The 56,187-nt window shown below is 61.1% G+C and carries 55 protein-coding genes and 4 pseudogenes (2 of these 59 cut by a window edge); 24 read left to right on the forward strand and 35 right to left on the reverse strand.

All coding sequences use genetic code 11. The features are described from left to right. Window positions 1-431 carry the 3' end of a xanthine dehydrogenase family protein molybdopterin-binding subunit gene (locus tag ACGYLY_RS21770; RefSeq protein WP_395284455.1) on the forward strand. The gene continues 1,951 nt to the left of window position 1, outside the view, so only the last 431 of its 2,382 coding nucleotides appear in the window; its start codon lies off the left edge, out of view; its stop codon occupies window positions 429-431. Window positions 432-488: 57 nt separating this feature from the next. Next, the gene (locus ACGYLY_RS21775) at window positions 489-809 is read left to right on the forward strand and encodes a cupin domain-containing protein (RefSeq protein WP_395284454.1); all 321 of its coding nucleotides are present in this window, start codon (window positions 489-491) and stop codon (window positions 807-809) included. Here ACGYLY_RS21775 and ACGYLY_RS21780 read toward each other — a convergent pair. Beyond that, window positions 748-1,044, reverse strand: a pseudogene (locus ACGYLY_RS21780) (IclR family transcriptional regulator C-terminal domain-containing protein); the annotation flags it as partial. The gene ACGYLY_RS21775 and the pseudogene ACGYLY_RS21780 sit on opposite strands and share 62 nt — an antisense overlap. A 77-nt stretch (window positions 1,045-1,121) precedes the next feature. Continuing rightward, window positions 1,122-1,364, reverse strand: coding sequence for a hypothetical protein (locus ACGYLY_RS21785; protein ID WP_395284453.1), 243 nt, complete (start codon window positions 1,362-1,364; stop codon window positions 1,122-1,124). A gap of 347 nt (window positions 1,365-1,711) precedes the next feature. Here ACGYLY_RS21785 and ACGYLY_RS21790 point away from each other — a divergent pair, with 347 nt between their 5' ends. From ACGYLY_RS21790 to ACGYLY_RS21800, 3 genes are all read left to right on the forward strand, one after another. Continuing rightward, on the forward strand, window positions 1,712-1,885 hold the full coding sequence (locus ACGYLY_RS21790) for a hypothetical protein (protein WP_395284452.1): 174 nt from the start codon (window positions 1,712-1,714) through the stop codon (window positions 1,883-1,885). 301 nt (window positions 1,886-2,186) lie between these two features. Continuing rightward, window positions 2,187-2,861 (forward strand): DUF192 domain-containing protein, encoded by a 675-nt coding sequence (locus tag ACGYLY_RS21795; RefSeq protein ID WP_395284451.1) that lies wholly within the window; start codon window positions 2,187-2,189, stop codon window positions 2,859-2,861. A gap of 42 nt (window positions 2,862-2,903) precedes the next feature. Continuing rightward, a complete protein-coding gene (locus tag ACGYLY_RS21800) occupies window positions 2,904-3,788 on the forward strand; it encodes a DUF4097 family beta strand repeat-containing protein (protein WP_395284450.1) in 885 nt (294 codons plus the stop codon). Between the two features lie 76 nt (window positions 3,789-3,864). Here ACGYLY_RS21800 and ACGYLY_RS21805 read toward each other — a convergent pair whose 3' ends face one another. Then, window positions 3,865-4,590 carry a fumarylacetoacetate hydrolase family protein gene (locus ACGYLY_RS21805; protein ID WP_395284449.1) on the reverse strand — a complete coding sequence of 242 codons (726 nt, stop codon included), beginning with the start codon at window positions 4,588-4,590 and terminating at the stop codon, window positions 3,865-3,867. Between the two features lie 196 nt (window positions 4,591-4,786). Here ACGYLY_RS21805 and ACGYLY_RS21810 point away from each other — a divergent pair, with 196 nt between their 5' ends. The 3 genes from ACGYLY_RS21810 (at window position 4,787) to ACGYLY_RS21820 (ending at window position 7,447) form a co-directional block, all read left to right on the forward strand. Then, on the forward strand, window positions 4,787-4,960 hold the full coding sequence (locus tag ACGYLY_RS21810) for a hypothetical protein (RefSeq protein ID WP_231188042.1): 174 nt from the start codon (window positions 4,787-4,789) through the stop codon (window positions 4,958-4,960). Window positions 4,961-5,260: 300 nt separating this feature from the next. Continuing rightward, the gene (locus ACGYLY_RS21815; protein WP_395284448.1) at window positions 5,261-6,766 is read left to right on the forward strand and encodes a hypothetical protein; all 1,506 of its coding nucleotides are present in this window, start codon (window positions 5,261-5,263) and stop codon (window positions 6,764-6,766) included. Between the two features lie 354 nt (window positions 6,767-7,120). Then, complete coding sequence (locus ACGYLY_RS21820) at window positions 7,121-7,447, forward strand: hypothetical protein (protein ID WP_395284447.1); 327 nt, start codon at window positions 7,121-7,123, stop codon at window positions 7,445-7,447. Window positions 7,448-7,704: 257 nt separating this feature from the next. Here the strand turns inward: ACGYLY_RS21820 and ACGYLY_RS21825 are convergent, their stop codons facing one another. After that, the gene (locus tag ACGYLY_RS21825) at window positions 7,705-8,754 is read right to left on the reverse strand and encodes an LEA type 2 family protein (RefSeq protein WP_395284446.1); all 1,050 of its coding nucleotides are present in this window, start codon (window positions 8,752-8,754) and stop codon (window positions 7,705-7,707) included. Between the two features lie 393 nt (window positions 8,755-9,147). Here ACGYLY_RS21825 and ACGYLY_RS21830 point away from each other — a divergent pair, with 393 nt between their 5' ends. The 3 genes from ACGYLY_RS21830 (at window position 9,148) to ACGYLY_RS21840 (ending at window position 11,225) form a co-directional block, all read left to right on the forward strand. Further along, window positions 9,148-9,834 (forward strand): diphthine--ammonia ligase, encoded by a 687-nt coding sequence (locus ACGYLY_RS21830; RefSeq protein ID WP_395284445.1) that lies wholly within the window; start codon window positions 9,148-9,150, stop codon window positions 9,832-9,834. A gap of 112 nt (window positions 9,835-9,946) precedes the next feature. Continuing rightward, on the forward strand, window positions 9,947-10,171 hold the full coding sequence (locus tag ACGYLY_RS21835) for a hypothetical protein (protein WP_395284444.1): 225 nt from the start codon (window positions 9,947-9,949) through the stop codon (window positions 10,169-10,171). A gap of 376 nt (window positions 10,172-10,547) precedes the next feature. Further along, on the forward strand, window positions 10,548-11,225 hold the full coding sequence (locus ACGYLY_RS21840) for a bacterio-opsin activator domain-containing protein (RefSeq protein ID WP_395284443.1): 678 nt from the start codon (window positions 10,548-10,550) through the stop codon (window positions 11,223-11,225). A 92-nt stretch (window positions 11,226-11,317) separates the two neighbouring features. Here the strand turns inward: ACGYLY_RS21840 and ACGYLY_RS21845 are convergent, their stop codons facing one another. From ACGYLY_RS21845 to ACGYLY_RS21905, 13 genes are all read right to left on the reverse strand, one after another. Further along, on the reverse strand, window positions 11,318-12,394 hold the full coding sequence (locus tag ACGYLY_RS21845) for a LeuA family protein (protein ID WP_395284442.1): 1,077 nt from the start codon (window positions 12,392-12,394) through the stop codon (window positions 11,318-11,320). Next, on the reverse strand, window positions 12,391-13,704 hold the full coding sequence (locus tag ACGYLY_RS21850) for a CaiB/BaiF CoA transferase family protein (protein WP_395284441.1): 1,314 nt from the start codon (window positions 13,702-13,704) through the stop codon (window positions 12,391-12,393). Before ACGYLY_RS21850 ends, ACGYLY_RS21845 begins: the two co-directional genes overlap by 4 nt. Before the next feature lie 17 nt (window positions 13,705-13,721). Next, a complete protein-coding gene (locus tag ACGYLY_RS21855; RefSeq protein WP_395284440.1) occupies window positions 13,722-14,849 on the reverse strand; it encodes an ABC transporter ATP-binding protein in 1,128 nt (375 codons plus the stop codon). After that, a complete protein-coding gene (locus tag ACGYLY_RS21860) occupies window positions 14,849-15,721 on the reverse strand; it encodes a carbohydrate ABC transporter permease (RefSeq protein ID WP_395284439.1) in 873 nt (290 codons plus the stop codon). Before ACGYLY_RS21860 ends, ACGYLY_RS21855 begins: the two co-directional genes overlap by 1 nt. Beyond that, complete coding sequence (locus ACGYLY_RS21865) at window positions 15,721-16,632, reverse strand: carbohydrate ABC transporter permease (protein ID WP_395284438.1); 912 nt, start codon at window positions 16,630-16,632, stop codon at window positions 15,721-15,723. Before ACGYLY_RS21865 ends, ACGYLY_RS21860 begins: the two co-directional genes overlap by 1 nt. Window positions 16,633-16,644: 12 nt before the next feature. After that, window positions 16,645-18,006 carry an ABC transporter substrate-binding protein gene (locus ACGYLY_RS21870; RefSeq protein WP_395284437.1) on the reverse strand — a complete coding sequence of 454 codons (1,362 nt, stop codon included), beginning with the start codon at window positions 18,004-18,006 and terminating at the stop codon, window positions 16,645-16,647. A gap of 72 nt (window positions 18,007-18,078) precedes the next feature. After that, on the reverse strand, window positions 18,079-18,759 hold the full coding sequence (locus ACGYLY_RS21875; RefSeq protein ID WP_395284436.1) for a helix-turn-helix domain-containing protein: 681 nt from the start codon (window positions 18,757-18,759) through the stop codon (window positions 18,079-18,081). 482 nt (window positions 18,760-19,241) lie between these two features. Further along, on the reverse strand, window positions 19,242-19,526 hold the full coding sequence (locus ACGYLY_RS21880; protein ID WP_395284435.1) for a hypothetical protein: 285 nt from the start codon (window positions 19,524-19,526) through the stop codon (window positions 19,242-19,244). 133 nt (window positions 19,527-19,659) lie between these two features. Beyond that, window positions 19,660-20,919 (reverse strand): MFS transporter, encoded by a 1,260-nt coding sequence (locus ACGYLY_RS21885; protein ID WP_395284434.1) that lies wholly within the window; start codon window positions 20,917-20,919, stop codon window positions 19,660-19,662. A gap of 261 nt (window positions 20,920-21,180) precedes the next feature. After that, window positions 21,181-21,453, reverse strand: coding sequence for a hypothetical protein (locus ACGYLY_RS21890; protein WP_395284433.1), 273 nt, complete (start codon window positions 21,451-21,453; stop codon window positions 21,181-21,183). After that, a complete protein-coding gene (locus tag ACGYLY_RS21895; RefSeq protein WP_395284432.1) occupies window positions 21,440-21,649 on the reverse strand; it encodes a hypothetical protein in 210 nt (69 codons plus the stop codon). The genes ACGYLY_RS21890 and ACGYLY_RS21895 overlap by 14 nt, the downstream gene beginning before the upstream one ends. Before the next feature lie 74 nt (window positions 21,650-21,723). After that, window positions 21,724-22,725, reverse strand: a complete 1,002-nt coding sequence (locus tag ACGYLY_RS21900; protein WP_395284431.1) for a Cdc6/Cdc18 family protein — start codon at window positions 22,723-22,725, stop codon at window positions 21,724-21,726. Window positions 22,726-22,806: 81 nt separating this feature from the next. Further along, complete coding sequence (locus tag ACGYLY_RS21905; protein ID WP_395284430.1) at window positions 22,807-24,411, reverse strand: Na+/H+ antiporter NhaC family protein; 1,605 nt, start codon at window positions 24,409-24,411, stop codon at window positions 22,807-22,809. Between the two features lie 159 nt (window positions 24,412-24,570). Between ACGYLY_RS21905 and ACGYLY_RS21910 the strand changes: the two genes are divergently transcribed. Then, on the forward strand, window positions 24,571-24,888 hold the full coding sequence (locus ACGYLY_RS21910; RefSeq protein ID WP_395284429.1) for an MTH1187 family thiamine-binding protein: 318 nt from the start codon (window positions 24,571-24,573) through the stop codon (window positions 24,886-24,888). A gap of 79 nt (window positions 24,889-24,967) precedes the next feature. On the opposite strand, the gene spt4 is transcribed toward ACGYLY_RS21910, so the two are convergent. Both spt4 and ACGYLY_RS21920 read right to left on the reverse strand, forming a co-directional pair. Further along, window positions 24,968-25,162, reverse strand: coding sequence for a transcription elongation factor subunit Spt4 (spt4, locus tag ACGYLY_RS21915; RefSeq protein ID WP_395284428.1), 195 nt, complete (start codon window positions 25,160-25,162; stop codon window positions 24,968-24,970). Next, on the reverse strand, window positions 25,162-26,217 hold the full coding sequence (locus ACGYLY_RS21920; protein ID WP_395284427.1) for a transcription initiation factor IIB family protein: 1,056 nt from the start codon (window positions 26,215-26,217) through the stop codon (window positions 25,162-25,164). Before ACGYLY_RS21920 ends, spt4 begins: the two co-directional genes overlap by 1 nt. Window positions 26,218-26,379: 162 nt before the next feature. On the opposite strand from ACGYLY_RS21920, the gene ACGYLY_RS21925 reads away from it, so the two are divergent. Further along, a complete protein-coding gene (locus ACGYLY_RS21925; protein ID WP_395284426.1) occupies window positions 26,380-27,102 on the forward strand; it encodes a helix-turn-helix domain-containing protein in 723 nt (240 codons plus the stop codon). 51 nt (window positions 27,103-27,153) lie between these two features. On the opposite strand, the gene ACGYLY_RS21930 is transcribed toward ACGYLY_RS21925, so the two are convergent. Next, the gene (locus ACGYLY_RS21930; RefSeq protein WP_395284425.1) at window positions 27,154-28,095 is read right to left on the reverse strand and encodes a ring-cleaving dioxygenase; all 942 of its coding nucleotides are present in this window, start codon (window positions 28,093-28,095) and stop codon (window positions 27,154-27,156) included. Between the two features lie 169 nt (window positions 28,096-28,264). Then, window positions 28,265-28,867 carry a sulfite oxidase-like oxidoreductase gene (locus ACGYLY_RS21935; protein WP_395284424.1) on the reverse strand — a complete coding sequence of 201 codons (603 nt, stop codon included), beginning with the start codon at window positions 28,865-28,867 and terminating at the stop codon, window positions 28,265-28,267. A 175-nt stretch (window positions 28,868-29,042) separates the two neighbouring features. On the opposite strand from ACGYLY_RS21935, the gene ACGYLY_RS21940 reads away from it, so the two are divergent. Further along, complete coding sequence (locus ACGYLY_RS21940; RefSeq protein ID WP_395284423.1) at window positions 29,043-29,294, forward strand: hypothetical protein; 252 nt, start codon at window positions 29,043-29,045, stop codon at window positions 29,292-29,294. Window positions 29,295-29,395: 101 nt separating this feature from the next. Here the strand turns inward: ACGYLY_RS21940 and ACGYLY_RS21945 are convergent, their stop codons facing one another. Beyond that, on the reverse strand, window positions 29,396-30,184 hold the full coding sequence (locus ACGYLY_RS21945; protein WP_395284422.1) for an SDR family NAD(P)-dependent oxidoreductase: 789 nt from the start codon (window positions 30,182-30,184) through the stop codon (window positions 29,396-29,398). A 536-nt stretch (window positions 30,185-30,720) separates the two neighbouring features. Then, window positions 30,721-31,011, reverse strand: a complete 291-nt coding sequence (locus tag ACGYLY_RS21950) for a hypothetical protein (protein ID WP_395284941.1) — start codon at window positions 31,009-31,011, stop codon at window positions 30,721-30,723. Between ACGYLY_RS21950 and ACGYLY_RS21955 the strand changes: the two are divergent. Then, window positions 30,961-31,206 (forward strand): annotated as a pseudogene (locus ACGYLY_RS21955) (hypothetical protein); the annotation flags it as partial. The gene ACGYLY_RS21950 and the pseudogene ACGYLY_RS21955 sit on opposite strands and share 51 nt — an antisense overlap. 151 nt (window positions 31,207-31,357) lie before the next feature. Here the strand turns inward: ACGYLY_RS21955 and ACGYLY_RS21960 are convergent. Beyond that, on the reverse strand, window positions 31,358-32,575 hold the full coding sequence (locus ACGYLY_RS21960) for a hypothetical protein (RefSeq protein WP_395284421.1): 1,218 nt from the start codon (window positions 32,573-32,575) through the stop codon (window positions 31,358-31,360). A gap of 238 nt (window positions 32,576-32,813) precedes the next feature. After that, the gene (locus ACGYLY_RS21965) at window positions 32,814-34,070 is read right to left on the reverse strand and encodes a macrolide family glycosyltransferase (protein ID WP_395284420.1); all 1,257 of its coding nucleotides are present in this window, start codon (window positions 34,068-34,070) and stop codon (window positions 32,814-32,816) included. A gap of 156 nt (window positions 34,071-34,226) precedes the next feature. Between ACGYLY_RS21965 and ACGYLY_RS21970 the strand changes: the two are divergent. Next, a pseudogene (locus ACGYLY_RS21970) lies at window positions 34,227-36,315 on the forward strand (beta-glucosidase). A 96-nt stretch (window positions 36,316-36,411) separates the two neighbouring features. Here the strand turns inward: ACGYLY_RS21970 and ACGYLY_RS21975 are convergent. The 7 genes from ACGYLY_RS21975 to ACGYLY_RS22005 all read right to left on the reverse strand — a co-directional run bounded on the left by ACGYLY_RS21975 (window position 36,412) and on the right by ACGYLY_RS22005 (window position 43,209). Further along, window positions 36,412-37,056 (reverse strand): RNA 2'-phosphotransferase, encoded by a 645-nt coding sequence (locus ACGYLY_RS21975; RefSeq protein ID WP_395284419.1) that lies wholly within the window; start codon window positions 37,054-37,056, stop codon window positions 36,412-36,414. A gap of 217 nt (window positions 37,057-37,273) precedes the next feature. Beyond that, window positions 37,274-37,672: a DUF5518 domain-containing protein gene (locus ACGYLY_RS21980; protein ID WP_395284418.1), complete on the reverse strand. Its 399-nt coding sequence runs from the start codon at window positions 37,670-37,672 to the stop codon at window positions 37,274-37,276. A gap of 628 nt (window positions 37,673-38,300) precedes the next feature. Next, entirely contained in the window at window positions 38,301-38,678 is a 378-nt protein-coding gene (locus ACGYLY_RS21985) for a hypothetical protein (protein WP_395284417.1), read from the reverse strand. A 90-nt stretch (window positions 38,679-38,768) separates the two neighbouring features. Next, window positions 38,769-40,208, reverse strand: a complete 1,440-nt coding sequence (locus ACGYLY_RS21990; protein WP_395284416.1) for an amidohydrolase — start codon at window positions 40,206-40,208, stop codon at window positions 38,769-38,771. Window positions 40,209-40,288: 80 nt separating this feature from the next. Continuing rightward, complete coding sequence (locus tag ACGYLY_RS21995) at window positions 40,289-41,488, reverse strand: MFS transporter (RefSeq protein ID WP_395284415.1); 1,200 nt, start codon at window positions 41,486-41,488, stop codon at window positions 40,289-40,291. Window positions 41,489-41,586: 98 nt separating this feature from the next. Then, the gene (locus ACGYLY_RS22000) at window positions 41,587-42,555 is read right to left on the reverse strand and encodes a transcription initiation factor IIB family protein (RefSeq protein ID WP_395284414.1); all 969 of its coding nucleotides are present in this window, start codon (window positions 42,553-42,555) and stop codon (window positions 41,587-41,589) included. 195 nt (window positions 42,556-42,750) lie between these two features. Beyond that, window positions 42,751-43,209 (reverse strand): TRAM domain-containing protein, encoded by a 459-nt coding sequence (locus ACGYLY_RS22005; RefSeq protein ID WP_395284413.1) that lies wholly within the window; start codon window positions 43,207-43,209, stop codon window positions 42,751-42,753. 230 nt (window positions 43,210-43,439) lie between these two features. On the opposite strand from ACGYLY_RS22005, the gene ACGYLY_RS22010 reads away from it, so the two are divergent. The 3 genes from ACGYLY_RS22010 to ACGYLY_RS22020 all read left to right on the forward strand — a co-directional run bounded on the left by ACGYLY_RS22010 (window position 43,440) and on the right by ACGYLY_RS22020 (window position 47,989). Then, window positions 43,440-43,598, forward strand: coding sequence for a hypothetical protein (locus ACGYLY_RS22010; RefSeq protein ID WP_395284412.1), 159 nt, complete (start codon window positions 43,440-43,442; stop codon window positions 43,596-43,598). Window positions 43,599-43,714: 116 nt separating this feature from the next. Further along, window positions 43,715-43,864, forward strand: coding sequence for a zinc-ribbon domain-containing protein (locus ACGYLY_RS22015; RefSeq protein WP_395284411.1), 150 nt, complete (start codon window positions 43,715-43,717; stop codon window positions 43,862-43,864). 336 nt (window positions 43,865-44,200) lie between these two features. After that, window positions 44,201-47,989 carry a glycoside hydrolase family 97 catalytic domain-containing protein gene (locus tag ACGYLY_RS22020; protein WP_395284410.1) on the forward strand — a complete coding sequence of 1,263 codons (3,789 nt, stop codon included), beginning with the start codon at window positions 44,201-44,203 and terminating at the stop codon, window positions 47,987-47,989. Window positions 47,990-48,039: 50 nt separating this feature from the next. On the opposite strand, the gene ACGYLY_RS22025 is transcribed toward ACGYLY_RS22020, so the two are convergent. After that, window positions 48,040-48,459, reverse strand: coding sequence for a GtrA family protein (locus ACGYLY_RS22025; RefSeq protein WP_395284409.1), 420 nt, complete (start codon window positions 48,457-48,459; stop codon window positions 48,040-48,042). A 152-nt stretch (window positions 48,460-48,611) separates the two neighbouring features. On the opposite strand from ACGYLY_RS22025, the gene ACGYLY_RS22030 reads away from it, so the two are divergent. Both ACGYLY_RS22030 and ACGYLY_RS22035 read left to right on the forward strand, forming a co-directional pair. After that, on the forward strand, window positions 48,612-49,745 hold the full coding sequence (locus tag ACGYLY_RS22030; RefSeq protein ID WP_395284408.1) for a serine hydrolase domain-containing protein: 1,134 nt from the start codon (window positions 48,612-48,614) through the stop codon (window positions 49,743-49,745). 156 nt (window positions 49,746-49,901) lie between these two features. Next, window positions 49,902-50,144, forward strand: coding sequence for a hypothetical protein (locus tag ACGYLY_RS22035; RefSeq protein WP_395284407.1), 243 nt, complete (start codon window positions 49,902-49,904; stop codon window positions 50,142-50,144). A 64-nt stretch (window positions 50,145-50,208) separates the two neighbouring features. Here ACGYLY_RS22035 and ACGYLY_RS22040 read toward each other — a convergent pair whose 3' ends face one another. Then, complete coding sequence (locus ACGYLY_RS22040; RefSeq protein ID WP_395284406.1) at window positions 50,209-51,105, reverse strand: NAD-dependent epimerase/dehydratase family protein; 897 nt, start codon at window positions 51,103-51,105, stop codon at window positions 50,209-50,211. A gap of 126 nt (window positions 51,106-51,231) precedes the next feature. Continuing rightward, window positions 51,232-52,182 carry a mechanosensitive ion channel family protein gene (locus ACGYLY_RS22045; RefSeq protein ID WP_395284405.1) on the reverse strand — a complete coding sequence of 317 codons (951 nt, stop codon included), beginning with the start codon at window positions 52,180-52,182 and terminating at the stop codon, window positions 51,232-51,234. 211 nt (window positions 52,183-52,393) lie between these two features. On the opposite strand from ACGYLY_RS22045, the gene ACGYLY_RS22050 reads away from it, so the two are divergent. From ACGYLY_RS22050 to ACGYLY_RS22060, 3 genes and pseudogenes are all read left to right on the forward strand, one after another. Then, the gene (locus ACGYLY_RS22050; RefSeq protein ID WP_395284404.1) at window positions 52,394-54,016 is read left to right on the forward strand and encodes a hypothetical protein; all 1,623 of its coding nucleotides are present in this window, start codon (window positions 52,394-52,396) and stop codon (window positions 54,014-54,016) included. A 215-nt stretch (window positions 54,017-54,231) separates the two neighbouring features. Further along, a complete protein-coding gene (locus ACGYLY_RS22055) occupies window positions 54,232-55,347 on the forward strand; it encodes a glycoside hydrolase (RefSeq protein WP_395284403.1) in 1,116 nt (371 codons plus the stop codon). Window positions 55,348-55,511: 164 nt separating this feature from the next. Next, window positions 55,512-56,187: pseudogene (locus ACGYLY_RS22060) on the forward strand (RNA-guided endonuclease InsQ/TnpB family protein) (it continues 374 nt past the right edge of the window).

The raw sequence follows: 56,187 nt of genomic DNA on the forward strand, positions 1-56,187 counted from the left end.
TCGAAGTCGACCCGGAAAGCGGTGAGGTGTCGTTCCAGCGGTACGTCGCCGTCGATGACGTCGGCCCGCAGATCAACCCGAAACTCGTCGAAGGACAGATCGCCGGTGGTATCGTCCAGGGAATCGGTCAGGCGCTGTACGAGGACGGCCACTACGACGCGAACGGTAACCTCGCCACGTCTTCCTTGCAGGACTACGCGATTCCAAAAGCGATCGACGTCCCCGACATCGAGTCGGATAGCACGGTGACGCCGTCTCCGAACAACGCCCTCGGCGTAAAAGGGGTGGGCGAGGCGGGGACCATCGGCTCGATGCCGGCGGTCGTCAACGCGGTTATCGACGCTCTCGAACCGCTCGGGGTCGACACCTTCGACATGCCGTTGACCAACGAGCGGGTCTGGTCGGCGGTCGAGACAGCGGCCGACCGGTAAATCGGGGCGTCGAGGAGGCCGGGTGATTTTACCGTTCGAACCGCTAGTGGTCCACGTATGGCATACGAGAAAGTCAACTATCACGACGTCGAAAGTGTTGCCGACGGGTTACACTTCCTCCGTGACCCGCTCGGATGCGAGCAGTTCGGCATTTCGGTACTCGAATGCGAACCGGGCTGGACCGGCAAGGAACACGCGCACGTCGACCGAGAACACGAGGAAGTGTACCTCCTCGTCGATGGCTCCGCGACGGTGACCGTCAACGACGAAGACGTGCAGATGGAGGGCGGTGATGCGATTCGACTTCCGCCCGAAGCTACTCGACAGATACAGAACGGCGATACCGAATCGCTGTTCGTCCTCGCCGGCGCGCCGTGAGTTCACCCCGAGTAAGGGGACGGTGAACGCTCGCTCGATTCCCGTTCGACGTTCTGGACCGTCCGGTCGAGTTGCGAGACCAACTCTTCGACCGATCCCTCGCCGACACGGTAGTTGGACTGTCCAGACTCACTGCGCCACAAACGCGACCGTCGGGGTGATGAACCGGTTTCGCGACGGAATAGAGACCATCGACCGCTTCTTCATCGTTAATGGCGTATCCCTGTTCCCGCGTTTCTTCGAGTGTGAATCGCTCGTCGGGTGCGGAGAGCGAGTGTTCGGTTTCACGGGGTTCCCGCCTCTATTATCCTCTCAACGCGGGGACGAGTGAACTCGGCGAGGGTGGCCTTCCGATGCGGTGTCGTGCATGTAAAACGCCTGTCGGTCGCCGAGAAACGACGACTGTGTATCGTACATCTCGCTATACGGAGACACTCCCCGTCCGTGTTCTTCGACGCTGAAGTCCGGTATCCGATCCGTTCGATCGTCGAGAGCGGCAATCTCGTTCTCGGCGATTTCGCACACGTCCTTGCGGGAGATGACGTACTCTCCCAATTCGAAAAGTTTCGATCCCAGATGGTAGAACCGTCCTCTTTGACGACGTATCGTTCGCTTGTAGCCTCGTCAGATGGGCACGGAGGTACTTTCCGAGGCTGGAGGATGAATCCCGATGGCGCAGCGGGAGATTCAGCAACTGTACGGGGTACCGAACGTTCGAAATCATCGAACGGTTGGAACTGGACCTCGGCAAACCGGTGGTGACGAGCAATAGGGCTAGCTTGTAGAATGCACTTCGGATCATCGGCGTCGATTACTACGAAATCGACTTGGAACGCTCTTTCGACGCTGAAGCTCGGGTGCGTGGTCTTTCACGTCGCTTCCGAGGCGCACGCGTACTCGCGATGTGTGCGACGCTTCTCACAGTCAGTTTCGCAGGTACAGGTGCGGCACAGATTGACGCCGGCGTGAACGCCTCCGTTGGGAACGCGACTGGGGAAGTGCAACGAGCGGTGACGCGACGAGCGGCGATGCCACGGGCGGTAACGCCGACAGCGGCGGCGTCGGTGTCGACGTGAACGCGATGGTCGACGGCATCGTTGACGACACCTGAATCTGCTCGATTCACACCGATTTTATATTGCTGCCCCCGAGAGGGGTCCCCCTGTTACATATACCGAACGGACAGGCCTCCCTTGAAACACGGCGATTCCGTCGCTTTCGGTAGCCGGATCATCCGCGGTGTCCATATGGACCGACTACGACAGGCGAGTGCGGTCGGGGAGACGCGATGGGTGCCTTTACGCCCCATCGGTCGAACGAGGGGTGGTAGAAACTAACCCCGGTTTTTTTACGCTAGAGAGTAGTCCAGCCTGCAGCATGCGCAGGATACGTATCTCCTGCCTCATCGGGTGTCTGGTGGGGTTCGTCGTGGTTTCGGGCTGCATCGGAGTCGGGTCAGAGGAGGGTGGGAAGACGAGTTCGGGGGAGGTCGCTCGACCGGCGACGTCGAGTGAAACCGGGGACGTAGCGACCGAACGAGCGACCTCGGTTTCGAGGGAGACGAACCAATCACAGGTCGCGGTGTCACGGACGTCGTCGTCCGGGAACGAGACGATCTCGGCGGCGTTCACGACCGGGTCCGAGCGAGTTCCGGTGACGTTGGAGGTCGCGAACTCGCCGAGCGAGAGGGAACACGGATTGATGCATCGACAGTCGCTCCCGCGCAATCACGGAATGCTGTTCGTGTTCGATACGCCTCGGCCGGTCGCCGTTTGGATGAAAAACACGACGATACCGTTGGACATCATCTTCGTGCGGGCGAACGGGACGATAACGAACATCGAACACGCGAGTCCGGAGCCGAACGTGAACGACTCGGAGAAACGGAGGTACTCCGCGGACGTTCCGGGACGATACTTCGTAGAGATGAACCGCGGGTTCGCCAATCGGACGGGACTGGAGCCGGGTAACAAGCTCGTGCTCGGTGACAAGCGGCTGACGACCGAGCGACGGGATGGCACGGACGGTTCGAAGTCCAACGGTAGCGGCTGACAAACTACAACCATGAACAGAAGACAATTTTCCGCGATATCGATGGCCAGCGTCGTCGGAATGCTCGGCGGATGCGTTTCGAACGCGATGAATAACGACGGGGGGAACGGCGAAACGAAACGAGCGAAGGGCGAGCGGGAGACCGGCGAAACGAAACGGACGAACGTCGATAGGGGGACCGGCAAAGAGAAGCGGACGAAGGATCGGTCGTACGATGTGAGTACGGAGACGGTGCTGGCGGTTCACAATCGAAACGGTCCGGTGAACGTACGGCCCCACGACGGTTCGACGGTCGATATGCACGCCGAGATTCGGGCGAACTCGAACGAATCCTTGCACGAGGTGTCCGTCACCGCGACGAACACCGAAAACGAACTTCGCATCGTCACCGAGTTCGACGAAGGTGTCAAACGCGACCAAGCATCCGTTTCCATGGACGTTCGCTGTCCGAGGAATATGGTGACGGACGCCGTGACGACCACGAACGGTTCCATTGAGGCCACCGACCTCGTCGGGGACATCGAATACCGGAGCAGAAACGGGAATCTCGTGGTCGAAGACATCGAGGGTACCGTTTCGTTGACGACGAGCAACGGGGGTATCACCGCGAAGAACGTCGGCGGGGTGGCGGGAGCCGAGACGTCGAACGGAACCATCGACGTCGAAATCCCGTCCGTGCCGAACGACGTCACCGTCGAGAACTCGAACGGGCCTATCGACGTCGCCCTTGCACCCGGACTGAGCGTCGAACTCTCCGCCGAGACGTCGAACGGTCCCGTGTCGGTTCACGATATCGACGTGAGTTCCGTGGAGAAATCGGAACACGGTTTTTCGGGAACTCTCAACGAAGGACGGCATTCCCTCGTGTTCGAGACCAGCAACGGTTCCATCGACATCTCGTCGTTGAACGGTGACGGCGGGAACTGACGCGGTAGATGACGTCACGGGGTGACGTCGGCCCGAGTCGATCTCCGCCGCCTCCCCTCGCGAAGGGGAATCCCAACTACGGGAACGCTCCGTCGCCGACGTCGTTCGTCAACGTTCCGATGCCATCGTAAGTGATGGTGACGGTTTGACCCGGTTCGATGACTCCGGGGTTCTCGGGACTGCCGAGTGCGATGCAATCCCCCGGACGGAGCGTAAACCGCTGCGAGAGGTGCGCGACCAGGTCGTACGGATCGAAGAGCATCAGTTCGGTGTTCGATTCCTGCCGTTTCTCGTCGTCGACGTACGTTTCCATGTCGAGATCCGTCGGGTCGACGTCGGTTTCGATCCAAGGGCCGAGCGGGGCGGATCCGTCGAACGCCTTCCGTGCGGTACGACCGACCTGGTCGAGGGCATCGACGTCGTTCATGATCGTGTACCCGCGAACCACCGACGGAACCGCCTCGGGTGAGAGATTCCGACAGCGTTCGTCGATGACGACGACCAGTTCTCCCGCGTAGGTGAGTTCGTCGGTCCACGTCGGATACGGTATCGACTGCCCGTCCGCGAGAAGACTCGTCGCCGGTTTGATGAAGAAGTCGGGTTCCTCCGGTTGTTCGTAGTCCATCTGTTCGAGCGTCGTCGCGTAGTTCCGCCCGATGCAGTAGAGGGCGCTGGGGTTACAGGGCGGAAGCAATTGTCCGTCGATACCGACTTCGTAGACACCATCATCGGTGCGGAGGGTCCCGTTCTCGTATTCCCCGGAAACGGGGCCGGTCGGAGTGAGCAGTCGTGCGAGTCGCATGAACAGAGGTATCATCATCTGTCGTAAAAATGTTGAGTACGTTATCTCTCGATTGGAATCTCACCGGAGTTGAAGGGATACGGAAAACACGTGGAGGAGTACAGAAGACGCCTCATCGTTCCCCGGGAACGGGCGTTCTCGGGCGGTAGCCATTTCAAACCACAGGCGTTATTTATACCCGACTCCGAGTCCAACCGTGACTACGTTTGATTCGTCTTTTGACGACGATCCAAAATTAGCGAGCAGTGGGTACCGAATTACCGTCGACGAGGGCCGCGAGTCGTTTTTTGCGATCTGCATCGAAGAACCGGGGAGCGAGACGGCGTGGATCATGTCGGACACCGTTCGAGCGCTGGATTCGATGCGGTAAACCGCCGGTTCGTCACGAACACCGACGACAGTCGGTGAGCTACTACCTGTCGAGGGCTACAAAAGTCCTCTCCCGACCGTAGAGCCCCTCTCGTTTCGACGGCGGCGATTCGGAACCGTCCGTCACCCCTTTCGAAGCCACGAACGTGTCGGTCCGCGATGTGTTTGCGTCTCGATTCATCGGTAAACATAGTTGTCTCGAACTATGATGTAATTATGCCCTGATATAACTCTTCGAATTAATTTATTGTATGAACTATGGCCGAAAAATCTTAAACTGCAGCCTATGGGTATTCTCGTGATGGCTCCAGACCGACAAAACCGAACTGCTGCAAGTCGTCGCTCGTATCTCAAACTCGCCGGTGTTGCCGTCGGCTCGACCGCACTGGCCGGTACGAGCGTGGCCGCGTCGTCCGACCTCGAAGACCAGTACGGGACGGTTATCGACGTTACGGATGAAGGCGCGGACCCGAACGGGAACGAATCGATTTCGCCGATCATCGAGGAGTTGGCGGCGAGCGATACGTTGTTGCGATTCCCGAGCGGGGAGTACTATATCGATAAACGGGTTCGCGTCACCGGCTGTAATAACTTCGGAATGGTCGGCGACGACGCGACCCTCGTCCCGGCCTCGTTCGACGAGTTCGACGATAGCGACGACTGGAACTACAAGCTGTTCCAGTTTGGGGTCGATTACGACCCCGTGACGGACCTCAGGGTGGAGAACTTCACGGTCGATATGAGCGGCGACGAAACCGGCGTTCGAGTCCTCGATGTGGCCGCTGACGACGGATTGGTCGTCCGCGACATCGACGTCACCGGCACGCACGACAGCGGTGCGTGGGGTCCCGGGAGATTCGTGATCACCGACCCCGACGGTACGGGTCTCGTCGAACGGTTCTCGGCCCCCGACGGCGCGGTTGCGACGGAGAACGCACCGGGCGATAGATTGGATTGGGGACCGACCGGAATACTGTGTAACAACAACGAAGGGACGATCACCTTCCGCGACTGCGTTCTCGGTTCGTTTCCGGACCACGGACTGTACGCGTCCAATGGCAACGGGTCCGTTCACGTCGAAGGTGGTCGCTTCCAGAACAGTCTGGGGGCGAACGTCCGAATCGGTGGTACCAACAGCACCGTCGAGGACGCGACGATAATCGTCGACGAGGAAGGCGGGTTCGACCGTGCCCAACAAGGGCTTCGCTACGATAACGGGGACTACGTCGTCGCGTCCAACGTCGACATCCAATCGAGCGTTCCCAATAGCCCGGCCGTATGGGTCGCGAAAAACGCCGAACGAAGCCATTTCAACAACGGCACCATCACGGTGCAAACCGAGGATGCGGTTCCCGCTATCATGGTTCGGCCGGGTTCGGGAAGGGCGTTCATCCAGCACTGTGACGTCACGCACGAGGCTGGCGGCGGTTCGGCCGTGAAGATCGGTGACGGTGACGACGGCGTGAAGCTATTGGACACTACCATCACGGGGCAGGCAGAGACGAGCGGTACGTACGGCGCTATCTTCAACGAGCGAGCTGACTCCCAGTTCCTCGGCCTCTCGGTCGACCACGGCGTTGACTCCGGTCGCCACGCGCTGATCAACAAGGCCGCAGACTGCACGATTCGTGGCGGCACGTACGTCTCCGAAAGTCACGCGCTCGTGGAGGGCGGCGACGGGACGCTGATAGAGGACGTCACCGCTCGCTCGCGAAGCGGGAAAGCGGCCCTTCAAATCCTCGAAGACGCGGAGAACCTCACCCTCACGGACAACGATTTCGAAGGCGGTATCGAAGACGACCGGTGAAGTGAAACCACGGAAAAAGCACTTTCTCGGCCCGTAGCCCCCGTTATTCGAGCAGATTTGGATGGGATTTCACCTAACGACGAAGCGATTGGTTGGATGAGTTGCTATCCGCTTTCGGCACGGGCTCGTCCAATCAGGAACAATTCAAAATTTTTAATAATAAGTTTAAATAGCTAACGAACCAGCCAAAAGGCTGTTTACGTTCGTTCACGACTGATTCACCGTGGCGAGGCCGCTCTGGTAGAGGATCTGACGTCATCACTCGGGTCCGTCTGTGCCCCGCCACCTTTCTACCTACTGGCTCCGCCGTACTCATGTCGTTGTAGCGGGAGAGCGTCAGCTAACGGTCGTCCGATGGAATCCCATCTCGGGAACGAACCGAGAGACTCCGACGATTCGGCGTGGACTCGTGGTGTCACTCCTGGGAGCGGGACGATTCCTGTTGAGGCGGTACGAATAGGACCGACCACTCACTCCGACGAACGGGAGTGGAATCGAACCACCGGGGCCACGGAGTGGCCGCCATCGACGCGGAGTCGATGGTACTTCTACCAACAAGCGACCCGTTCCCGTGAAACGGTGTGTGGTCGTGCCAGCGGAACCACGCACCGAACGACGGTCATCAGACACGGCAATTCGTTCGTTAACGATGCTCGAACGTCGCGGGACATGGCGACCTGACTGGCGTAGTGCGACGTTCGTAGTTTTCCTATCGTCGGTATCGATTGTTGTTATGCGGTCTCTGACGACGGAGAAGGGGCGAATAAACCACGACCGTCGGCGCGTTTCGATCACCCATTTATCGCGAAAAGTGGGACGTCGAAACGGATGTCGTGGAAATCACATCGGCCACCGTCGGTATCTTCTCCTCTCTATTCCCGAAATCGGCCGTTTGGGACCGACTGACGGGTTCGAGGTTCACCCGCCAAGCGGGCGGTTCATCCACACGTCGTTTTGGCCGTTTGATTGTCCTCGAAAATGGCGGTTTGCATGCTACATCGATAGGAGATTCCGTCCCCATCGGGAACACGAATCGGCTTTCCGACCCCGATCGGATCGACGACGAGCTGTGTGTGGACGGCGATCGTGGAACGTTCGCCGTTTTTGACGTGAGACCGAAACCAATCGTCCACTTTCTCGTTGTCCATCGTGACGGGAATGACGACTTCCCGTGTTTCCTCCGGACGCAGTAACGTCCGTTTGGACGCGTTCGCCGAAAGGACCCCACTCCCCGTACGGAACATCGTGTTTCCGTTCACGGAGGCTCGCATCCTGAGACCGGTCGGATCGACGACGATGGGCACCGTCTTGCTCGGGTTGTGAATTCGGAACCGTACTGAGACGGTCGTCCGGTTTCCGGTCACGCGGCCCCACCTCGCGTGGGCATCCTGTACCTCCGCGCCGATAGTCACCTTCCGGTGGATGGAACCGGTATCGACACGCCGAGTACGAACGTATTCGCCTTCGGTTCGCTCGGCGGCATGCGAGATGGAATCGAGAATCGGCGTCCGATTTGCGAACTGGGTGTGTGACTCCGACGCTCGATACGACCAATCTCTGACCGGCGTGGTGACGCGTAGGTTTCCAGACGCAGTCGCGTGAATCGTTTCGTCGGCCTCGATGAAATTCACCCACCAGCGCTTCAGGCGGTCGTTTTCTACGTACGTCGATTGCGTTTGTGTCGTATTTCCGCGCGGAAGTTCGACCGTCTCTCGTGTCCCATCGGCTACCGTGACTCCGTTGAGGGAAAGCGAGTAGTCCACGTGAAGCGAATTGCCGGTCGTGACATCGACGGGATAGGGGTTGGTCGTCCAAAAGGTGGTGACGACCTCGGTTCGTTGGTCGGTAACCGTTCCCCAGTCTCCGAAGTCCTGAACGCCAGCGGAAGGTTTCGGGACATCCTCGTTCGTGACTGCGAGATAGCCGCTCCCTGCCAGAACGAGCAGCACGATGACGCCACCCACGACGAGGTTCCTCATCCGTACCATAGGTGTTCAGTTCCGTTTGACTCGATAGTCGATGGGCTCGGCGACACTAATACAGAGGATATGCTCCAAAGGATATGATTTTACCGGCCTTTATTTAAAATTCGCTAGAAAAACTATAAATTCCCGAAGAACGAACAGCGACGACCGCGAACGGACGGAAAACTGGGTCACTGTCGGGACGAGAGAAGCGACGCGATGAGGGTATGGAACGCGGGACGGAAGTCGGAGATCGCGATGTCGTTACGGGTCGGATGTATCCGGTTAGTCAGCGTGACGACCGGTCACACACTGTCGAACGATCCCATCGTATTGACCTCTTATACTCCGTTTCGTATTTTCGTGGGTTCTGACCATACACTCAATACGCACCGGAACTCCGTAGAACGTGTCCATATGACCCATAAAAACACCGAACAGGCACCCACGGATATCAACGGTTCGCTCCCGACGGCGTTCTGTTCGTGGTCCGGCGGCAAGGATAGCTGTTTTGCGTGTTTTCGCGCGATGAAGGAGTACGATGTCGTCCAACTGGTACACATGGCGGTTCGTGACGACGCCCGGACGGGGTTCGACGCGGTCGACGAAATACTCGTGGCACAAGCCCAGTCGATGGGCATCCCCCTGATTCGGCGACGGGTCGACTGGGAGTCCTACGAACCGACCTACCGGGAAACGCTTTCGACCGTCGAACCCAGCACTGGTGTCTTCGGGAACGTCACGGGTCCGGAACTACGTGCGTGGGTCGATGACCTCTGCGATGATCTCGACCTGACTCCCGTCTATCCGCTCTGGGACGGGAACCCGATCGAACTCTATCGAAGCTTCATCGAACGTGGATTCGAGGCTCGAATCGTGAAAATCGACGCGGAACGCGTCGCGGACCGCTGGCTCGGAGCGCCGCTCGACGAGGAGTTCCTCGATTACCTGCTCGCGAACGATCTCCATCCGATGGGCGAGTTCGGCGAGTATCATACCGTTACGATCGACGGACCGCTATTTGAGACGCGGGTTCCCGTACGCATCACCGGTCGAACGACCGACGATAGCGCGCTGATCGCAACCGTCGAACTCGACGACTGACCCGCGAACATGGGGTATCGTTACCGACTGGATTCGAGCGTTACGGACCCCGTCATCCAAGCAGTGATCGTCGCCAGATGTTTCCCGGTAGAAGTGGTCTAGTGGACGTACGATGCACAAATCAGCGCCGGACCAGACCGAATGCCCGCAGTGTGGTACCCCGTACGACAAACTGACTATCGTCGAGGAGGGTGTGCGCTGGCGCGATCTCTTCCCCGGCACCGTTTTCGACTTTTTCAAATCGTATCAACGCCGGTGTACCGCTCGGGTCGATGTTGAAAACGACTCCGAACTCCCGGAACGGAAACGGGCGATTTACTTCCATTCTGACCGTTGAGTCGTTCGGTCGTCGAACGCCCTCTCGTCGTGACCGCGCCGAGTGACGGCGGAAACCACCGGTCGAAGCCGGACCCCCGTCAAAAATACCTTGCAGTGACAGTCACTATCGTCTTGTTCGGGGTCGTATTCTCGTTGGTCGATGGGGGAGTTACTGCTCGTCTGCAAAGAGTGTGAGTGGTCGGCGGGAGATGATGGTACGGAAAAGCCGACGGTAAATCAGAATGCGATCGAGCATTTCTGTGAGACCGGGCATCCGATCACCGCCGTCGGTCCGGAAAAACGGTCGTCATAGGGATGATTATGGCACAGCAACAATCGTCTCTCGTCGACCATTGGCCAACGGATATAACGTTCGCTCTTCCCTGGGTGAGGGTATGACTGCAACGGTCGTCGAAGTCGGAATCCCCGCGACTGAATTCGCACTCAGTGACTCGTTATCCGCGATCGATGAACTGAGTTGCGAGGTCGAACGAGTCGTCGCTCACGACGACGATCGTATCATGCCCTTCGTCTGGATCACCGCCGATGAACCCCGTGATACGATCGAATCGACGCTCGCGGATGACCCGTCGACCGAAGACATCGAACTACTCGCCGATCTCGGGGACGAATGGCTCTATCAAATGGAGTGGATCAGTAAAGTCGAGTTGCTCGTTCGCGTCCTCGTAGAGGAGGACGGGACGATTCTGGCTGCGATGGGCAACGAACACGAGTGGAACCTTCGCATCGTCTTTCCCGAACGAGATGCCCTCTCGCGGACGTACCAATACTGCCAGGATCGGGAGATGACGTTGAACGTCATCAACATCTATCAGTTGGAGGACGGTCGAAAAGGTCGCTTCGGTCTCTCGGATGAGCAACAAGATACGTTGACACTAGCGTACGATCAGGGCTATTATCAAATCCCTCGGAAAGCCGGCGCGACGGATCTCGCCGAGGAACTGGATATCTCCCACCAAGCCATCTCCGAACGGTTACGCCGCGGGCACGAAAGCCTCGTCGAAAACGCCCTCATTCTGGGAAAGGGTGCGGATGATTCGAACACGAACTGATCAGTTTGAGACACTCACCGCCTCGGCGTAGGAATCCCTCTTACTCGCACAGACTTTGGAAGGGAACCGAAACGACGTGAGGAGCCGATGACTCAGTCGATCCGTTCGGCGAGCGATATCGCTTCGTCGAGCGACAGCTCTCGGGAACTCGCGTGGAGCCGTTCTACCAATCGCTCGATTCGCGCTTCGGTAACTCGTCCCCCGCTCCGTTCTACGATCCGTCGTGCGGCACCTCGGCCGGTCGAGTGACCGAAGAGGAGCCGCCGTTCGCCGCCGAACCGGGCGGGGTCGAACGGTTCGAACGTACTCGGTTCGTCCAACATCGCTGCGGTGTGGAGGCCGGATTCGTGGGAGAACACCCCCTCCCCGAGGAGCGACTTTTCGGGTTTCACGTCCTCGTCCAAGGTATCGAGAACGCGCTTCGTGACGGGAAGCAACTCGTCTTCGGCGATCGCAACGTCGACCGCTTCGTCCCCGACGCTCGCCGCGGCGACGAACGCTTCGAGCGCGGCGTTTCCGGCCCGCTCACCGAGACCCGCGACCGAGAGATCGACTTTTCCGACGCCGCAACGGGCGGCGGCCAATGCATTCGCCGTCCCGACGCCGAGGTCGTCGTGGAAGTGGACGCCGACGGAGGAGCGGTCGGTGTCGAGCGCTTCGAGGTGGGTAACGACACCGGCAGGTGTCCGACTGCCGACCGTATCCGCGATCGTGTAGAGTTCCGCGTCGACGGCCGCGAACAAGTCGTCGAGGGCTGCTGGCTCCGTTCTGAACCCGTCCATCGCGCTGAAGTGTACCTCGACACCGTGGTCGTGGGCGACGTCGGCGGCCTCGATTACCGTTTCCGCCAGTTCGGTTCGGTCTATCCCGAGGACGTGGTCGAGTTGGCGCTCGCTCGTCGGCGCGAAGAGGTCGACGACGTCCACCCCGGCTTCGATTGCGGCCGTCACATCGCTCGGGATCGAACGGGCGAGTCCGGTGATGGAGGCGTTCAAATCGGTGCGCTCGCAGACCTCGGCCGTTCGACCGTCCGCAACCGGAAACCCGACCTGTATGTAGTCCACGCCGAGCGAATCCAATTCCCGCGCGGCGGTGACTTTCTGCTCGACCGAATAGCAAACGCCGGGTCGTTGTTCGCCTTCGCGTAGCGTGAGGTCGAGGAGTTTCATACGATTCCGTCCTTTCGAAGCCGTTCGATTCGCTCCGAATCGTAGCCGAACGCGGCGAGGACGGCGTCGGTATCCTCGCCCAGCGCCGGCGGATCGGTGGACTCGACTCGGTCGAATCCGGTGGTGTGTGCCGGGAATCGCGGAGTCCGTATACGATCGCCGTCCCCCTCCGTCGCCCGAACCTCCGCGAGAGCGTCGGTCGCTTCGAGATGCGGGTCGGCGGCGATATCGGCGGTGTCGTTCACCGGTGCCACCGGAACGCCGGCCGCCTGTAGGCGTTCGACCAAATCCGTCGCGGTGTAGGTGTCGCAAATCGATTGAACGCGCTCGCCGAGTTCTTCACGGTTTTCGAGCCTATCCGGGAGCGTTTCGAACCGTTCGTCAGTGTGCAGGTCGACGTCGAGCGCCTCACAGAACCGCAGCCACTGTTTCTCCGACGACGGTCCGATGAACACCCACTGGTCGTCTTTGGACCGAAAGACGTCGTAGGGTGCCCATCCGGGATGGCTCGCGCCCATTGCCTCGGGAACGTCGTCGTACGCTTGGGTGTACGCTAACCAGTATCCCATCAGTGCAACGGTGCTCTCGAAGAGCGGGACGGTTATGTGCTGCCCCTCGCCGGTCGCATCCCGCTGGCGGATGGCCGCCAGTATCGTGAGTGCCCCGTACAGCGACGCCGCCATATCCGAGAGGCTCGTCCCGGAGCGAGCGGGAGGCGTGCCGGGATGCCCCGTGACGCTCATCACGCCGGAGAGCGCCTCGGCGACGGGGTCGAGCGCCGGGAACTTCTCGTACGGTCCCGGATTGAACCCCTTTATCGAACAGTAAACCAACGAGTCGTTGCTCCGACTCAGATCGTCGTACCCGACGCCGAGACGGTCGGCGGTCCCCGCGGCGAAGTTCTCTACTACAACGTCCGCTTCGCCGACGAGGTCGCGGAAAACGGCGTTTCCCGCTTCGGATTTCAGGTCGACGGTGATACTGAGCTTGTTCCGATTGACGTAGTTGAACGAGCTATTGCCGATCGGACTCGAATCCCGGACGGCGTCGCCTCGCTCGGGGTGTTCGACTTTGATGACTTCTGCGCCCAGATCGGCCAGCAACATCGAACAGAACGGTCCGGCGATGATGTGCCCGAGTTCGAGAACCGTGACGTCCGAGAGCGGTTGGCCGTCCGCACCGGGAAGTAAGCCGGGGGCGATTCGACCGCCATCCGTTCGAACGTCGCGTTCGCCGCGATTGTCGGACGAATGCTGCTCGTTTTTCTCGTCTGATTGACTGTTCTCCGTGGGTCGATTGTCGTCTATCATTTTTCGTTTCGTACCGATTACCGCTGCTGTTTCGGGGAGTGGTTCGTGAGTTCGTCGCCGTAACATATCGTTCCCCCGTTGTCATCGAACACGAACAAGTCGCCCTCGTCGAACCCGACGACGATTTCGTCCCCGTGATCGACCTGCCCGAGCGTGGAGGACACGACGTCGATGTTGGTGTCGTTCGACCGTCCGTGGACGACGAACTCCGTCCCGAGTTGCTCGACGACGTCGACGATCACGGTGAATCGATGCTCACCGCCGTCGGGGGAGAGGTACTGCGGACGGATCCCGAGGGTGATCGATTCGCCGATGCGGTTCGCGAAGCGATCGGCCGACGCCGGAATCTCGAACCCGTCCCCATCGAGGACGTACGAGCCGTCGCGTTCGACGACCGTCGCGGGCAGGAGGTTCGTCGAGGGGGTTCCGATGAATCGGCTGACGTACTTCGAGACGGGGCGGTCGAACAACTCGCCCGGCGGGGCGAACTGTTCGAGTCGTCCGCTGTTGAGGAGGACGACGTGGTCGCTCATCGTCATCGCCTCCGTCTGATCGTGCGTGACGTAGACCATCGTCGCATCGAGTTCCTGATGTAACCGCTGGACTTCGACGCGAAGTTCGGCCTTCAGTTGCGCGTCGAGGTCGCTCATCGGCTCGTCGAGCAGGAGTATGTCGGGGTCTTGGACGAAGGCCGACCCGAGTGCCACCCGTTGTTGTTGTCCCCCCGAGAGTTCCGCGGGCATCTTCTCCAGTTGCTCGGAGATCTGGAGGACCGTCGCAGCTTCCTCGATGCGGTCGTTTCGCTTCTCGCGTGGTACCCCTTGGACCTTCAACCCGTAGCCGATGTTCTGTCGAACCGTCATGTGCGGGTAGAGTGCGATCGACTGGAAGACCATCGCACAGTTGCGGTCCTGCGGGGAGAGGTCGGTAACGTCCTGTTCTCCGAACGCTATCCGACCGTCCGAGGGCGTCTCCAATCCGGCGATCATTCGCAGTGTCGTCGTTTTGCCACAGCCGGACGGCCCGACGAGCGTCGTAAATGACCCCTCGGGAATCGACAGCGAGAGGTCGTCGACGGCGACGTGGACCGCACCGGCGGATCGATACTCCTTGTGAACCGAATCGATGTGAATTGGACGTGCCATTATTCGAGACCTCCGACGTTGAAGCCCTGAAGCAGGTAGTTCTGAAGGAACAGGGCGATGAGGAACGGCGGGATGCAGATCAAGAGCGAAACGGCCATCGTCTCACCCCAGCCGATGGTTACACGGTCGAGAAACAGGCTCGCCCCGACCGTGATGGTGTACATCTCGTCGCTGCTCATGACCACGCGGGCCATGGTGAAATCGTTCCACGCGACGGCGAACGCGAAGATGGACGCCGAGATGTACCCCGGTCGCGCGACCGGAAGAACGACGTCCCAGAGCGTGCGCGTTCGACTCGCTCCTTTGGTCCACGCGGACTCCTCCAGCGATATCGGGATCGTCTGGAAGTACTGCCACATGAGCCAGATGGTGAACGGCGCGGAGATGCCGGTCAGCGCCATCGCCAGCGCGAAGTAGCTGTTCAGCAATCCGAGCGTGTAGAAGATGACGTACAGCGGTATCGCCAGCACGATGGGGCTGAACATGTACGCGAACAGAACCGCCCGTGCCGCCAGCGTCTTCCCCGTGAAATCGAATCGGGTGAGACCGTAGCCCGCCGCCACCGCGAGCGCGGTGGACATCAGCGTCGAACTTGCGGTGACGATGATGCTGTTCGTGAAGTACCGAACCGTGTTCGTTTCCTCGAACAGCACCCGGAAATTCCTGAACGTCACCGAATCGATCAACAGGTGGACCGATCCACCTTCGAACACCGCCGCGGGCGACTGCACCGCGATGGAGACCATGATGTAGACCGGGAACGTCACGAACACGGCCACCAGCAACGCCGTGAGGATCACGGCGATACGTTTCACCCGCTGCTGGAGACGTTGGGGAACGACCGATCCGGCGGCCCCTTCGCCGAACGCCATCAGCGAGCCACCTCCTTTTCGGGTTCGAACACGTAGAAGTAGACCACGGCGACGCCCGCGAGCAGGAAGAACATGATTCCCGCGAGCGCCGTCGCGCCGCCGAAGTCGACCGCTTCGAACGCGATCTCGTACACCCGAATGGGCAGGGTAGTCGTCGCTTTCAGCGGTCCCCCTCGCGTCGAGAGGTAAATGATGTCGAACTTATTGAACATCCATATCCCCCGCACGAGGAGGATGATGAGGATGGCCCCGCGCAGGTGCGGGAGGGTGATGTCCCGGAACGCCTGCCACGTCGAGGCACCCTCGACCCGCGCCCGTTCGTAGAGGTTCGGGTCGATGGCCTGCAAGCGCGCCAGGAGGATGAAGAAGGCGAACGAGCCGAACTTCCACACGCTGGTGATGACCACCGCGGGCATCGCCCACGTGATGGTCGAGAAGAACGCGATGGGGTCGTCGACGAGCTCTGCCTGAACGAGCCATTGGTTGAGAACGCCGACGTTCGGGTCGAGGATGAACTTCCAAACGAAGATGACGACCAGCGTGGGGAGGAGATACGGGAAGATCATCATCGTCCGGAGGACGCTTCCGCCTCGGATCTCCTGATTGACGACGAGCGCGAGTCCGAGACCGACGAGCAGGCTGAGGACGGTCGTTGAGAGGGCGTAGACGATGCTATGCCACAGGAATATCGGGAAGTCGCTGCTCGTTAGGATATCGACGTAGTTCCACAGTCCCGTGAACGTCGCCGCGCCAGTCGGGTCGTGGAGGAGGCTCATCCAAAGGGCGTATCCGATGGGGATTAGCCAGACGACCGTGAAGAACGCCGTGAACGGGATGAACGTCACCAACAGCAGCAACTGACGCTCGTCGAGTCGGGTGAACGAGGATTTGAGGGAATCTGCCGTACTCATGGGAGTCGGCGATTACTCCTGAAGCCCTCGCAGCTTTTTTGCGACCCAATCGACGGTTTCCTCGGGGGATTTACCCCCGACGAGCATCTGTTCGGCCGATTGACCGAACACCTGCTGACCGTACGCGTCGGCGGCGACGATGTTCGGTTGGCCGTTCTCGCCCGTCGCCAGAATCGACGTGAACGCGTCCCAGTTGTTCCGAACGAGGTCGAGTACCTCCGGGTGTTGTTTGATCGTCTCGTTGTTTTTCACCGTGTCGCTGTCCAGCATTTCCTTCGTCGGCGGGAACTGGAACAGCGGCGCGGAGAGGACGAAGTCCATGAACTTGTCCGACTTGCTGAAGAAGTCCACGAACTTCTTCGCGCCCTCCGTGGCCTTGCCGTTCTTCCAGACGACGTGTCCTTCCATGTACGCCCACCACTTCTCCTGCTTCTCGCCGCTCGGAAGTGGGAAGGGGGTCGGTGACAGTTTATCGACGAGGTCCGGTCGATTGGAAGCGATAGTGAGGATCGGCAGTCCGCCGACGCTCATGATGGCCGCGGCGTTCTCCTGTTGGAGTGCGGCGATCGCGTCGCCCCACTCCCACCCCGCCCCGTTCGGCGAGTACTCCGCCATCTGCTGTATCCACTCGTACGTCTCGACGGCGCGCTTTCTGTTGTCACCCTTGTCGATGGTGACTTCGATATCGTCGGACGGTCCGCTGTAGAGGTTGACTCCGTTTTGCCAGTGGTATTGGGTGATCTGCGTGTCGGCGTTGTTCGTTTGCCCCGACTGCACGACGTATCCTTTGATGTCCTCCTGTTCGGAGACGCGTTTCGCCTCGGACGTCCATTTCTCCCACGTCGTGGGGTTCTCTTGGAAGAGGTCGTTTCGGTACCATCCCATCAGGGGTTCGACCATGGTCGCGGCGAAGTATGACTCGCCGTCGACGTTGACCGGGTCCGGAAGGCCCGTGCCTTGGACCGCATCACTGACCGATGCGAGATTCCCGTTGCGATGGTACCGGTACGCGTCCGCCGACGTGTCGAACACGATATCCGGGGGATTGCCCGCCGCCTTCATCTTCTGTAACTGCTCGTCGGTCGATTTCCCCTTGGAGGTGTACGTGACCTCGACCGTGTAATCGTGTTTCTCCTCGAACTCCGAGATTATCTGGTCGATAACGTCTTTCGAATCGCCGCGATCCGAGAGATACTGGATTTTCTTCGACTGGTCGCCGCTTCCTCCTCCGTCCGATCCACCGTTTCCGTCTCCGTTTCCGCCTCCGTCCGACCCGCCGTCGTCCGGTCTATCGGTGCATCCCGCGGCCGCGACTACCGCTCCGGCTCCCGCTATCCGGAGAAACCGTCTTCGTGTTGTGGGCTCATGCGCCATGATAATAGATGACATCCCCGATGGGTGATGGTTCTCTCCCCTTCACTTGTTGGCTCTTTAAATAAGGCGGGTTTAGTTCACACTCCTCATCGGGGATTCGTGGCCGGCGTGCGGTTCATCGCTGCGGGCATCCTCACTCCGAACGTTTTGATTCAGGACGCTCCCGAGCAGCGTCCGTTCCGCTTTTCGGAGGTGTTCGAGGAAGGTGGTGTGACTGATGTCGAGTTCGGCGGCCAGCGATTCCGCGTCCCTCTCTCGCGGCCATTCGTAATATCCGCCGTCGAGGGCGGCGTTGATTACCTCTGCCTGTCTGTCCGAGAGGAGTCCTTCCGAGGCGCGATACGGCGTGAGCTGTTCGAGTTGTACGGTTCCGATCTCGCGAAGTTCACCGACGATATTTCGGAGGTCTTCCCGCCGGAAGACGACGATATTGAACACGCGCTGTGTGCCACTCACCCGGTCCCACCATTGGAGCATGCCGTGATTCCGTCTGATGATTGGAAGTGCCCCACAGGAACGCTTGGTGAGTTTGATATGGCTCTCGTCGAGTCGTTCGACGTGCTTTACCTGCTCGGAATTTTCGAACGCCTCGATGAACTCCTCGACTTTGTCCCCCGCATCGATGACGAAGTTGAGATACTCGTCGTCGATGACTTCCTCGTGATTCGCGGTGAACGAGGTGTTCCACCGACTCGTAACCTCACTGAGGATGCAGTCCGTTTGCAGGTTTAAATGTAGTTTCGCCCTGAACATTCGGTAACTATTGGCATACCCTTCGCATTAACCTTTGGAACTCGGCCGGTTCGGAACTCCCCGATTTCGAGATGCGTTCCCGAATCGACTCGTTCGGCGTTTCGGCCGATCGAATCGGAGACGTTCCTCGCGGATGTAATGGACGGCAACTATCCGGATTCCATCGCCTATGGAACGGTGTCCGTCCGCGCATAAAACGAGATGTAGGACTGAATGAGCACTTCAGCAGTTACGATGGTTCGCCCACATCCGATGGAGAAATCCTCGTTCAATGATGACCTCTCGGCAATTTCGCATATCTGCTATCCGTTTTCCTTGCTATGTGACACCACCTCTCATACATACGTTGGGTTCGTACCTTCATAAGAGTAAAGCTTGCAAATTCAGGGTGTCTCGATGTTTGCCGGGTAGCCGTCTCACGCGAACGACGAGCGGTCCCGTCCGTCGCAGGCCCGCACCCCGTGACGTCCGTCGTTGCGCTCTCAACAGCTCGGTTTTTTCAGTAGCGCATCGTCCTCGGTGTCCGTCGACTCCGTCCGAACGTATTTCGTCGTTCCGTGGGTCACACCGATCACCTCGGTAAGGTCCCCCCTGTACTCGACGAGGACCGTATCGCCGTCTTGGTTTATCATTTCGTACACTTGGCGTGGCGTTCGGGTAGTTATCCCGCCACTTTCGGTTCGGAATCCGATCTCCTCGACACGACGGCAATCATCGTACTGTGAGTCGTAGTCGAGGCTCACACACTCGACTTTATACCGTGACATATGGCAACTCCGTGAAGGGACGTTATAGTTCGTGAACAGTAAAAGGCCGGTTCCTGCAACCCGGACGATGCGTTCCGAGCGACTCCGTGAGGAACCTACGACTCGGAGGCGTTCTCGCGCTCGAGCGGGAATGTCACTGATCTGTCGTCGGGGCCTCTTTCGGAACGGTCGTTGTGGGCGTGAGCGATAACGTCGATAGGCCCGCAAGTGCGATGAGACCGGCACCGAGATAGAACGACATCGACCAGCCGAGAAGCGAGACGAGCACGCTGGCTACGGTCCCGCCGAACACACCACCCGGAACCTTTGCAGTGTAGATGAGCGCGTAGTTCTCGGACGAACGCGCTTCACCATAGTAACTGCCGACGAGATTGGGAAAGATGGAGAACACCGGGCTTCGGAAGAAGGCTGCTCCTCCCGCCAAGAGCAAAAACAGTACCGGATGATGTTGATTTGCGGCGGCAATCGCACCGGCGAGTGACATGCTGCACAGGAGAAGCGAGACGCCCGCGGTTCGTTCACCACCGAACGTGTCCGATAGACTACTGATGATGAGGATGCCAGCACCATCGGCAAGTGCGACAACTGAAGCGACCGATGTCGCAACCGCGGCGGAGAGACCCAACTCGGTCGTCAGCTGTACCGACTGTCCGATAAGCATCAGGCCGACACCGTTGACGACGACCAAGACACCGTAAAACGACCAAAATTGCCACGTCTTCGCTGCCGTTCGCCATCCAACGGCGGCCGACTCGTCCATCAGTTCACCCCGATCTGCCTCCTTCCGTGCTACGGAGCCAGCCCCCTCCCCCGTGGCAGATGTACGGTCGTCGGGGTCCCGGAGGATAAGCCCTGCAAGGATTCCGAGGACGCCCACGATTCCACCGAGCACGAGAAGCGTCGCTGTGAATCGGGTATCGATATACTCGCGAAGTAGCGGAATGAGAAGGACGCTTATCCCACCGTACGCCATCGTGACGAGTCCCGTTGCGAGTCCTCGCCGCTCGTCGAACCACTTCACGGATGTATTCACCGCCACGGTGTACGCGATACCCGCACCCACACCACCAACGATATAGGAGAGATAAATAGAGAGGATGGACGATGCGACTGCCGTCCCTGCGTAGCCTGCGAACATCGAAATCCCCGAAGCGACCAACAGTTTTTGCGGACCGAATCGGTCGCGAATACGTCCTGCGGGCAACTGAACGAGGGTTTGTGCGACGATGTACAGGGTGAACACTGTACTCAAGGCGGTCTCGGACGCTGCTATCCGCGCACCTACCGCACCGCTCAGAGACGACCAGATGAATTGATAGGTACCCGCAGCACCCATTACGGTCGCCGCAAGCCCGATAAGCAACCAGCGTGATGGTGATGCCGATTTCTCCATCGTACGGAAGGGCCGATGCGACCATAAAAATAAACATCGATCACACATCTCAGAAAATCCCGGGCAGGAAGAATCGGCAGGAAGAGAGGGACAGTATCGGCCACCGTGTGCACGATTCGAGCGGAAGCGGTCGAATCCCGATCGCGGTAGAGTACGCTCACTTTTACTACGCTAGGCGTACGACTCTTCACATCCGATGCGAGTCAGCACCGATCAAGTGAGTGCGTCGCCGTCTCCGTCGTCGATTCGTACACCGTCGCCTCATCCTCGGTCGTTTAAATCCCGCTCGATATGATCGAGGCGGTCTTCGAGGTCGTCGATCTGCTTTTGCTGTTCGAGGAGGATCGAGACGAGCGCGGGAATCTCCACGAGCCGAGGCGTCTGCAATCGGCTCGCTTCGGCGTGTGCTCGTGCGAACTCGAAGAGCCGGTCGAACACCTGTTGGTCGGCCCGATGGAGTCCTCGCCGATACTCCTCCCAACGGCTCTCCATCGCCCGGAGGAGGTCGCGATACGTCGAATCAGTTCGACCCACGGACGCTCACCTCCGTTCGAGCGCCGGTGTTCGCATCCGCGATAGCCGGGTGCCGTGACGTGAGCACCCCTCTCCGATTCGTGAGGGTGGTCCGTACTGAGCTATCTCCCGGCGGAGCGACCCGCGTTTTACGGTCATCATCGGAGGCTGTACTCTCGTTTCCAAGCGTGGGAAGCGGTGGTGCGTTCCGAGTCATCATCACGAATAGGATATCTCTCGGTGAAACCATAGGCAAGACAGGGTCGTTTCCGACGTTTCCGAAAACGCGAACTAGCGGAGTTGGTACGTTCGCGCTCGATTCTTCCCATCGGCCACGACGAGCCGATAGTGTTCCATCTTCGAGAGGTGATTTCGGACCGTCCGATCCGTCTTCGGATTTTCGACGCGTTCCCGATACGCCTCGTAGAGTTCGCCCGGATTGAGCTCCCCCCGTTCGTCCAAAATATCGTAAAGGGCGCGCTGATGGGCGTTGAGTTGGCTGATCGTCTTCTGTCGGACCTCGCGCTGGCCGTCCGGGATCGCCTCCCGAACGATGTCGGTCGTCACCTGGTCCGAACCGCTCTGGTCCGCCCGACGTGCGGCGTTCCGGAGGATGCCGATCGCGACCCGTGCATCGCCCGCCGCCGCGTCCGCGATCAGTTCGAGTTCCCGGTTTCCGATTGCGCCTTCCGAAAGTCCCCACCGGGCGCGAGCGCGGAGGATCGAAACGAGTTCGTCGAGATGGTACTTCTCGAACGGAACCCGGACGCACGTTCGAAGTCGACTGGCCAACCGACCGTCGAGGTGGGAAAACAGCTCGTCCTCACGGTTCGTGATGAGTACCATCGAGACGGTCGGCATCCGATACAGGTCGTACAGCACGCTCTTGTCTTCTAACTGGTCGACTTCGTCGAGGATGACGACGAACTGCGGTCCGTCGTACTGTTGGAGACGGTCGAGGAGTTCGTCCTTCGGCGTCGATCGACGGTGGATGTCGACGGTTTGGCCGATGCCTTCGAGAATGCGATAGAGGACCTGAAATCGCGTGTAGTCCTGCCAGCAGTTGACGTACTGGCGGTCGATATCGAGGACGTTCTCGCGCAGTCGCTCGATGGTGAACTTCGCGATGCACGTTTTCCCCGCGCCGGACGGTCCCAACAGGAGCGAGGTTTCGCCGTTCTGTCCGTCCATGATGGGTTTGAGCGTGTTCGAGAGCGTGTTCATCTCGGCGTTTCGATGCTCGACCTCTTCCGGGACGAACTGGGGTTGCAGGACGCGAGCATCGTGAATCATGTGCTGTTCGTATGTATTCCAGCCGCCATAATAAACGGAAGTGGGAGCGTTCCGATTCTTCCGAAAGCACCGTTCGTGGGGTCAGTCGTCGCTCATCAAGTTTTGATTTGGCGTCCCGCTCGATGCCGGTTTCGCCGAGAGGTTCTTGCGCCGAGCGTCCACGTTCGAGAACACGTACACCAGCACTACCAGCGTCACGAGGCCGACGGGAAGCAGGACGAGCGGGCTGAGGCTCGTGAACCCGTACAACAGATACAGGAAGGCCGTCGCGAGGAGGACGGTGAACGCGTAGTACATCTGCGTCCGGACGTGGTCGATGTGGTCCGACCCGGCGAACGTCGACGCGAGTACGGTCGTGTCGGAGATGGGCGAACAGTTGTCCCCGAAGATAGCGCCGCTGAACATGGAACCGACCACGACGGCGACAAACTGCGGCGCACTGCCCCCGACTTCCCACGCTAACGGGATGACGATGGGCGTCATTATAGACATCGTCCCCCACGACGTGCCGATGGAAAGGGAGATGACGGCGGACGTGATGAAGATGACGACGGGGAGTATCGTCGGCGAGACGACGCCCGACACGTACTGCGTGACGAAGTCACCGGTGCCGAGCGCGTCCGCGACCGAACCGATCGACCACGCCAGCACGAGGATGCTGACCGCCGGGAGCATCGTCCCGAACCCGTCGAGGATGGTCTCCATCGTCTCGTCGAGCGTCATGACTCCCCCCACGACCGCCAGCGTGACTGCCGTCGCGACCATGGAGAACGACCCCCAGACGAGCGCCGTCGCGATGTTGGTGTTGTTCACCATCTCTATCGTCGTCCGACCGGGCGCGTATCCCATCATCACCGCACCGCCGACGACGACGGAGACGAGCGCGAAGACGGGAAGGACGAACGTCCGAAGGGGCGCGTTGTCGTCCGCCGGTTCGCCCAAGTCCTCCTTGATGTTTTGGAGCGGGTTCGCGTCGTCACGGATGACGTTCCCGGTTCGCTGTGCGCGGTTTTCGGCGTCGAGCATTTCGCCGAAATCCCGTCCGCTGATGACGATGATGCCGACCATCGCCAGCGCCAGTATCGAGTACATGTTGTACGGAATGCTCTGGAGAAACGTCGCGGTCGCGCTGGGCGTCTGTTCGGCGATTCCGAGTTTCTTGTACTGGTCCGCTATCAACCCGATTTCGAACGCGACCCAACTGGAGATGCCGATGGTCGCCATCGGCGCGGCCGTGGAGTCGAGGATGTACGCCAACTTCTCGCGGGACATCCGCTTCTCGTCGGCGATGTTCTTCAGCGAACTGCCGACGATGGCGTTGTTGGCGTAGTCGTCGAAGTTCCAGAGGAGGCCGAGCAACCACCCCGCGACGCCGACCTTTCGATGCGAGTCGATTCGCCGGGTGGCAAAGCGCGTGATGGCCAACGCGCCGCCCAACCGCCAGATGAGGGCGATTCCCGCCCCCAACAACAGCGTAAAGACGAGGATTTTCGCGTTGAACGTGCTCTCACCGATGGAAGAAATTATCCAATCGAACGTCTGTGCGATGCCGATGCTCCCGCCGTAGATGACGCCACCCGTCCAGACGCCGATGAACAGCGACAACATCGCTCGTCGCGTGATGACGGCGAGCACGATGGCTAACAGCGGCGGTACCAGCGACAGTATCCCGAAGTGAGGGGCCATGCCATGCACATACACAGCACACCGTAATAGTAGTTCTTACCAGAATTTATTAATAAATTTTCATAAAATTGTATGGAAAATGATCGGCCGTGACGTGACGATTCCGGAACGAATCGACGACCACTTGGTTATATGATCCGGGGATACGAACGTCGATGCATGACTGTCACGGCGATGCTCTCCGTCGCGCCGCTCGACGACGCGACCGTGGACTTCGACGCGGAAATCGCGAAGGCCGTCGACGCGCTGGACGACTTCGACGTTCGGTACGAGACGCATCCGATGGAGACGACGATTCAGGCCGACGAGCTCTCGGAGGTGTTCGACGCCGCTCGGGCGGCCACGGAGGCCGTCGATTCGTCACGGACGCTGACGACGTTGAAAATAGATCACTTCCGGGAGGAAACGCTCGACGTGGACGAAAAGGTGGACCGCGTCGAACGGCACCTTCGACGCCCGGCGCGGAGCGACCGCTGAGCGGTTCGGAACTAATAGCGTTTTGACCGCCGAACCGTCCTCCGAATTTCGGGATACTCGGCGACGGGAATTCGGTCTTTCACCGAACTTTGAGCGCGTACCCGCCCGGTTCGATGATCCCGAGACGGCGGCCCAGTTCGCTCCGGTTCGGATGCGCGATTCGTACGTATCCCGCCCAATCGTCGGTGAAACGCGCGGCGTTACACACCGGACACCGCCGAACAGACTTCTCGACGAGGGCGTTACAGTTCCGACACGCGAGAACTTTCGTCATCAGTCTGCTGTAACGGACTCCGCGTTTTGATCGGCGACTTCGAGGAGTTCCTGATAGCGGTTTCGGATGGTCACGTTACTCACCCCCGTCGCTTCCGAAACGTCGTCTTGGGTCAACTTTTCTGTCGTGACGATTCCGGCGGCGTAGAGCGCCGCTCCGGCGAGTCCGACGGGGCTTTTCCCGTTGTGGACTCCTTCCGCCTTCGCCTTTCGGAGAAGGTCGTGTGCACGCGCTTCGAGTTCGTCGCTGACCTCGAGTTCCGACGCGTACTTGGCGACGTAATCTTCGGGGTCCGGCGGCCGGATTTCGAGGCCGAGTTCCTTCCCGATGTATCGGTAGGCCCGTTTGAACTCCATCTCGTCGACGCGGCTCACGTTCACGACCTCGCCGATAGAACGCGGAACCGTGGCCTGTCGCAGTGCGGCGTAGACGGCGGCGGTCGCGATTCCCTCTATCGACCGTCCCGGCAGGAGGTCCTCGTCGAGCGCCCGACGATAGATGACGCTCGCGGTCTCGCGAACGCTTTTCGGCACCCCGAGCGCCGACCCCATTCGCTCGATTTCGCCGAGCGCCTGCTTGAGGTTCCGCTCCTTGTGGTTCCGCGTTCGGAAGCGTTCGTCCCACGTTCGGAGCCGTTGCATCTTCTGGCGCTGGCGGGACGACAGGGCTCTCCCGTGGACGTCGCGGTTCTGCCATCCGATTTTGCTCGACAACCCCCTATCGTGCAATAGCTCGGTCGTCGGCGCACCGATTCGGGATTTCTCGTCGCGCTCTTGGCTATCGAAGGCTCGCCAGTCCGGGCCGCGGTCGATTTCGTTTTCGTCGACCACGAGACCGCATTCCCGACAGACCGTTTCGCCGTGTTCGGCGTCCCGCGCGAGCGTTCCGCCGCACTCCGGACAGACGTACCGTTCCTCGGCCGGTGTTCGCGATTGCTCCTCGCGTTCGATATTTGTGTTCGTGTGCGATTCCGCTGCGTACTGTCTGATTGCTTCGGTATCCTGGAAAGCGTCGTCGGTAGTCGGGTGGATGGCCCGGGCTACCGCTCGCTGCATCCTCATCTAGGTGGGCAACGCGGATGAGTATGCGGTTGGCATGAACCGAATACGGTCGATCGAACGACAGGTCCCGAGTGGATTCGCGGTCGATACGTGCTGCTACCGCGGTTCGTGCTTCCTCGCCGAAATTCACTTCCTCATCATACGCCAAGGTACGCCATGCGCGAGTTCGTCTTCACGGTCAAATACGACCGGGGTATCGACCCGCTCACGGACCGGTTCATCGACCACCCGTCGATGCTGGCGAAATCCCTCTCCTGTTGCGTGACGGAACGGAGCATGTGGCGAGTGGACCGAATCACGGGGCCGACCGAGGCGCTGTCGGCGCTCGAATCGGTGTATCTCGATACGGATCATTGTAACGAGTGCGTCGGCGGGAGTGATTGCCGTTCCCGCCGTGACTACGAGATTTTGGAGACGAACTCCGGTACGCGGACGATATACGCGTATCGTTCGGAGATGGAGGGGTGTCACTCGATTCCGTACTACGCCGTCCGACTGTTCGGCGACGGGTTGCTGTTTCAGACGACTCGTCGTGAGAACGAGTACAGGTGGCGTATCCTCATGCGCGAGGATGTCGCCGTCGGGGCGCTCTACGACAGAATTCAGCGGAACCTTCGGTCCGGGGTTCGAATCGAACTCGACCAACTCGGAACGACGACTCGGTGGCACGAACCGACGATCACCGTCGCCGACCTCCCGTCTGCCCAGCGAGAGGCGCTCATCGCCGCGGCCGAACACGGGTATTACGAGATGCCCCGCAAAACGTCGGTCGCCGAGGTCGCGGAGGACGTCGGCGTTCCGCGCTCGACGCTCCAGTACCGGCTTCAGCGCGCTGAAAGTTGGCTCGTGACGCGATTTTCGGACGTCCTATCGTTCTGAACGAATCACCGCCTCCCGGGAGACCGAGCGTCCGAGCGCCGCGAACCGACGTTATAGCTCCGGGAGTCGCGCCTCTATCGCTTCCCGCTCCGACTCGAACCACGGCGGTAACTTCAGGTTCGTTCCGAGTTCTTCGACCGGTTCGTCCTTCGTGAATCCGGGCGGGTCGGTGGCGATTTCGAACAGGATTCCGGCGGGGATTCGGTAGTAGATCGACCGGAAATACTGGCGATCGATGACCGGCGTCACGTTGAGTCCGCGTGCGACGAGGTCCTCCCGCCACTCCAACTGCTGGTCGTCGTCGGCCGTTCGAAACGCGATGTGATGCACCGTTCCCGCTCCGACGCGCCCCGGTTGCAGGTCCGGCACGCATCGTAGATCGAGTACCGCCCCGGGATTCGAACCGGTCGCTCGGTAGCGAAATCGCTGCCCGTTTTCCTCTCCGACGAACTCGTATCCCATCGTCCCTTCGAGCAACGAGGCCGTTCGTTCGTATCCTTCCACGGCGAGCGTCACGCCGTAAAATCCACGGATGGCGTACTCCGTCGGAACGGGACCGTCACGCCACGCGTCGATCTCGGTGGCCTCCCGGTGGCTCACGAGTTCCAACCGGAGACCGTCGGGGTCCGAGAACTCGATCACTCGTTCGCCGAATCGATCGGTCGGACCCGAGTACTCGACGTCGTTGGCGGCCAGTCGCTCGGTCCAAAAGTCGAACGAATCGGGAGGGACGAGGAAGGCGGTGGCGTCCGCCGTCCCGACGCCCCGTCGTCCCGGCGCGGCATCGGGCCACGGAAAGAATGTCATGATGGTTCCCGGGTGACCGACTTCGTCACCGTAGTAGAGGTGGTAGGTATACTTGTCGTCGAAGTTGACGGTTCGCTTCACGAACCGCAACCCGAGGACGTCGGTGTAAAAGCGGAAGTTCCGCCGCGGGTCGGTCGCGATGGCCGTTACGTGATGGATTCCCGGGATGTGTTTTTCCTGACTCATGCGTCTCTGTCTCTTCGGTAGTTCGGTGGACGATGCGCTACCGAGTCTCGATGGACGCCTCGGTATCGTGACCGCCTCCGACGGCTAGCCAACCGGTCCCCGATCGGACGTACGACGCCTATCGTGTTATCTCTTACCAAGGGGGTGCCATCGCGACGTGTCGATGCCATCACCACGAACTGTATCGCTCCTCTTCCCACGGATTCGCGACCGTCGAATAGCCCCGTTGCTCCCAGTACCCACGTTTCGGTTCGGTCAGCAATTCGACGCCCGTGACCCACTTCGCACCTTTGTACGCGTATTTGTGCGGCGTGACGACGCGCAACGGTCCGCCGTGTTCGGACGGTAACGGTTGCCCGTCCAGTTCGAACGTGAACAGCACTTCCTCGCGCAGACACTCTTCGAGCGGTAAGTCCGTCGAATAGCCGTCCAGCGAGCGAAACAGGACGTGAACCGCGTCGTCGCGAACACCTGCACGCTCGGCCAGCGCGGGAAACGGGACCCCGGTGAACTCGTTGTCGAACCGGCTCCACCCCGTCACGCAGTGGAAATCCTGACGCTGCGTTTCCCGGGGCAGGTCAGTGAACGCCGACCAGGAAAGGGAGAGGTCGGTATCGACCGCGCCGGTGACGGTGAACTCCCACGTTTCCATATCCCACTCCGGTACCCCGCTCTTCGAAAGGACGGGGAACTGTTCGGTGCGTCGCTGCCCCGGAGGAAGTCGGTCGCCGTCGAACTCCTCGTGAATCGAGGTCGTGTCAATGACGTCCATAGGCCGCCGCTCTACGGGGATATGGATAGCGTTGACGGCGCTCGTCGCGGATAGCGGACACTTGAACCGCCGATCCGGGGCCGAAATCGACGTTACACGCCGTTCGATTTCCGTTTCGGGATGAACGATGCGCCGGGTTTATTCGTCCCGTGGGCGGGCCGTAAAGGGAGAGCGCATGCCACTGCTTCGATTCGAGACCGCGGATTCGACGGAACGGACGCAGATCGGCGAGGGTCTCGTACGATTTGCGGTAAAAGCGGGCCGCTTGGAGAGCGGCCGAGAGGAGGGAAAGTACTTCCTCAATCACGAAGATGGCTGTGGGGAGGACGGAAGGCGCATCATGCCGGGCGACCCGTTCGTCTTCGATACGGAGACCGGCGACATCCTCTGTGCGGACCACGGGAAGCAGCGTAGCGACGAGAAATAGCTCCCACCGCCGCATCCGAACCGGTGGAGGCCGCTCCGTCGCGTTCGGCGGTTTCGGATACCCCGAACCTAGCACGTCAGCCATCGTCAGTCGTCTCGACGTTACGAACGTTCCTCCGCGCCTCCGGTCGTTTCGTGCTCCTCCAGGAACCGTTCGGTGCCCCTTCTGACGAGGACGGGAAATAGCTGGGAGAAGATCAATCCGACCTTCGTAACCCAGTCGGTGTAGATGACGGGACGGGTCGATTCGATCTTTTCGGCGAGCTTCCGTCCCACGTACGCGGGGTCGCTCATCTGCGATGTCGGATAGCCAAGCGTCGTCGCCGATCGCGTTTTCGCCAGTCGAGGATGCAGTATCGTACACGACACGTTCTCGTGGCGGAGTTCGTGTCGCAGGGAGCGCGTGAGCGACTCGATTGCCCCCTTGGTGGACGCATATCCCGAGAGACCCGGATTGCCGACCCGACCGACGCCCGAACTCACGTTGTGGATGATTCCCCCATTTTGCGCCTTCATGTGCGGGAGAACGGTGTGTATCGTCCGAACGTATCCGAAGTAGTTGACCTCGAACACCCGTTTCGTATCCGCGAGCGTCTGGTCCTCGAAGAAGCCGAAATCGAGAATCGCAGCATTGTTGACCAAGATATCGATCCGATCCCACTCCTCGATGACCGACGATATCGCCGTCTCGACGTCCTCGTCCATCGTCACGTCGCACTCGTAATATCGAACCCGCGTGGGGTGGGCCTCCCGGAGCGATTGGAGGGCCTCTCCGCTGATGTCGAGTCCGGCGACGCGATAGCCGTTCTCGACGAGAGTGGCGAGGATGTGATACCCGATTCCTTCGTTCGCACCGGTAACCACGACCCGCGCATCCTCGGAGGACTGCATGACGCGACTAGTACGGTCAAAACGAGATGAATCCACCGGTCAGAACCGCGATAGACGAGTTGCGACCGGTTGCGTTTCCGACCTGTAGTCATCGATACCAGTTTAATCAAAAATCCGATCTACCAGAATAAATATGGGGAAGGAGAGGCACGTATCTTACATGGATGTTTGTGATTGTGTCTCACACGAGCTGCAGAGGAAGAGTGGAAGTCAGATCGGGGATACCAAAGAGACGTGGATGGGACTCCTCATCGGCATCGTCTTCGCAACCATCTCGTGGATCTGTATACTGTATTCCGCCTTCTCTCTGTTGTAATTCGGCGGGAGACCGACTGCCGATGAACCCCGGGGGGATGCTTTCGTGCAGATACTGACCGTACCAGTAGACGGTTCGAATTCGAGGATGCGGTAGTTCGTGAACGCCGAGAATCCCGCTACGCGAACTATTAGTGTTGTTAATTCGCCCGACGGCGGGGTGAAAGAGGCGAACTTGGACCCGGAATACGGCGACGTGGTCGACGGGACACCCGGTCGGCTCAGTTTCGTTCTCGGGTGTCGGCCGGATAGTCGTTGAGTCCGGTCCGCATTCCGGCGTGAATGAACCGCGTGAGGATGTGGCCGATGCTGGTGTTTGCGGTCCACAGCGCGACTTCCTCGAACGGGTCCGAGTGGTCGTCCTCGGTGGGAACCGACAGGAGCACGGTCGCGTCATCTATGAGAAGCGTGCGCCCGGCAAACCCTCCGTGGTGTGTTTCGGGGACGACCATCACGTTCACGTGACTGTCCTCGAATCGGTTTTGTACCGCTCGGTCGCGGGTGGCGATCATCACTCGGACGCCTTCCGCGGCGCGCTGTTAGCCAGCGCCGTCACCACCGCCGGCGGGTTCGGCGTCCTGCTGTTTGCACTCGTCCCGTCCCTCCAACGGTTCGGCCTCGTCACCAGCGCCGCCATCGTCTACGCGTTCTCCGCGAGCGTCGTCGTCCTCCCCAGCCTTCTCGTTCTCTGGACCGCTACCTGTCGGACGAGACACCCGTATCCGAGACGGGGTCGGACCCCTCTACCGCCGATTGACGCTCTTTGGGTTCGATTCGATTCCGGTTCCGGAACGCCCTTCCTCGCGTTCGTGACGACCGACCGAACTTCTCGATGCGAAAGGGAAGTGGAAACCGGCGTCAGCGGTCGTCCTTGGGTCCCGTGCGCCTCCGAAGCGTCCAGTTCCTCCAGTGGAACAGTTCGACCGTCCCCCACGCCCCGACGAGAAGCGCCGCGAGGACGAGGAGGTCGAATTCGAGCGGGCCGACCCACGTCGGAAGGACCCACTGAGCGGTCGTATAGACGTGCGTATACTTGGCGTCGAGGTTCTCGACGAAGCCACCGGTTTCTCCCTTGACTCCGGTCGTTCCGACGTCGCTGCTCGCTTCGAGTTCGCTCATCGTGGGTCCCGCCGGTTCGTCGCCGTACACCGGTCGTTCGACGTCGTACGGTTCGAACGGGATATCCACTTCCCAAACGACGTCACCGTCCGGTGTCACTTCGAGCGCCCGGTTGTTGTTGCTGTCGACGATGAGCGTGTTTCCGTTCGGCAGGCGGTCCGCGTCCCGCGGCCAATCCAACCCCTTCCCGTAGGTCCACGTTCGTTTCCACCCGTTCTTCGTCCGCTCGTACTCCACGACGCGGTCGTTCTCGCTGTCCGCGACGAGGACGGTGACGGGGTCCTGCGAGAGGAGAACCGGGTTGTGCTGTTCGTTGAGAACGTCGTAGTTATCCTCCTCTCCCAACGTCCAGCGAACGCGCTTTGACTCCCTGTCGATGAGCATGACGCGGTCGAAGTTCCGAGGACTGACGAGAAACGCGGAACCGTTATCGACCGCGTCGATGTCGTTCAGGTGGGTGTAGCCGCCGGGACCGCCACCGGCGCTCTTGGGAAAGTGTTCGCGGAACCGGTACTCCCAGACGACGCTGTCCTCCGAGCGGTCGTACACGAAAACGCGGTTGTCCCTGCTCAGGTCGGCGATGGCGTACCTGTCGCCGCCGAGGTAGTCGATGTCGTGCGTTCCGGGCGGAATTTCGAACTTTCGGAGCACCTCCCCCGTTCGCCAGTTCATCTCGACGGCGTAAAACGTCACGTCGAGCGAGAACGCGGATTTCTCCGTGCTCCCGTCCCGCGCGACGAACAGGACGCGATTCGGTCCCAGCGGGTCGACGTCCATGTAGCGGTCGTACTCGTTGTGCATCCAGATCGGCTCGTTCGTCGCCGTGTCGAATGCGACCAATCTCGCCTGTCCCGTTGGGAACTCCTTCCCCTGCGCTGAGACGAACGTGACGTTCTCGACGGGGATGTCGTCGGCCCGTTGACTCCCCTCCTTCGAGACGGTCAAGTCCTCGTGCATCACTCCGCTCGCCGCGACCGGTGCGAGAAGTACTAGAAGTATGATAACGATCGAAGCTCGAAACTTCTGCGTTGGCATCCACTACTCAAACGACCTCAATATATATTAATCAATTTACAGTATCGGCGTGTCGGACGCGGCTGATTCCGTCGAATCTCACCGCGTCAAGTGTCGGTTATATGATCTGATGTACGAACTGCCTGCCGAAGCGATCGTGCGAGTGAGTTCTATCGACGTCTCATCCGTCGGCCATCGCCTTTTCGATGACGTCGGCCGCCCGCTCGGCACCCCCCGCGGCCCCAGCAGACGCGTTGAACTCCTCGATTGCGCCGTAGTACGCCGCGGCGGAGACCGTTTCGACAGCATCGCGGAGTTCGGCGGCGGTCGGGTCCTCGCGGTCGAGAGCGATACCGACCCCCGACGTTTCGACCTGCTCGGCGACGAGATACTGGTCGGCCATCTGCGGGACGACGACCGACGGGGTTCCGAGCGAGAGCGATTCCATCGTCGAGTTCATCCCTCCGTGAGTGACGAACGCGTCGACCCGTTCGAGCACGTCGAGTTGCGGGACTCGCGAACGGACGTGCACGTTCCCCGGACTTTCGGCGTCGAGGCGTTCGGCATCGCCCTTCGCCTTCAACACGACTTCCCAGTCGCCGTCGTCGAAGGCGTCGATGCAGGTCTCGAAAAAGTCGTCGTCCCCGTGGACGACCGTACCGAGCGAGATATACACCGAGGGCCGCTCCGTGAGTCGGTCCAGCGGCAGCCCGGCGTCCCGTTGTTCGCCTCCGGCGCGGACCATCGGGCCGACGAAGGCGTGGTCGTCGCCGAACGACTCGGCGTCGGGTTGGAACTCCCGAGTGAGCGGGACGATGGAGCGGTCGGCGTCCGCGACGAAGAAGTCACTCGGGTCCGGGTCGTCGATGTCGAACGCGGTGAGTACGTCCGTTATCGCGCTCGGAAGCGGGGTTCCCCCGCCGTCCGACGAACGGATGTGTTCTATCAGCGGCGACCCCTCCCGCATGGCGAACGACGTGTTGAACGAGACGGTCGGTGCGTCGAGTTCGTCGGCGACGGCACGACCCCACAGACACATCGGGTCCGTGACGACGCCGTCGGCACCATCGCCGGCGACGCGGTCCACGAGCGACGGGACAGCATCGAGTCTCCCGCTCATGAACCGAACGAGGCGCTCTCGCCGCTCGTCAGCGTCGTTATCGGTCGAATCCGTGCCGGGCTTCTCGGCGTCGATGCGATCCATCAAATCGTAGTCGTCGTCGAGGCGCTCGAACGTCGCACCGGTCGGTTCCACCACCTCCGCGAACCGCTCCGGTAGGTAGTACGTGACGTCGTGACCCCGCTCGACGAGTTCGCGCGCCGTTCGGAGCGTCGGATTGACGTGACCGTACGCCGGGAGCGAAAAGAGCGCAACGTGGTGTGTCGCGGTACTCGCTTCGTCGATCGATCGATCCGAGTTCCTTTCGATTCGATGCATTTGAATGGGGTTGCGCTTCCGACCAATTCTTTCTTTCGATGGCAAAAAGATATAATTATAATCCCCGAAGGTCGTCCGGGCCGTCGGTCGTGACGGTAGAAATCGGTCGGTTGATGCCAACGACTAAGTGGAGAATAACTGAATTTCAACACGTCCATGCCAGACGATACCACTGCCGTCGACGACATCGTGGCGGCGCTCACGTTGGAGGAGAAAATCGGCCTCGTTCACGGTGCCGTCGATCCGGAGGAGACGGCAACGGGATACGTTCCCGGGGTCGAACGGCTCGACATACCGGAGTTCAAACTCGTCGACGGGCCGCTCGGGGTACGAGTTCCGGGCCGCTCGTCGACAGCGTTTCCCGCCTCGATTTCGCTCGCGGCGACGTTCGACGCCGACCTCGCGCGATGTCAGGGCGTCGCACTCGGGCGCGAGGCCAAAGCACAACGGCCAAGACGCGGTCCTCGGTCCCGGGCTCAACATCATCAGAACGCCCCACTGCGGCCGGAATTTCGAGTACTTCTCGGAGGACCCGCTCCTCTCCGGGGCGTTCGCCGCGGCGGTGGTCGAAGGAATACAGGCCGAGGACGTGGTCGCGACGCCCAAACACTACGTCGCGAACAATCAGGAAACCGATCGCACGACCGTCAGCGCGGCGGTGAGCGAGCGAACGCTCCGCGAGCTATACCTCCCGGGATTCCGTGCCGCCGTCGACGCGGGGGCCGGGTCCGTGATGACCTCGTACAACCGAGTCGACGGAACCCACATGAGCGACCACCATCACCTCGTGACCGAGGTTCTGAAGGACGAGTGGGGATTCGACGGATACGTCGTCTCGGACTGGTTCGGGACCGAGAGCACCGTCGGTGCCGCGAACGCCGGTCTCGACCTCGAAATGCCCGGAATCTCACAGGAAGAGCTCCGGACGGCGTTCGGCATCGAGGACTCGCTCGACTTCGAGGACCACGACGGCATGCCCGACGCCACGGAGACGGGGCTGTTCGCCGAACCGCTCGGCGAAGCGGTCGAGAACGGCGACGTACCCGAGGGCCGTCTCGATGACATGGTCGCGCGTCTCCTCTGCCAGATGAAACGCATCGGCCTGTTCGACGACGAGGAGAGGGAGGGTGAACTCGACACGCCGTCACACCGCCGCCTCGCCGAGTCCATCGCCCGCCGCGGATCGGTTCTGCTGACGAACGACGGGACGCTTCCGCTCGGCGAGGACGCCGACGTGGCCGTCCTCGGTTCGGGCGCGACGACGGCGATGTTGGGCGGCGGTGGCTCCTCCGAGATGGTCCCGTTCGATCGGATCCCGACCGCCGACGGCATCCGTGAGCGCGCGAGCGGCACCGTAACGGTCGAACGCGGCATCGCCAAAATCGAGGATTTTTCGTACTTCGAGGTCTCGAACGGGAGCGACGACGGCACGGTCGAGAGCGACATCGAAGCCGCGACGGCCGCGGCCGAAGAGGCCGAAGTAGCGTTGGTGGTCGTCCGCGACACCGTGTCCGAAGCCATCGACCGGGCGGACCTCGGCCTTCCCGGCGACCAAGACGAACTCGTGGAGGCGGTGGCCGCGGTGAACGACCGCACGGTCGTCGTCATCCAATCCAGCGGACCCGTCGAACTCCCTTGGCGCGACGACGTCGCGGCGATCCTCGAAAGTTGGTACCCCGGCCAAGCCGACGGGGACGCGATCGCCGCGATACTGTACGGCGACGCCGACCCCGGCGGTCGCCTCCCCGTCACGTTCGCACCGGAGAGCGACTACCCGACGGCGGACGAGCGGGCGTTCCCCGGCGTCGACGACGTCGTCCACTACGACGAGGGAGCCTTCGTCGGGTATCGGCACTTCGACGCGGAGCGCGTCGAACCGACCTTTCCCTTCGGACACGGCCTCTCCTACGCCGACTACGAGTACCGCGACGCCGAACTGACCGACGACGGAACGGTGTCCGTCACCGTCGAGAACGTCGCCGACCGCGACGGCCGCGAGGTGGTTCAGGCGTATGTCTCGCCGCCGGAAGTCGACGGGGTGAGTCGGCCCGTGCGGGAACTCGGCGGCTTCACCGCCGTCGAGATTCCAGCCGGTGAAACCGTCACCGTTCGCGTTTCGCTCGACGACGCGGCCTTCCAACGGTACGACGAGGACGAGGGATGGCTCGTCGACGAGGGTGAGTACGGCATCGAAATCGGTCGCTCGACCCGCGATATTCGGCTCGACGTAGCCGCGATTCGGTGAGTCACGCGTCGCTGGATGGGGTATCCCACCGCACATCCGTTGTCGGATGTCACTCCTCGAAGTGTCTCGGTGAAACTCACGGACGGGGGGTCGGCGCTACTGGCCAGTGCGAGACGATACGTCGCGCCGTTCGATGTACTCGGGCGGGACGGCGTCGACGGTGTAGGTGTCGTGACCCCGCTTGTCGATTTCGAAGCCGTCCCGCGTCATGGTCTCGGAATCGATTACCAGAACTACCGGCTCGTCGGCGTGACGCCCGCCCACCGCGAGGGCTTCCCGTGGCGTTTTCGAGAGGTGAACCTGCTGGCGACCCATGGGTTTGAGTCCTTCCTCGGCGATGCCGTCGAGGTTTCGGGGTGCCGTCCCGTGATACAGCCGATTTGGGACGTCCGTCGTCGTCGATTCGACGCTTACGTCGACCGAATGGCCGTACACGGCCCTAATCCGGTCGTCGCGGCGTTCGAACCGGCCTTTCGAATCGGTAGCGACTACCGCGGCGACCTGCTGGGGTCTCGCCCACGGGTACTTGTCCGTCACGGCGTCGACGAACTCGTCGTAATCGACCCATCCGCGGGTATTGAGCGTAAGCCCCACGTCGGCAGGAAAATGACGTAGTACTCCGCTCATGAACTTCGAGAGGCGAACGCGTCGATTCTCGCCAATAACTTCCTCTCCCGCATCGCCACAGACGGGACACGACTCCCCCACGAAAAACCCGTGGTCGTCACAGGTTCGGACCATACGCGAACCTATCGTCGGATGCGACTACTGTCTTCCGAACGGCGACACACGCGGACGGAATCGAACGACGGGTGGTTGGTCGTACTGCGCTTCGGCACACATGATTCTATCGGTATCCACCCCGAACTCTTCCGGTCGCGGACACGTCGAACGAGTCCCGACCCGGTCACGAGGTGACCCGTATAAAAGTAAAAGCACGTTCCGTCGACCCATCCCGTCAGCGCGCGGTCTTGACAGTTTCACGGGTCGTGGCGTTGCGACCCTTCGCCCACCCACCGATGGCACCGGCGATGGCACCGGGAATCGCTTGGATGAGCAGGACGAACAGGCCGAGCGCGAATCCGGTGAACGCCGGGAACAGTCCGGTGAACAGGGCACCGAACACCGCCCAAACGACGAGGAGGACCACCCCTCCGATGACGGTGGCGAGTCCACCGTGGACCGCGCCGCGTTCGGTCCCGACGACCATGTAACCGGCGACGAAACCGCCGATGAGGCCGGGCAACGCGTGAACGAGTCCGGACATCGCCGTGAGTGGGATGAACCAAGCAGCGAGTAATCCGAGGATGAACGCGGTCAGGAATCCGGTGATGACAGCTCTCCAATCTATCTTCATGATCGGATAGGGATAGGTCGCACAACATGATAAATATTCTATAAAAACATCTGTCCTGTTCGGGGTTCTCGTTTCGTTCCTCATATCGGCATACTGTCAACAGCGTCGATTCGGTCGTTTCGTGGCACAGACACGGCACCAACGCAGTAATCGGCATCGGGACCTGTAGCTCACATTCGGGCTGGGTAACGTGGCGGCGTAAAACGGTATGCAAAGATCGTGAAACCGCGCGTCCGAAATCGGACGACTTCTAAGAATAGATGTAATTGGTATATATTCTCCAATAGGTAGATTAGGTGGTTCAGCTATCTATCATAGCGTTGGCTCGCTTCTGCTGTGGCTTTCTCCTCGAAAAATGAGCGATACTCGGTGACACCCCCTCGAAGACCGACGGTGCGGTTTATGGTTCCCAATCCGACTGTCTCATATCCTAACTGTTGCACAAAGCATTTACCGTACCCGACGAAGGTCCATTCGTGGCGCGGTCGCCAATGACTCCCTGACGAGGTCCCTCGGGTCTGGCGCCATCACTCCCGACCCACCCCTACCCTGCCCCGCCACGTCCTCCCCCCGCTTGCACGCGTGCCATAGCGTACCCCGAGCGGGGACTCCATTCATACCTCATTCGTCACCCGAGAGAGGCCTTCACGTATCTCGAAAGGGGGCCGATAACGACCCCTTCGACCGTGAACGTGGGGATGATCATCAGTCCGACGACGACGGACGTGTACGCGCCGACGAAGCCGCCGGTGCCGACGTCAGCAGTGGTGAGCACCGTCCTCGCTGCGCTGAAAGCGCCCAATAGTACCATCGTTGCAACGCCGCCGAGAAGCCCCGCGAGAGCGCCATCGAACATGCCGTCCGATATCGTTTCCGCGGTCCACCCGGCGATGATTCCGCCACATATTCCCCACGGCGCGACGGCACCGCTTCCACCGACGCTCCCCGCGAACGCGCTACTGACGGCCGTTATCGCCGCCCCCACATATATCGCTCTGCTAACCATTACGCGTACTGCACTATCGTCGCGTAAATGTCTTTGGCCGGTACGGAATCGCGTTTCTCACGGAAAGAGGGGAACACTCGACCGGGACGGTCAGCGACTCACGAGCTCGTAGGGGTCGGCTCCGTCGGGAAGCGGACTTTCGTATTCGTGATCCGCCGACCGTTCTTCGAACTCCGCACGCGCCTGCCGTCGGAGTTCTTCGTCTTCGAGCAGGTCGACGAGCGTCGCCGCGATGGTCTTCGAGGCGAACTCCATTCCCGCCGTCCCCAAACTCTTCCCGGACGCCACGGCTTGCCAGGAGTGAGCGGGGGTGCCGACGGGCCACGTCGCGGCCCTGAACCGGCCGAGCGGGACGTTCCACGAGACGTCGCCGGAATCCGTCGAGTAGGACCCCGTTTGTCCCTCGTCCGTCGCATCGATGGGCGTGGAGAACATCGCCTCCTCGCGCGCCGCCTCTCGCTCCGATTCGGGGAGTTCTCGGAGGGCTCCCTCCGCGTCGCCGAGCGTTTCGCGGAGTTCGGCTGCGAACGCTTTCTGCTCGTCGTCGAGCGGGAAATCGGCTCGTTTCATGTTCTCCAAAATCGCGTCGGCGAGGGTGTGGTTCGGCAGGACGCCGTACATCCCGGACGTCTTCGTCGCGTCGAGGTCCGTTCGCGTCATCGCCGCGGCCGCTTCGGCGATATCGCGAACCCAGTCGGAAATCCGTTCCACTTCCTCGCGCTCGGGGGCACGCACGAGGTACTCCACGCTCGCCTCGCCGGGAACGACGTTCGCCGCGGAACCGCCGTTCTGGATGACGTAGTGGATGCGCGCGGCGTCGGAGACGTGTTCGCGCATGAACTCCACGCCCATGTTCAGGAGCTGTACCGCATCGAGCGCCGACCGCCCGGATTCGGGGGCGGCCGCGGCGTGCGAGGTCTCCCCGTGGAACGTGAAGTCGAACGCGTCGACGGCGAGACACGACCCCTTCCCGGGCGCGTTGTACCAGCCGGGATGCCACGAGACGACCGCACCCACGTCGTCGAAGGCCCCGTCGCGGACCATGTACACTTTCCCGCCACCGGCCTCCTCCGCCGGCGTGCCGAAGAAGACGACCGACCCTGACAACTCGCCACCTTCGATGGCGCGCTTGACGGCGATTGCACCGCCGAGACTGCCGACGCCGAAGAGGTTGTGTCCGCAGCCGTGCCCCGGCGCACCGGCTTCGATCGGTTCTCGTTCGGCGGTCGCCGCTTGGCTCATTCCCGGCAGGGCGTCGAATTCGCCCATGGTCCCGACGACGGGCTCTTCCTCCCCGTATCGCGCGACGAACGCCGTCTCGATGCCGCCGACGCCGGTCGTCACCTCGAACCCTTCCTCCCGAAGAACCGACCGGAGCCGCTCGCTCGATTCGGACTCCCGGAGCGCGACTTCGGGATTTTCCCAGATGTCGCGGGCGATAGTCCGTAGTCGCTCACGCTCGGCTTCGATGGTGTCGAACAACGCGTCCTTCACCGTCTCCTTTTCGGACTCCCGTTCCCGTACAGTCATGTACTAGCTGTTAACGGACGGTAGCAAAAGGGTTCGCTCACCGGCAGTCGGCGGTCGGAGTCGAGGTGAATCTCGGTCGATCACGCGCCCGTGCGGTCGACCGTTCCGATTCGTACCCACGCGACGGCGGTCACGACCAGTAACCCGACGAGCGGAACGACCAGGAGTCGCATCGCCCGGACGACGCCCATCCCGTCGATGACGAATCCCATCGCCGCGGGAACGCCCGCGATACCGCAGGAGGAGACGACGAGGGCGATGGCGTTGACCGGTGCGCTGTGTTCGGGCGTGCTCTCCGTGGCGTACGCCAGCAACGTCGGATACAGTCCCGAGAGCGCGAGTCCGATACCGAAGATTCCGGCCAGTACCGCGACCCCCGACGCAAACACGAACGTATAGACTGCCGACAGCAGACAGATGCTTCCGAGACCGAAGCTCAGCGGGACGTAGCCGAATCGCTCCGCGAGCGACCCGGCGACGAACCGTCCGGGAATGTAGGCGACCAGCAACACGCTCAGCGAGAGGGTTACCAACGATCCGGGAAGCCGACCTTGGGTGTACGTCGTGAGCCACGTGAACAGCCCGCCCTCGACGCCGGTCGAGAACAGGATACAGACCGCCATCACCAACACCGCGGGCTTGCGACCGATTCGGCGCAACTCCATCAACGTCAGCGGGTCGTCGCCACCGCCGACGGACGGCTTCGGGAGATACCACATGAGCGCGACGACCGGGAGAAACGACGCGCCGAGCGCGTAGTACGCGAACCGCCAGTTCCCGGCCCAGAGCGCGGCGGTTACGGCGAGCGGGCCGAGCGTCGCGCCGACGGCCCACATCATATCGTAGTAGCCGAACAGTCGACCGCGTCTGTGGGGGTACAGGTGGCTCAACAGCGGTCTATCGCTTCCCCGTCCGATGCCCCTGAACGACCCTCGGAGGACCAAGGCGACGAGAAAGAGCCCGAACGACGGGACTAGCCCCATCAGGAGGACGCCGACGCCGGCACCGGCGATTCCGAGCAACAGGAGTATCCGGGTGTCGTACCGCCCGGCGACGGCACCGACGGCCGCGACGAAAATCAGGAATCCGACCGTCCCCGCGGGCGGGACTAGTCCCAACTGCCACTGGGAGGTGCCGAAGTCGTCCCGAATGACGGGGATGATGGCACCCCGCATCTGCAACGCGGCCCCTTCGAGCGCGATGAACCCGAAAATCGCCACCGTCCACCAGCGACGGGTGTCGAAATCCGCGACGGCTTCGTCGTCGGTGACCGTTTCCATACGCTGGCGAGGACGCAGCGTCGGAAATATATTGTGTAGCGTCCGCCGTAATTATCACGTATTTTATCCGCAGATCGACCGCAGCAGGAGGGGGGCGTTCAATCCTCGTACACCTCCAACAGCTCGGTATATCGTTTTCTGATGGTCACGGGGGCGACGCGGGCGACGGTCCCGACTCGCTCCTGTGTCACCGATTCGTTGCAGAGCGTCGCGGCCGCGTACACCGCCGCCGCCGCGAGCGCGACGGGACTCTTCCCGCTGTGTACGTTGTGGCGCTTCGCGGCATCGAGAAGGGCGCGAGCTCGCCGTTCCGACTCGTCGCTCAAATCGAGTTCGGAGGTGAATCGGGGGACGAACTGCGCCGGGTCGGTGGGCGCGATTCCGATGGCCAACTCGCTCGTGATGTAGCGATACGCCCGTTGAATTCGTCGCCGTTCGACTCGACTGACGACCGCGAAATCGTCAAGACTGAGCGGCACATCTCCCTGTCGGGCCGCCGCATAGAGGCTTGCAGTCGCCATCCCTTCGATGGAGCGTCCGGGAAGCAGGTCGTCTTCGAGCGCCCGTCGATAAATGACGCTGGCAGTTTCGGCGTCCGATTTGGAGATGTCGAGGGCCGCTGTCATCCGGGAAATCTCCCCCAGAGCGTGCTTGAGGTTCCGCTCACGGTTCGATTTCGAGCGATATCGCTCGTCCCACGTACGGAGTCGCTGCATCTTCCGCCGCTTTCGATTCGCGAGGGCGTTCCCGTGTGCATCCACGTCCCGTCGGCCGATCGTCGCGCTCAATCCCTTGTCGTGGAGTTGGTACGTCATGGGCGCGCCGACCCGACTGCGTTGCTGGTTCTCCTCGGTGGAGAACGAACGCCACTCGGGGCCGCGGTCGATACGGCTCTCGGAGACGACGAGTCCGCAGTCATCACAGACTATCTCGGCCGCATCGCCCGAGATCGAAATCCGTGCTTCACACTCCGGACACTCGCGAGTGCCGGTGTCGACGCTCCGCTCTTCGCGGTTCTCGTGATCCGTTTCGGTTTGTCGGTCCGTGGATCGTGTTCGCTGTTCCATTGTACGACTCCGTCCGCGTCCTCGGTCCCGCTATGACTGTGTGTGGCATACACGATAGTCGAATCGATGATTTTCAAAAAGTAAGAATGGCGTCGAGAGACCGTCGAAACGACCGTTCACGCACGGCTCGGGGGCGTATTCCGAACGCCAGGCTAACGCGACAGTGGACACGGTTCCCAAATGACCGACGGCCGGTTACTCGTAGTACGGTTTCCGTTCGACGACCTCGGCGAAGGCGACGTTCGCCGCGACGTTGGTGATTTCGACGGTGACGCGGTCGCGCTTTTCCGTGTCGGGAACGATGAGCACGTAGCCGCGGTCGATGCGGGCGATTCCGTCGCCTTGGTCGCCGATACCTTCTATCTCTACCGTGTGGCGATCCCCCTCCTCGACCGGCGGTTCCTGTTGTGGTTGCCGTGTCTGTTCCGGTTGTCGTGTTTGTTGTGGCTGTTTTTCCTGCGGGGAGGAAGCCGTCGATTCCTCCGTCTCCGCGTCGGGACGGTCGACCGGTCCGAGTACGGCGATCCGATACGCCTCACCGCGTTCGACGTCACCCTTCGTAATCTCCCGCTCGGGGATGGTAATCGTGTACGAATCGCCGTCTTCGTTCACCGTCGCACTAAATACGCTAAGTAATTCGTCGGGAATATCCATAGAAACTCTCTTTCAGTATACCGTTATACGAACAGAACCTTGACTCCACCGATATCGGTAGCTGTTCCGCCTCGTTCCGGCCGAAACCTGACAGGGGCGTGGGTAGTTGTGGCAAAATGTGGCGTGGTCACTTCCTTCATACCAGGGGACTACGTCAGGACGTAGCAATGAGTACGGTATCACAGCGAGAAAAATCGGCCGAACTCGTACACGTCTCTACCCGTGTACTGATGACCTCACGAACTGCCCTTTGTGCCAACTGTGGGATAGAAGTGAAACTCGACCAGCGCCACAAGTACGTCTCCGCTTCCCGTCCAGAAGCGGACGAGGACGACCGCTTCGAAGAATCGGTGCTGTGCGGTGCCGACTGTGTTGCCGATTTCGTCTAATATCGCCACTTTAGCCACAAATGGCGTCCGTTCTCACCGAACATGTTCCGTCGTCCGGTGCCACGAGTGCTCGATACGGGAACCCTTATTGTATTGGATGACGAAGCACAGAGGTCATGTCACTCTCTGCTGCGGTGCGGCAGTGGTTAGCTGACGAGAACGGCCTTATTTACGAATGTCGGAACTGTGGAACGACGCTGGACCCTTCGGACCAAATCTGTCCCGTCTGTGGATCGTCCGAAATCGTCGAATTCGACGTCTCGTAATCGTCCGATTCGGTATCTCGACCCGTTTCGTGTGCCCATTAACCCTGCGAAACGTCCGATAACACGTCCGCCCTCGCTCACGGCGATTCCGGCGGTGGACGGGACGACCTCGGCAGGAGACCGACCGAAGCAGTTACTGCGTTTAACTCCGGGAACACATCCCATCAGCCTGACCGTTCTTCGAATCGTTTTCGTCACCTGTCTCCGGTCCGTCACACCGACTCGCTCCATTCGATCCGTAACCCATGGTGGCAACGCGTGGCTAACATGTTGGAAGTAATTTTTCTGCCTCAATTATTATGTCGCTCGATCCCGAGTCGCTATTTGCAGGCGCTCATGACACAAGATCATACTCTGGAGAGCACGGATGAAGTCGGGGACGCGAATAGTACAGGGACGGTTACGGGAAGAAATCAAGGGTTGGCGGCGGGAGATAGCTCGCCGACTCGACGGCGGTTCGTCGGCGGGTTGGCGTCGCTCGTCGCGGCGTCGACGTTTTCGCTCACCGTCGCCGACGAAACGGCCGCGCAGGTAACCGATGGCGACGATGGACCGACACAACGACTCCGTTCCCCGGATCGTTCCGTCGAGGTGACGGTGAGCGTCGCGGACGGCGTGCCGAGGTACAGCGTCGCCTACGACGGAACGACCGTCGTGGACGACGCGGGGTTGGGCTTCGAGTTCCGGAACCAACCCGACTTCGTCGAGGGACTCACCGTCACCGGTAGCGAACGGTCCACGACGGACGAGACGTGGACACCGGTATGGGACCAGTACGACGAAATCCGGGAACACTACGAGGAGTTGCGCCTCGGTTTGGCCGAGTCCGGCGAGGACGGACGTGCGCTGACGCTGGAAATCCGCGCCTTCGACGACGGCGTCGGGTTCCGATACGTCTTCCCGGAGGAGGGTGGCTTCGGCGACTTCGTCGTGAGCGCAGAGCGCACCGAGTTCGCCTTCGCGGACGATTACGACGCGTGGTGGATTCCCAACGACTTCAACAGCTACGAGTACACGTACAACGAGACGCCGCTGAGCGACATCGGAGCCGAGAGTTCCTTCGGCGGTGCGCACACGCCCATCACGATGCGGGCGGCCGACGACCTGTACGTGAGCGTCCACGAGGCGGATCTCGTCGACTACGCGGGGATGACCGTCGAACCCACTTCGGAGGGGGGTACGACCTTCGAGGCCGCGCTGGCACCCCTTCCCGACGGGACGAAAGTGTCGGCTTCGGCCCCGCATCGGTCGCCGTGGCGGACGATTCAACTCGGCGAACGCCCCGGCGACCTCGTCGAGTCGAACCTGATCGTCAACCTCAACGAGGAGTACGACCCCGACGAGTTCCCGCAAGGCGTCGATTGGATAGAGCCACAGAAGTTCGTCGGCGTGTGGTGGTTGATGATAACCGGTCGCGCCCAGTGGGAGTATCAGGGCATGCAGACCGGCAATCACGGCGCCCAGACCGGCCGGGTGAAACAGTACATGGACTTCGCGAGCGAACACGACATCTCCGGCGTCCTCGTCGAGGGGTGGAACGAAGGCTGGTCGAGCTATCCCGACGGCGGCGGCGGGTCGTTCGACTTCACCGAACCGTACCCGGACTTCGACCTGCGGGAGGTGACGAGTTACGGGCCGAGCCTCGACCCGCCGACGCAGATGACGATGCACAACGAGACCGCGGGCGGGTTCGAGAACTACGAGTCCCAACTGGACGAGGCGTTCCCGCTGTACGACGACCTCGGGATTCACACGGTCAAGAACGGGTACGTCAACGACGACGGCGACCTCGCCGGCGAGGGACACAACCACCACAATCAGGTGCTGGTAAACCACCACCATCTCGTCGCTCGCACGGCCGCGGCCAACCGACAGATGTTGGAGATGCACGAGCCGATTCACCCCACGGGGCGTCGACGCACCTATCCCAACCTGATGACACGCGAGGGCGTGTACGGACAGGAGTACGACTCCTTCGGCGAGGTTCCGCCGTCCCACCACGTCACGTTCCCGTTCACGCGGATGCTCGGCGGTCCCGTCGAGTTCACGCCCGGAATCTTCGACATGGACTCCGGGTCGGGCGGCATCGAGACGACGCGAGCGAAACAACTCGCGATGTACCCGACGTACTTCAGCGGCCTCCAGATGGTCGCTGACCTCCCGAGTTCCTATCTGGCCGACCAGCCGCCTACCGTCTCCGTCGGCGACGTCGCACAGGCCGAGTTCGGGGACGACGACGGCTTCGGCGCGGCGTCGAGTTGGACCAACGCCCAAGGCGAGCGGTACGTCGAGGTGGACCCCAACAGCGCAGCCCCCGGTTCGACGGTGACGTGGACGCTCGAAGACGTCGCGGCGGGCGAGCACGACCTGCACCTGCGGTACGCCAGCGATGCGGAGAACAACGCTGTACCCGCCGACCAGCCACGAACTGCCACCATCACCGTCGACGGCTCGCCCGCCGCACAGGTCACGTTCCCGACGACGGACTACTGGGACGTCTGGGATTCCGTCTCGGCGACCGTGACGCTCGAAGACGACGCCGAGACGGTCGGCGTCCTGCTCTCCGAGGACGACAGCGGCGGGTTCAACCTCGATTCAGTCGCGCTCACCGACACCGGCGAACCGATGCCGGAACCGGAAACCGCGCCGATTCGCGGTCCGACCATCGACGCCTTCCAGTTCATCGAGGACGTCCCCGCGGCGGGGTGGGACGACACCCGCGTCCTCGATTCCGCCATCGGCGACCACATGGTCACGGCACGAAAGAAGGACGACGTCTGGTACGTCGGTGCGATGACCGACGAGGGCGGTCGCGCGCTCGACATCGACCTCGGATTCCTCAGCCCCCGGCCGGAGCGGGGGAGAAACCGTGGAAATGGAAGGAAGCACGGAAAAGGCGGACGGCGCGGAGAGGGAGGACGACACGGACGCGACGACTGCCACCGGCCGAGGGGACCGAAGTACGTCGCCGAACTATACTCGGACGGCATCGACGCGAGTTTTGACGGGAACCTCGAACCGGTCCGCATCGACGAGGCCATCGTAACGCCGGACACGACGCTCGTGGCCTCGATGGTCGGAAGCGGCGGCACCGCCGTCCGGATTCGTCCCGCTCGCGGCCGGGAAATTCACGACTTGCCCACGTACGAACGACCCGAACAGGACGTCGAGGTTGCCGTCAACGACGAGACGTTCATCCGGGAGCCGTTCATCACTGCGACTGGATCGAACGACGGTGACTACATCGGCGGTACCACGGCCGAAGTGGTCATCGACGGCGAAATTCGAACCGTATCGAACGTCCGGTTCCCGCCCAACACCGCGGACGCGACCGACGAGTTCGCCTTCGCCCTCGACGAACCGGGAACCTACGAAGTAACGGTTCGGACGACGGACGGGGACACCCTGGCGACGGAAACCGTGAGGGTCACGCCGCCGGAAACCGTCGCCGTCATCGACGACGCGACCGGCGACGACGACGGTCCCGGCGCGTACACCTATCCGACCGCCGACGCGTACCGCGACGGAGCGTTCGACTTGTCGTCGGTTTCGGTCGCACGGACGCCCAGTCTGGCCCGGTTCACGTTCGAGGTCGAGACCCTCTACGACGTGTGGGGCGGCCGGTTCTCGCCGCACATGTTCGTCCTGTGGGTGCGCGACCCCGACATGAGCGGGGGAACGGCCGAGAACCTCGACGACCTCGGGGCGAACGTCTCCTTCGAGCGGCCATGGCACTACCGCCTGCACATCACCGGGTGGGCGATGGGTGCGGTCGACGCGGGCGGTTCCGCATTGACCGACGAGAACGGGAACGCCGTCTCCCTCCGTCCCAGCGTCGACTTCGATGCCGGGACGGTCACGCTGGACATCGCTCACGACGCCTTCGGCGGTTCCGACCTCGAAAACCTGGAAATCGTCGCCGGCGTCGGCTCCGAAGAGTACGGCAAGTTCAGGCCCGTTCTCGCAGAGGCCGGCGGCCACCGGTTCGGCGGGGCAAAGGCCGATGCCATCGACCGAGCGCCGCTGCTCATCGACGTGATCACACCCGAGGACGTTTCACAGGGGACGGTGCTCGACTACTCCGCGGACGCGCTGGCGGCGGTGCCGTACGTGTCGCTCGAATAGGGAAAATCGGCTCTCGTCGTCGTTCATGCTCCGCTCTTCTTTTTTCGGCATCACCCCCACGTCCACCGCGAATCGAGGACGAACCGATAGACGCCACTGATCGCGATTGCGACGGCGTTGGCGAGTAGATAGAGAACGTCTCCCGAGTTCACGAGGACGTAGAGGATACCGAGTTGAATCGGAATCGCCGTTCCGCGCACGACGTTCGTTTTGAGCAATCCGGAGAGATAGTCGCTCCTCGTGGCGTTTCGAGTCGCTCGGAACGTCCACGCGTTGTTGAGCGTGTACTGGAACAGGATCGTGATTTCGATGGCGATCAGCGCGCCGAGCAGGTAGTTGAGCCCGGCTTTGTCGACGAACGTCCACAGCAGGACGAGTTGAACGCCTGCGGCGATGCTCCCGACGACGACGAACCGCCGTAACTGCGGTAGCGTGCCGCGTCGGAGGTCACGAAGGAACTCCCGAACCATCCCTTCATATCTGAGGGGGCGGGCGGTGTATCCCTGTCGTTTCTCCTCGGACCCGTCCGTGCAATCGACGAAAGAGTGGGTATCTCGGCGGGCCGGTTCGATGGTCGTTTCCTGACAATAACGTTAAGCTCCATCGACGGAACTGGTTTATTATGTCACGGATTTCGGATGCACAAAAGCGACGGCTCCGTGCCGCGTTCGACCGGCAACTGGACGTCGGACTGCATCACGGTGCCCAACTGGCGGTGTACGTGGACGGGGAACTCGCGGTAAATTTCGCCGGCGGTTCGACCACCCCCGATGGCGAACCGACGACGACGGAAACCCCGCACATCGTCTTCTCGTGTACGAAACCCTACGTGGGAGTCGGGTTACACCAACTCGTCGAACGGGGCGAGGCGGGCTACGACGACCCCGTCGTCGACCACTGGCCCGAATTCGCCGACGAGGGGTGCGAAAAGGCCGATATCACCCTTCGACACGTCCTCAGCCACACCGCCGGCATCCCGTACGGGGAGTTCGACGAACGGGCCGATAAGTGGGGGGACTGGGACGCCGTCGTGCAGGCGATGGAGGACATCGAACCCGTCTTTCCGCCGGGTGAGAAACCGGCGTATCACGCGTTTAACTACGGTTGGGTGGTCGGCGAACTCATCCGCCGAATCAGCGGCCACCCCGTCGAAGAGTACGTCGCTCGAAACGTGTTCGAGCCCCTCGGTATGGACGACACCTCCATCGGCCTCGACGAAGACGAGGCGGACGACGTCGCCACCCTTACCGGGTTCAACGTGTTCGACCGGTGCCGTGACCCGGGCGAAGGGTTGGGCATTCCGGCGAGCGAATCGGCCGAGACGTTCAATTCGGAGGCCGTCCATCGGGCGGTGATTCCGGCGGCAAACGGTATCGGAACGGCGCGGGACATGGCACGGTTCTACGCGTGTATCGCGAACGGGGGCGAACTCGACGGAACCCGGGTTCTCACGGAGGGGACGGTGGAGACGGCGACTCGAACGCACGCCGAAACCGAGTCCGACGGGACGCTTTCACGCCCGGCACGGTACGCGCTCGGCTTCTGGACCGGCGGCTTGGCCAACGACATGTTCGGTACCGTCAGCACCGAGCGGACCTTCGGACACGCCGGACTCGGGAGCATCTTCGGATGGGGCGACCCGGACCTGAATATCGGCTTCGCCTACGTGACCAACGGCATTCGCGAGGAGTCGTACGAGCACGCCGCGCGGGTGAACGCGCTGTCCGACGCCGTGCGGTTGCTGGTTCGACGATAAGCGGCGTCGGTCCGTCTCACGGATACGAACTCGCTTCGTATCGGTTGGTCGCTGTCCGGCGGTCGATCACGACCATACCTCAGTTAGAATACAAAAATTAAATAACTCATATAATCGACCAAAGGATTTGTGATGGTTCCCTCCTATGCTCCGCCCATGACCGACTCGCACGACGAACTCCTACAACAGGTGAACGAAATGCAGGCTGCACGCGGTCTTGACCCCGACACACGGAAGATAATCGGCGTTCTCAGCGAAACGATCGACACGCTCGGCCAGGAGATAGAGGAGCTTCAACAGCGTGTCGCGGAGTTGGAAGAGCAAGCCGAGAATAGCGATACTCCCGGCGACGGTGCCGACGGCGACGAACGAAAGCACGCCTGGTATTCGGAGCGTTGACTTCGAACTCCGTCTTTCGTTCTATCTCGCCGTCCTGATCCATCCGGTCGTCCCAGATCGTTCGTCACGCCGATTCCCGCCAACTCCAAGTGGGATTCCATCCGAGTACCTCGCGCGCTTTCCCGGTATCGACCAGCGACGCGTACTCGCCGTCGCCGAGCGAATCACGAACTTCGGTATCGGGGAAGACCTCCCTCACGAGTTCACGGGTCGGCGTTTCGGCGCTGGTGTCCGGCGCCGACACCCAGAAACGCTCGTGGCCCCGGAGGTCCGACTCGACCGCCAATCGAACGAGTTCGACCGCGTCCGACAGGTGAACGTACGTGAACAGCGTGTTTCGCTGCGTGTGAAAATCGTCGGCGTTTCGCATCCCTTCGAGGGTTCGGTCGGCCTCCACGAACGTCTCGCGCGCCAGGTTATCGTCGACTACCCACGGGAACCGTAACGAGAGTATCGTCCGTGGCCGGTTTTCGACGCGGCGCGCGAACGCGTCGGCGGCGATTTCGAGCGTCTGCTTTCCCAACCCGTACGGGTTCGACGGCGTCAAACGGTGGTCTTCGTCGAGCGGGAGGTAGTCGACGGTGATCCGCTCGGGTTCGAATCCGCCACCGACCGCGCTGAAACTCGACGCCAGAACCACCGTGTCGATTCCGAGCGCCCCCGCCGCCTCGAGAACGTGATAGCTGGACATGACGTTGCTCTCGTACGTCCGATAGCCCGGCGTTTCGTCCGGCGTCGGAATCATTCCCAAGTGGACGACGGCGTCGGCGTCGCTTTTTCCGAGCGAACTGTACACGGTCCCCGCATCGACCAAGTCCGTTCGAAGATAGACGTCAGAGAGATTCTCGTCGCGCTTGCCCCGCGAGAGGTTCACGGTTCGATAGCCTTCCTCGTTCAAGTGCGCCAATACCCCGCGTCCGACCCGGCCGCTTCCGCCGGTAACGACGACTGTCTCGCTCACGTTCGGTCTTCTCGTTCCGCCCGTAAAATACCCGCCGCGAGTCGTTCCACGTTCGGCGTCTTCGATGCCGACCAATGGCCGTGTCTGCCCGTGAGTCGCTCGTGCAACACCGGTTCGGTCTTCGGGTCAGTCGGTCTCCCGGTCCCCCGCTCGCACGGCAACCTCCGTGGTGTCGAAATCGACGTCCCCCGTCACTTCGAGGAGGTCCGGCGACATCTCGAATCCCTCGCGTTCGAACCGCTCTTTGACCGCTTGAAAGTACGCCGACCGAACGGAGAGATATTTCTCCCGGCTCGGACTCGAAATCCAAAACCGGGAGATCATGTCGATTCCGGCCGCTGTGACGCCATCCACTATCACCGTCGGTTCGGGATCCGTGAGAATTCGTGGGTTCGCTTGCGCTTCCTCGAGCAGGATCGTCCGCATGGCATCGATATCACCGTCGTACATGACGCTGAACGGATGGTCGATTCGAAGCCGGTCCTTGATGTCGTGGTTCGTCACTACGGTGTTGGCGAGCGTCGAGTTCGGAACGGTGATGAGTTCGTTCCGGAACGTTCGTACTCGCGTCGCACGAAAGCTGATGTCCTGGATGATTCCCTCGCTGCCGGTTTCCGCGCCGTCGGTTTCCTCGACGCTGCTTTCGCCCTTCCATTCGATCCAATCACCGATGTTGAACTTCGGGTCGGTGATCATGAACAGGCCCCCGACGACGTTGTTGAGAATATCGCGGGACGCGAAACCGATGGCGAGGGTCAACGCGGCGGCGAACCCACCCGTCACCGTCAAGAGGGATTCCAACCGGGCGAAGAACAGTCCGAGAACGAACGCGACGAAGTAACTGACGACGCGAGCGGTTCTGATCGCGGGTCGGCGGACGGTGAGGCTGACGCGTTCGTTGTTTAGAAGCCGCTCGATGAGCGGAATCGCCGCGACCCGTGCGAGGAGGGAGACAAGGACGAACGTCACTGCGAACACGAGGAGTTTGTAGAGAAACGTTTGGTAGCGAGCGGCGATATCGGGCTCGGACGCTTGCAACGCGAGAAGAGTAACGCCGCTGGGGAGCGTCGAACACATACGAACTGATACTGGCCACCGAAACTTCAGTATTTCTTCACTTTCTTTCGGTAGCCGCGTGGACAAATTCCTCGGTCGGTTCGACCGAAAGCGCGCGACTGTCGTACTCGTACGGTCACCTCGGTGACGCTTCGCCACGGTCCTGTAGTCCCGTGGCCACAATTCCTATACCGTTCGATTGCCCTCTCCGATACACTAACCCCATTCTTCAATGAGTAATATCGAACGCGACGATGACGAATATACGGGAAGCATGGAGTATCTCCTCGAAAAATCGTACGAACTCTTCGAGACTACGCTGTTCAGGGGGGACCGAAAAGTGGCCCTCGTCCTCACTACCGCCGTCTTCATCGGTTCCACGTACCTCCTGACGCACCGATATCCCGCGTACGGTGCGGGACTCTTCCTCAAAATCTCCGAAACCATCGTGAGTGGAAACTACGCGTTTCCCGCCCGAGTGGCGGGGTACACGCGAAACGGCGTTCCGTTCGCGTATCCACCGCTGGCCTTCTACGTCAACGCCGTCCTCCTCGACCTCGGCGTGAGTCCGCTCCGAATCGCGCGCGTGCTTCCGGCGATGGTGACGTCCATCGCCTTCGTTCCCTACTTCTACCTCGCCCGCGAGTTCCTTCCCTCGTCGGGGAAGGCCGGTGTCGCCGCGATCATCGCCGCCGTCACCCCGATGCTCCTGCAGTGGCACCTTTCTGCCGGCGGTATCGTCCGCGCGCCAGCGTTTTTCCTCCTCCTCTTCGGCCTGTACGTCGGCGTTCGGCTGTTCCGCTATCGGACCCATCTGTCGCTTACCGTCGCGCCCGTCCTCTTCGGGTTGCTGTTGCTTACGCACCCGACGTACTCCACGTTTTTCGCGGCCAGTTACGTCCTCTTTTTCCTCCGTGAGCAGCGGTCGCTCGACGGTCTCGGACGCGGACTCGTCGTCGCCGGAGGCGGACTGCTGATCGCGAGCCCATGGATACTGCGCGTCGTCTCGACGCACGGCCTCGACGTTTTCACGTCGGCGGCGGGGACGCACGGCGGCCTCGGAGCGGGAGTGACCGTCTTCTTGGACCGACTCGGGGACCCGTTCGTCGCGACGCCCGCCACTGTCGTCTGGTACGTCTTGCTCCTTCTGGGCATCTACGCCTTCGTCCGGCGGGAACGGTACTTCCTTCCGCTCTGGTTCGTGGCTTCGGTCTTCCTGATGGACGAGATTCGGTTCGCGTTCATCCCCGGTGTGATGATACTCACCATCGGACTGACGGACGTGTTGCCCACCATTTACGCCCGCCTCTCCGGTTCCGGTTCGAAACGAACTGCCACCTCGCAGATAGCCATTACCGCCGTCGTCCTCTGTTTGCTCGTCAGTCTCGGCGGCCTGTTCGTCGCGGGGCAGTCGGTCACGAACCACGACGCGATGCCGGCGTTCATCGACCGAGAGGATACGACCGCGATGTCGTGGGTTCAGGCGGAGACGCCGTCCGACGCGGAGTTCGTCGTCGTCGGCGACGCCGCGGAGTGGTTCCCGTACTTCACCGACCGGACGATTCTCGTCGGGCCGTGGGGCGTCGAATGGAGGACGCCGACGGCCTACCAGCGCCAGATGGACGCCTACAAGGGCATTTCGGGCTGCGACACCGCACGCTGTTTGACCCACACGATCCGCTCGCACGGGTATCGACCGTCGTACCTCTACATCCCGAAAGGGGAGTACACGGTGCGGGGTATCTCCACCGTTCAATCGGATCGCATGCGCCGGTCGCTCGAACGGAGTAACCGGTACGAAATCTCGTACGAGAATCCGGGCGTGCTGGTCGTTCGGGTTCGCGCGCCGGAGTGACTCGCGTCGCAGTCGATCACATCCACTCGACTTCCTATCACGTGAGCTAGAGGTAACACTACTCACTGATCCGTAAAATCATCTCCATCGGGCACAGTCTTTATCGTGCGACTCGACCAATCGCCCTTCTACGAATGGCTCCCCGGATGACTCGTCGTCATTTCCTCCGAGTAGGCGCAACCTCGTCCTCGGTCGGCCTCGCCGGCTGCAACACGTTGTCGACGTCGCCGGCCGACGGTTCGAAACGAACACAGGCCGTCGACAGGTCGCGCGAACTGGCGTCGAATCGGGAACCAGTGGACGTCCGCGGGGCCATCTACATCCCGACGCGGGCGTTCAACCGGTTCCAGATGTGGCGCGAGTACGACCCGGAGGTCATCGAACGCGATCTCGGCTACGCCGCCGATTTGAACCTCAACGCCATCAGAACGTGGCTGAGCTACGAGTTCTGGCTCGAAGACAGCACCGCACACGAGGAGCGACTGGAACACTTCCTCGAAACCGCGGACTCGTACGGAATCCAGGTCCTCCTCGGGTTGTTCGACAGTATCGGCGAAGAGCCGACCTTCGAGAACCTGCACGGCTCCGACCTTTTCACCGCCGTTCAGACGTTCTCTCCGTCGACGAGAACGATGCTCGACAAACAGCTCTGGGATGCGCCCCGAAACTTCATCCGGTGGTTCATGCGTCGATACCGAAACGACGAACGGTTGCTCGCCATCGAACTCTCGAACGAACCGGGGTGGAAGCGGTCGTCCCGAAAGTTCGTCGAGGCGATGGCGAAGGTGCTGACGCTCTATCGCGGTTCGAGACCCCTCACGATGGGATCGACGAGTCTCTCGAACAACACCCAATACCTCGACTGGGGGTTGGACATCCTCCAGTTCCACTACAACTTCGTCCAGACTCCGGCGCTGTTCCGGCGCGTACTCGAACAGGCGGCGCTCACGAAATCCAGACAGGGAAAGCAAGTGTGGCTCTCCGAGTGGCAGCGGGTCCGTCCGGGCGAGGGTTTCTTCGCGGACGTGACCGGCGACGCCCGCTATCCGGACTACTCGTCGCTCGCCCCGCTCATTCACGAGGCGAACATCGGGAACTTCTTCTGGTCGCTCATGCTGCGCCCGGCTTCCGAACTCCACTTCCGCAAACAGGGCGTGGTGAACGGCCTCTTTCACGAGGACGGTGCCGTCTGGAGTCTCGACGACGCCCGTTCCCTCAAAGCGATGTCCGGCGACCCGGACTACGACGGGACCGAACGCAAGGAGTACCCGGATTGGATGGCCGAGATGGAGGGTTCCACGATTTCGCGGACCGGTCCCCGTCCGAGATAACTCGCGCCGGTCTCTCGACGCTGTCCGTGCTGTTACGGAGATACGAGGAGAAAGCCCCGTCCTTTAGGGCGGGGATGGATCCGACAATCGACTACACAATCCACCGTCGATAGCATAGCCGATATTGGTTAGTTTTAACCCACTACAACTCTATTACACATGTAATGGTCACGGTGACAGTAACCGCGAAATTCCATCAACCAACACGGTCACGGCGGCAAGAATGGCAAGACGCCATGCTTGTCTACCGTGATACTAAGCAACAGTTGGTTAACGGATGGGACTCCGGCAAACTCGGCATGTCCGTGACCACAGCCAGCATTGACAACGGATTGTACTCGGCGGTTCAGAACCAAGCCATTCGAGAGGCAAAGGCCGAGTACAAGCGTGACGGGTGGATGGACTACACCGCCGCCCAACCGTTCGCTACGAATAACCAGAATTGGACGCTCGAAACGACTGATAACGGGTCGGTTGTAGTTGGCTTTCCCTGCATTTCGCAGTGGTGGCATACGCCGATTTGTGTCCATGACGAGATTCAAGAACCCATCGAGCGAATTCTCGACGGCGAAGCGAAGAAATCTCGTCTACAGGTCTACCGCCGTGGCGACGACTAGTTCTGCTCATTCACCGTCGAATACGATACTGTACCTGACGGTGAAACGCCGATAGGCGTTGATATTGGCGAGAGGCACATTCTCGCCGTCCACGCCCTCGGGACGGACGAATCAATGCTGGTCTCGGGAAAAGAGGCGCGATACGTCAGACGGAAATATCGTTCCCTTCGTGATTCGCTATCAGAAGCGGGAGCACTTCGTGCTCGCAACCACGTTGGTAATA

Source organism: Haladaptatus sp. CMAA 1909, assembly GCF_043952005.1.
Taxonomy (GTDB): Archaea; Halobacteriota; Halobacteria; order Halobacteriales; family Haladaptataceae; genus Haladaptatus.

Bases quoted from the DNA above. Each gene is read 5' to 3' on its own strand.
- ACGYLY_RS21775 (WP_395284454.1), top strand. From the start codon at position 489: ATGGCATACGAGAAAGTCAACTATCACGACGTCGAAAGTGTTGCCGAC.
- ACGYLY_RS21790 (WP_395284452.1), top strand. From the start codon at position 1,712: ATGTGTGCGACGCTTCTCACAGTCAGTTTCGCAGGTACAGGTGCGGCA.
- ACGYLY_RS21795 (WP_395284451.1), top strand. From the start codon at position 2,187: ATGCGCAGGATACGTATCTCCTGCCTCATCGGGTGTCTGGTGGGGTTC.
- ACGYLY_RS21800 (WP_395284450.1), top strand. From the start codon at position 2,904: ATGGCCAGCGTCGTCGGAATGCTCGGCGGATGCGTTTCGAACGCGATG.
- ACGYLY_RS21805 (WP_395284449.1), bottom strand. From the start codon at position 4,590: ATGCGACTCGCACGACTGCTCACTCCGACCGGCCCCGTTTCCGGGGAA.
- ACGYLY_RS21815 (WP_395284448.1), top strand. From the start codon at position 5,261: ATGGCTCCAGACCGACAAAACCGAACTGCTGCAAGTCGTCGCTCGTAT.
- ACGYLY_RS21820 (WP_395284447.1), top strand. From the start codon at position 7,121: ATGGAATCCCATCTCGGGAACGAACCGAGAGACTCCGACGATTCGGCG.
- ACGYLY_RS21825 (WP_395284446.1), bottom strand. From the start codon at position 8,754: ATGGTACGGATGAGGAACCTCGTCGTGGGTGGCGTCATCGTGCTGCTC.
- ACGYLY_RS21830 (WP_395284445.1), top strand. From the start codon at position 9,148: ATGACCCATAAAAACACCGAACAGGCACCCACGGATATCAACGGTTCG.
- ACGYLY_RS21835 (WP_395284444.1), top strand. From the start codon at position 9,947: ATGCACAAATCAGCGCCGGACCAGACCGAATGCCCGCAGTGTGGTACC.
- ACGYLY_RS21840 (WP_395284443.1), top strand. From the start codon at position 10,548: ATGACTGCAACGGTCGTCGAAGTCGGAATCCCCGCGACTGAATTCGCA.
- ACGYLY_RS21845 (WP_395284442.1), bottom strand. From the start codon at position 12,394: ATGAAACTCCTCGACCTCACGCTACGCGAAGGCGAACAACGACCCGGC.
- ACGYLY_RS21850 (WP_395284441.1), bottom strand. From the start codon at position 13,704: ATGATAGACGACAATCGACCCACGGAGAACAGTCAATCAGACGAGAAA.
- ACGYLY_RS21855 (WP_395284440.1), bottom strand. From the start codon at position 14,849: ATGGCACGTCCAATTCACATCGATTCGGTTCACAAGGAGTATCGATCC.
- ACGYLY_RS21860 (WP_395284439.1), bottom strand. From the start codon at position 15,721: ATGGCGTTCGGCGAAGGGGCCGCCGGATCGGTCGTTCCCCAACGTCTC.
- ACGYLY_RS21865 (WP_395284438.1), bottom strand. From the start codon at position 16,632: ATGAGTACGGCAGATTCCCTCAAATCCTCGTTCACCCGACTCGACGAG.
- ACGYLY_RS21870 (WP_395284437.1), bottom strand. From the start codon at position 18,006: ATGGCGCATGAGCCCACAACACGAAGACGGTTTCTCCGGATAGCGGGA.
- ACGYLY_RS21875 (WP_395284436.1), bottom strand. From the start codon at position 18,759: ATGTTCAGGGCGAAACTACATTTAAACCTGCAAACGGACTGCATCCTC.
- ACGYLY_RS21880 (WP_395284435.1), bottom strand. From the start codon at position 19,526: ATGTCACGGTATAAAGTCGAGTGTGTGAGCCTCGACTACGACTCACAG.
- ACGYLY_RS21885 (WP_395284434.1), bottom strand. From the start codon at position 20,919: ATGGAGAAATCGGCATCACCATCACGCTGGTTGCTTATCGGGCTTGCG.
- ACGYLY_RS21895 (WP_395284432.1), bottom strand. From the start codon at position 21,649: ATGACTCGGAACGCACCACCGCTTCCCACGCTTGGAAACGAGAGTACA.
- ACGYLY_RS21900 (WP_395284431.1), bottom strand. From the start codon at position 22,725: ATGATTCACGATGCTCGCGTCCTGCAACCCCAGTTCGTCCCGGAAGAG.
- ACGYLY_RS21905 (WP_395284430.1), bottom strand. From the start codon at position 24,411: ATGGCCCCTCACTTCGGGATACTGTCGCTGGTACCGCCGCTGTTAGCC.
- ACGYLY_RS21910 (WP_395284429.1), top strand. From the start codon at position 24,571: ATGACTGTCACGGCGATGCTCTCCGTCGCGCCGCTCGACGACGCGACC.
- spt4 (WP_395284428.1), bottom strand. From the start codon at position 25,162: ATGACGAAAGTTCTCGCGTGTCGGAACTGTAACGCCCTCGTCGAGAAG.
- ACGYLY_RS21920 (WP_395284427.1), bottom strand. From the start codon at position 26,217: ATGCAGCGAGCGGTAGCCCGGGCCATCCACCCGACTACCGACGACGCT.
- ACGYLY_RS21925 (WP_395284426.1), top strand. From the start codon at position 26,380: ATGCGCGAGTTCGTCTTCACGGTCAAATACGACCGGGGTATCGACCCG.
- ACGYLY_RS21930 (WP_395284425.1), bottom strand. From the start codon at position 28,095: ATGAGTCAGGAAAAACACATCCCGGGAATCCATCACGTAACGGCCATC.
- ACGYLY_RS21935 (WP_395284424.1), bottom strand. From the start codon at position 28,867: ATGGACGTCATTGACACGACCTCGATTCACGAGGAGTTCGACGGCGAC.
- ACGYLY_RS21940 (WP_395284423.1), top strand. From the start codon at position 29,043: ATGCCACTGCTTCGATTCGAGACCGCGGATTCGACGGAACGGACGCAG.
- ACGYLY_RS21945 (WP_395284422.1), bottom strand. From the start codon at position 30,184: ATGCAGTCCTCCGAGGATGCGCGGGTCGTGGTTACCGGTGCGAACGAA.
- ACGYLY_RS21950 (WP_395284941.1), bottom strand. From the start codon at position 31,011: ATGATCGCCACCCGCGACCGAGCGGTACAAAACCGATTCGAGGACAGT.
- ACGYLY_RS21960 (WP_395284421.1), bottom strand. From the start codon at position 32,575: ATGCACGAGGACTTGACCGTCTCGAAGGAGGGGAGTCAACGGGCCGAC.
- ACGYLY_RS21965 (WP_395284420.1), bottom strand. From the start codon at position 34,070: ATGCATCGAATCGAAAGGAACTCGGATCGATCGATCGACGAAGCGAGT.
- ACGYLY_RS21975 (WP_395284419.1), bottom strand. From the start codon at position 37,056: ATGGTCCGAACCTGTGACGACCACGGGTTTTTCGTGGGGGAGTCGTGT.
- ACGYLY_RS21980 (WP_395284418.1), bottom strand. From the start codon at position 37,672: ATGAAGATAGATTGGAGAGCTGTCATCACCGGATTCCTGACCGCGTTC.
- ACGYLY_RS21985 (WP_395284417.1), bottom strand. From the start codon at position 38,678: ATGGTTAGCAGAGCGATATATGTGGGGGCGGCGATAACGGCCGTCAGT.
- ACGYLY_RS21990 (WP_395284416.1), bottom strand. From the start codon at position 40,208: ATGACTGTACGGGAACGGGAGTCCGAAAAGGAGACGGTGAAGGACGCG.
- ACGYLY_RS21995 (WP_395284415.1), bottom strand. From the start codon at position 41,488: ATGGAAACGGTCACCGACGACGAAGCCGTCGCGGATTTCGACACCCGT.
- ACGYLY_RS22000 (WP_395284414.1), bottom strand. From the start codon at position 42,555: ATGGAACAGCGAACACGATCCACGGACCGACAAACCGAAACGGATCAC.
- ACGYLY_RS22005 (WP_395284413.1), bottom strand. From the start codon at position 43,209: ATGGATATTCCCGACGAATTACTTAGCGTATTTAGTGCGACGGTGAAC.
- ACGYLY_RS22010 (WP_395284412.1), top strand. From the start codon at position 43,440: ATGACCTCACGAACTGCCCTTTGTGCCAACTGTGGGATAGAAGTGAAA.
- ACGYLY_RS22015 (WP_395284411.1), top strand. From the start codon at position 43,715: ATGTCACTCTCTGCTGCGGTGCGGCAGTGGTTAGCTGACGAGAACGGC.
- ACGYLY_RS22020 (WP_395284410.1), top strand. From the start codon at position 44,201: ATGACACAAGATCATACTCTGGAGAGCACGGATGAAGTCGGGGACGCG.
- ACGYLY_RS22025 (WP_395284409.1), bottom strand. From the start codon at position 48,459: ATGGTTCGGGAGTTCCTTCGTGACCTCCGACGCGGCACGCTACCGCAG.
- ACGYLY_RS22030 (WP_395284408.1), top strand. From the start codon at position 48,612: ATGTCACGGATTTCGGATGCACAAAAGCGACGGCTCCGTGCCGCGTTC.
- ACGYLY_RS22035 (WP_395284407.1), top strand. From the start codon at position 49,902: ATGACCGACTCGCACGACGAACTCCTACAACAGGTGAACGAAATGCAG.
- ACGYLY_RS22045 (WP_395284405.1), bottom strand. From the start codon at position 52,182: ATGTGTTCGACGCTCCCCAGCGGCGTTACTCTTCTCGCGTTGCAAGCG.
- ACGYLY_RS22050 (WP_395284404.1), top strand. From the start codon at position 52,394: ATGAGTAATATCGAACGCGACGATGACGAATATACGGGAAGCATGGAG.